We start from the raw sequence: 57,671 nt of genomic DNA on the forward strand, positions 1-57,671 counted from the left end.
ACCGCTATTTAGTAATTCTACACATGTATGACTACCAATATATCCTGCTCCACCTGTTACAAGTATTGCCATAATTATAGTCCTCCATATTTCATTCATTATAAACTTCTCAAAGTATATCACATATTTCTTATCCTATGTTTAACATGCGAACACAGAAACTTACATTTTATCCCATAATAATTTTATAACATATACGATTCTAATCAGGTAATAAAAAAATGCCACATAATAAAAATTATGTGACGTTTTTTATTAAATTACGTAACAATATACACTTAGAAAATGCGCAAGACTACCTAATAATACAAAAACATGAAAAATTTCATGATGCCCCATATATTTAAACTCTAACCATTTTGGCTTTGTTCCATAAATAAATCCACCAATTGTATAAAAAATGCCCCCAAGTACTAAGAAAATAATGCCTCCTGTACTTAAATTCTCAGCTAACGGTGCAAAGAATAAAACAATTAACCAACCCATCGTAATATAAATTGCTGTCGATAACCACCTTGGACAATTAAACCAAAACATTTTAAATACAATGCCACAAATCGCAGTTGCATAGACTAAACAAAATAATAGCAAACCACTTGCTGAATTTAATGTAATTAAGCAAAAGGGTGCATATGTACCTGCAATTAATATAAAAATCATAGAATGATCTAGCTTCCTAAAGAAGTATATAACACGTTCATTGGCCACAACACTATGATATACAGCTGACGCCGTATAAAGGACCATCATTCCAATACCAAACAAAATAACAGCTGTAATTGCAGCAAATGATGGCATCTTGATAGAAACTTTCACAAGCATAGCTAATAACGCAATAAATGATAATATCGCTCCACCTAAGTGAGTAAATGCATTAACTGGTTCCCTTACATAAGCATTCATAATAACACCCCTCATATAATTATATGTAGTTTTGATAACTACATGTAATTATATACACATTTCTTTTTAAGGTCAACATTTACAATTCATTTGTTTCGTAATACCATATTTAAAGATATATTAAACATTAAGTTCCACTAAGTTATAAAAGTGAGGGATTCTACGTGGAAAATATAAATGAATTACTTAAGACATTACATTTAGAAAAAAACATTAAACTTGAGGATATTCCAAATGTTGACTTATATGTAGACCAAGTTGTCCAACTATTTGAGAATACTTATGCAGATACAACGAGAACTGATGATGAAAAAGTATTAACAAAAACGATGATTAATAATTACGCAAAAGGGAAACTATTCATCCCTATCAAAAATAAAAAGTATTCAAAAGAGCATATGATTTTAATTAGCCTAATTTATCAATTAAAGGGAGCTCTCTCCATTAATGACATAAAAAGTTCATTAGAAACTATAAATGACTCCTTATTAAATGATGATTCATTCGAATTAAATACGTTATACAAAAATTATCTTGCTCTTACTGAAAGCAATGTCGAAAGCTTTAAACAAGACGTAAATAACCGTGTTACAGAAGTAAATGAGATTTCTTCCTTAGAAGATACAAAGCTAGAAAAATTTCTACTACTAACATCCTTCGTGACTATGAGTAATATGTATAGACGTTTAGCTGAGCAACTAGTGGATGATTTAAAAGAATCATAAATAAAAAACTATCCACCTATTAAAGTGGATAGTTTTTTATTTACTTAATTGCTTCATGAACTTTTAGTTGTTTCCCTTTAATCGTTGTAGTCTTCATGACTTTCAAGACAAGTGGTCCTTTTCCATTTAATATTTCAACGTAAGAAACATTATCTTGTATCGTAATAATACCTATATCTTCTGCTGTAACACCTTTAATTTTAGCAATTGTACCGACGAAATCTACCGCCCTAATTTTCTTTTTCTTCCCGCCATTAAAGTACAGCTTCATAATGCCTTTGTTGATATCTGCATTTTTATCTTTCTTTATAATTGGTTTAGCATGTATCTTTTCTTCAAATGCAGCTTTCTCTTTCATAACTTCTTCTTTTGAAGGTCCAATTGCCTTTGGAATTTCAAATCCAATATACTCCTCAATCTCTTCTAAAAATCTATTTTCATATGGTGTTATAAATGTAATAGCTTTTCCACTATTTCCAGCTCGTCCCGTTCTTCCAGTACGATGTACATAGCTTTCTTTTTCAAGTGGAATATCATAATTAATAACATGTGTAATATTATCAATATCAATTCCTCTCGCAGCTACATCTGTGGCTACTAAATAACGGAATTTTCCTTTTCTAAAATCATCCATGACTTCAAAACGATCTTCTTGTACCATACCACCATGTATTTTGTCACAAGGATAGTTAGCTCGTTTTAATTGTCTATATACATGATCTACATTTTCTTGTGTACGACAGAAAATAATACAGCTATCAGGATTCTCAATCGTTGTTACATCTTTAAGTAGTGAAAGCTTCTCGTCTTCTATCACCTCAAAAAGAGTATGTTCAATTTTATCCGTCGTAATCCCAGCTGCTTTAATTTCAATATGAATTGGTGAATTCATATATGTACGAGACAATTTCTCAACATCTTCTGGAAGTGTTGCTGAAAATAACATCGTCATTCTTTTTGTAGGTAATTCATCAATAATTGCCTCTACTTGATCGATAAAGCCCATATTTAGCATCTCATCTGCTTCATCAATAACTAAATACTTCAAACACTCTAAAGAAAGGGTACCCTTCTCAATATGATCCAACACACGACCAGGAGTACCAACTACAATATGTGTCTTTTGCTTTAATTCTAATTTTTGACGTGCAAATGGAGATTTCCCATAAACTGCCGCAGCCTTAATCCTTTTGAATCGACCTATATTTGTAATATCTTCTTTTACCTGTACCGCAAGCTCTCTCGTTGGTGTTAAAACTAATGCTTGTGGTTTATTCTCTTCCCACTCCACCATTTCACAAAGTGGAATACCAAATGAAGCTGTTTTTCCACTTCCAGTCTGGGACTTCACAACAAGATCCTTCTTTTGTAATGCAACTGGAATAACCTCACCTTGTACTTCTGTTGGATGATCATACCCTAACCCAGTAAGTGCCCTTACAATTTCCTTACTTAATTTATAATCAGAAAAACTTTTTTTACTCATATATTAACCTCATTTTATTCTGTATTATTTTCTTTTTTATCTTTTGTATACGTTACTATCACCCTACTTATTATACTTGAAACCTCACATAAAAAGGTGAATCATGCCAGATTCATCTTTTTATATAGAAACAAACCTTTTCATTTCATATATTGTTCAACTACTTGATAACATCTTTTGCTTGCATTGTTAGCATTAACCTTTTCATAGTATCCTACATCCACTCCAAAAAAATAAAAAGAATACATACAACCTTGTGTAATTATCTTAATTTTTCAACATTTTTCATAAACGAACAATAAAAATAAAAAAACGTTTTAAATTCGTTTTTAACGTTGTTTTTCAGGTATAAAATCTACTTTTTCAAAAAATGTTAAGAAATTCTTTGACTTCTTAATAAAAATAATGTAAATTATCCTATGGACGAACATTTTTAATTAATAAAAATAAAATATTCGTATTTTAGGGGTGTAAACGATGGAAAACGTATTCGACTATGAAGATATTCAATTAATTCCTGCAAAATGTATTGTAAATAGCCGCTCTGAATGTGATACAACTGTCACTTTAGGAAAACATAAATTTAAATTACCTGTCGTACCTGCAAATATGCAAACGATTATTGATGAAAGAATTGCAACTTATTTAGCTGAGAATAACTACTTTTATATCATGCATCGTTTCCAACCAGAGAAACGAATCTCATTCATTAGAGATATGCAATCACGTGGATTAATCGCTTCTATCAGCGTTGGTGTAAAAGAGGACGAATATGAATTCGTACAACAATTAGCTGCTGAGCAACTGACACCTGAATATATCACGATTGATATCGCACACGGTCATTCTAATGCTGTGATCAACATGATTCAACATATTAAAAAACATTTACCAGAGAGCTTCGTTATCGCTGGAAACGTTGGAACTCCAGAAGCGGTAAGAGAATTAGAAAATGCTGGTGCCGATGCAACAAAAGTTGGTATTGGACCTGGTAAAGTTTGTATTACTAAAATTAAAACAGGCTTCGGAACTGGTGGTTGGCAGCTAGCTGCACTTCGCTGGTGTGCAAAAGCTGCAAGTAAGCCAATTATCGCTGATGGTGGTATTCGTACACACGGCGACGTAGCTAAATCTATTCGATTTGGGGCAACTATGGTCATGATCGGTTCTCTATTCGCTGGTCACGAAGAGTCTCCAGGGGAAACAATTGAAAGAGATGGCAAACTTTATAAAGAATACTTCGGTTCTGCTTCTGAATTCCAAAAGGGTGAGAAGAAAAACGTTGAAGGTAAGAAAATGTTCGTTGAGCATAAAGGTTCTTTAGAAGATACGTTAATCGAAATGGAACAAGATCTTCAATCTTCTATCTCTTACGCTGGTGGAACAAAATTAGATGCTATTCGTACTGTAGATTATGTTGTCGTGAAAAACTCGATTTTCAATGGTGACAAAGTATATTAATTCTTAAATTAACTTGAAGGACAAGTATTTTCATGCTTGTCCTTCTTTTTTGTATATAAAAATGAAAAAAATTTTAATTTAACTGAATTTTTTATCATTATATTTTTAGATAGTCTTAAGAAGGAGTATATACGACTTGAAAAATGTAATAGAAAATCGTCTTAATTGCGCAGAGGTACCTGCTGAACTAACATGGGATTTATCCGATTTGTATAATTCTGATGCCGAATAGCATACTGCATTAAACGCATTGGAAAATGATATACAGAAACTTGATTCATTTAAAGGACATTTACATACTAGCTCCCACACTTTATTAAATTGCCTACTTTTAGAAGAAGAACTTTTAATGACGTTAACAAAACTGTACTCATATGCAAATTTAAAAGAATCTACTGATCGTACAAATCCAAGTATTCAAGCGAACTCTTCCAAAATTTCTGCTTTATGGACGAAAGTACATACTGCACTATCCTTTATTCATAATGAAATCCTCATATTCGGCGAAGGAACAATTGAAAAATATTTAACTGAAGAAACAAAACTTGAACCTTTCCGTAAATCGTTACTAGAAATACTACAAAAAAGGCAGCACACACTGCATCCACTGCAGTAGCTCAAATGATTAAAGAGGAAGGACAACCTGCTATTGATCGCTGGTGGTACAATGAAACATGCCGGAGTAGATATGTCAAAACCAGACGCAATCCGTAAAGCTTTTTCTTACGTTGGTTCATTAATTGATAAATTAGAGCATTCTTATCAAGTATAAAAAATAAACCCTCGCTTTATGAGGGCTTATTTCATATTTACTTCCCAAACCGTTTGCGATATCCACATTTCCTGCAAAGTTCTTCAACCGCAACTCTTTTCGAAAATCCATCGACAATGTTTGTTGCTCTTTCACCTTCGATAATGTTAGAAAATGAATCATTATTAATATTCCCAAGGTTAATAATCCCTTCACCATCTAAACAACAAGGAATAACTGTTCCATTCGCTAAAATACCCGCTTGATTACGAAGTCCATGACAGAATCCTTTCCCATCATCCTCTTCTTCATGTAATGCTGGCCACTGGAATTCATAGTCTTGATTAATAAAGACACGTTCTGCAATTTTTATACCTTTTCCTGGTGTAAGCTTCTCTTCAATTTGATAAGATAGATCAAATTCATTTTCAATTATAGATAATAACTCTCTATTTTTCTGGATTTCAGCATTCGTTTTATTATCCTGAGTTAAATTCCATAACCTTAACGATACAATTAAATCTGATTGACTTGTCGCTTCCCTAATGAATGAAAGTATACTCCTTACATAGCCCTCTTTATCTTGCGAACCTGGATGTCCATCAAAACTATGCAGTGAAAAATTCATTTGTCTTAACGCAGGCTTATTTAACAGCCTATGTCTTCTCTTATTAATTAACGTTCCGTTCGTTGTAATATTAACTTTAAACCCTTTTTCATGACTTAAGTCTAATAGTTGATCTATTTTCGGGTGGAGCAACGGCTCACCCTTCACGTGCAAATAAATGTAGTCTGTGTGAGGTTTAATTTGGTCTAATCTTTTAGCAAAATCCTCCACAGAAATGAATTGCTTCTGCCTTTCCGTCGGCGGACAAAAGCTACACGCAAGATTACATACACTCGTAATCTCCAAGTAAAACTTCTTAAACTTCTTCACCTTTAATTCCTCACTTCTCTAACTACTTATACTTTTTCCTCTTCATATTACAGCATATTTTTATGGAAATAGAAACATACTTATTTTAGGAAATCTACATACCATCTAATAATATTTAAAAGACCATCGGTAATTTTTGTCCAATGGTCTTTTTATCCTTTTATATGCAAAGAATAAATTTATTTATGATACGGTTCATCGTAACTATTCTAAATAAGGTTATTTTTTATTATTTTCATAATTAAATTTAACAAAAAAGGTAGTGCCTTCCGATCCTGTTTGAATTTCTATTTTTGCATTATGGCGGGCAGCAATGGCATAACATACACCTAACCCCAATCCAGTTCCATTATCTTTGGTCGTGTAAAACGGCGTACCCAGTTTCTCTAATACTTCAGGCCTGATACCTTTTCCTTGATCCCGCACTGCAAGCACCACACAATTTTGACCTTCCTTGTAAGTGCTAATGGTTAGAACTTTCCCTGTATTCATCGCTTCTAAGCCATTACGATATAGATTCATTAATAATTGCCGTATTTCATTACGATTTAAAAGTAATTCTGGAATGTCATTTGTATCGACTTGAATATATTTATTTTGATTGTACGTATCAATCTTTATTAAAGGAATAATATCGTGGATAATTGAATTTAAATCTAACATCTGCAAATCCGATTTCCTTGTATTACCCATTGAGAGAAATTCAGTAATAATAGAATTGGCACGGTTAAGTTCTTCAATCATTAAATGAAAGTACTTATTATGTTTCTCATAGGTATTCTCTTCTTTTAATAACTGTAAAAATCCTAGTACTGTTGTCATTGGATTTCTAATTTCATGGCTGATACCTGCTGCCATTTGCCCTATTAAATCTATGTTGGATAATCTTTTCAATTCCTGTTCATATTTCTTTTTTTCCGTTATGTTTTTAAAAATACAACAAATACCATCATCATACGGGTATGCAATAACTTCGTGCCAATATTCATCTGCAGTAGAAAGAAATTCGAAATGAACTGTAGTTCGCTCTGACATCGCACGATGAAATTCCTTATACATAACTGTGTCGATTTCACTCGGGAAAACATCCCATATATTCTTTCCTAATACATCTTTTGCTGTTTTTCTTTTCGGAAAATATTGGTGCTTATTTACGTACGTAAATTCCCATTTATTATTTAAAATAAAAAATCCATCCGTAATACATTCAATCACACTTGTAACTTTTTCATTAGCAGCAGCTAGCTCTCTCGTTCGCTCTTCCACTATGCTTTCTAGTTGATCCATATATGACAAATTCGAAAACGTAGGGGCTGTGGCATCAACGATAGATTTTGCTAGTTGAAGTTGAGAATGATCATAATTGTGAGCTTTTCCTTCTTTGCCAACGACGATTACCCCTAATACTTCTCCAATTGAAACCAATGGAATCATCAATAGACCCTTACTATCTATATTTTTTGTTTGAATAACTTCTTGAATCTTGGCTTCATAGCTTTTCTCTGTCCAATCCGCTTCTGTCCAATAACAACCCTTACTTAATTTCGTTGTTTTAATTGTTGTTTTATCTAGCGGATCTAGAAGATGGGCAGTCATATTTTTACTCTCTAAAATCTGTTCTAGGTAAAAAAAGCATTTATCAAAACTCTCCTGTATCGAGGAACACATTGATAAATCACGTGTAACATTTAGTAACAGCTGCTTCTCAGCAATAAGGTTTTCCTTTTGTTTTAAATTATTTGTGTTTTGAATTGCAACCGCAGCCATATTTACATAAGCTTCAACACTTTGAATTTCTGAATCTGTTAAGTTCATCGGAATTCCATAATCAAATAAAAAAACTAGACCAAATAACTCTTGCCCAAATGAGATAGGCAGAGCTAATAAGGACTTAATTTTGAATGCATTAACCGGTCTCGGATCTGGTCGATGATCCTTTGAGGTATCAGGAATATAGATGGTTTTTTTCGTTTCAATAACCTCTTTTGCCAGTAAGTCTATTTCAGGATCAATTACTTGAGTATCGAGCGTTACGCCATTTATAGTCTCTGGTTTTCCTGCAAACCCTCTAAATGTTCCATCTTCCTGGGGTAAATAAATTCCAACAGCATCGCACCTAACAATTTCCTCTGATATCGCCATTGTCACACGCTGCAATACGTCACGTAGTTCTAATTTCGTATTTATTATTTTTGTTATATTTGCGAGTCTAGAATATCTCGTCTGATCACTTACCATTCACATAGCCTCCAATTATAGGCATAATAAAATAAATATGATAATATCAGTGTTTTACATAGAATACATTACTTATGATACGGTTCACCGTGACTAATCTAAGTGCGGTTTATGGACATGGAAAAATAATTCCCCAATCAATATTACTATCATTAAAAATATCTTCTGCATCATTATCTTCTATCCAAGAATTAAAATAATCTTCAACCATTCCCTCAGACATTGTATAATATATACTTACTGGAAAATATTGCTTCCTCTTGATATAATCGATTCTGTACCAATCTTCTTTATCAATAAAGGTTTTATAATTGTACCCTACTTTCAATTTATCTGTTGTCTCTTTCCATTGTTCAATATCACCAATACAATTTTTTATAATATATTTTTGTAACTGTTCACTACTTAGCTGGGCTAATTCACATAGTATTCCGCAAAAACTAATTAAATCATCTGTTTTAACTTCATTTTGATTTGTAATTCCACTTGCGGGGAACTTATACGAAAACAATTCCCTCCATTCTTTGAGATTCTGTAATGTATTCTCCATATTTAATGCAAAATTTTTATCCAAATGGTTTAAATAGTCTTTTGTTAATTTAATTACTTTTTTATGCGTTAACTCTAAAAACTTATCATTTTTCCACTCATTGTATGGAATACTATATAGAAACGCTCTACTACTTGTTAACAATGCATAATATGAAAAATAAGGAATAGCCATTTTTAAATTTTTTTCTTTAGCATAGTTTAATGAGTTTAACATCATACTTGAAGCAAGAATCATTTTTGCACTTAAATAGTTTCTAGTGATCCATTCTGAATTCATTTCTTTGGTCATGCTTTTTTTTATATTAGAACTATGTTTAGCATATATCCATTCACCAAAACCCTTAATTTCTTCCTCTGCAAAATTATTTGGTAAATAATTATACGGGAATGGGTCAGTTTGATACCTTACTAAAAATTGCGACACTATACCGCCTCCTTATCTATATCCATTATATATTAAATGTAATTAAAAAAGGCGCAGATAAGTCATCATATGATGACTTATCCACACCTTTTTCAGTAAAGTAGTTCAGTACCGCATTATTAAATTGAATTTGGATACTATCAATTTTTCGTTCTTCATTAATTGTTATTTCCTTTATTAGCAACGTTACCAAATGCTTCTGCTGTTCTTGCGTAATTGACTGTTTAAATGCTTTATGGAAATTCCCCATGACTTCTTTAATCAATGTTTCATCAATTGTATGTGTCTTTAACGATTGCATTTGTAGTTTAATTGGTTGTAAGCGAAGTTCTACTTGGTCGATTAATTCATTGGTTTTATTCAAGCGTTGCTGCAACTCTATTTTTGTAATGAGATCGTCTTCAAACATCTCCATGGCTCTTTCTTTCTTACGTTGGAGCTGTTCGAGTTCTTTTGCTAGTGTTGCAAATTCGCGCTTTATCGGCTCATCGTTATTAGACCTTTTACCATTCACAGTGTCAACAATGTCTTGAATCAGTTGCTCATTTGTAGCAAGTTGCTGTAGTCGCTCAAAAATGTATGCCTCTGCCTTATCCGCACGAATTGTATTAGAGTTGCAAACTGATGTCCCTTTGTTCTTCCATGCACCACAAGCATAATACTCAATAGTTTTCCTTGTTCCGTCCTTCAGCTTATTGACCGTGCGGCTCACAACCATCCCAGCTCCACATTTTGGGCATCGTAGTACACCTGTAAAGGGGAACGCGCCTCCATGGACACGATTTGGTTTGTGTGATCTTTTCTTTAGGATTTGTTGCGCCTTCTCCCAAGTCACCTGCGAAATGATGGCATCGTGTTCACCTTTTTGAAAAACGGGATTAGGGTTAATATCACCTCTACGCTTATCAGTCCAGTTGCGTCTAACATTGTATCGAATTATCCCAATATACACTGGATTTTCTAAGATAGTCTTAATGGCATTTATCGAGAAGGGCTTGCCTTTTTTACCACGATGCCCTTCTTGGTTAATACGGTTAGCAATTGCTTTGTAACCATTTCCACTTATATAAAGTTCAAAAATTCTACGGACTGTTTGTGCCTCTTTTTCATTAATAACTAATTTCGTATGTTTTCGCTTATTACCATGAGCCGTTATTTCTTCTAAATCGTAACCTAGAACTTGTCCTCCATTCCACTTACCTTCCCTTGCCCTTGCTAACATACCCATTTTTACATTTTCAGAAATTGTGTTGCGTTCAAATTCTGCAATAGCCGCCATCATATGAAATTGAAGTTTACCTGATGACGTTTCTGTTTCATGGTTTTCTGTAAATGATCGAAAACTAATGTAATTTTGATTGAACACTTCAACGATTTTTAGTAAGTCCAAAATATTTCTGGCTAATCGATTAGTTTTCCAAACTAGCACAATATCGAAAAGCTGATTTCTTGCATCGCTTAACATTTGCTTTAATGCTGGTCGCTTCTTAATTGATTTACCACTAATTCCACGATCCGCATACACTTGATGAATGATGTAGCCATTATTCGTGCACCAATCAGACAACAATCGCTCTTGTTCATCTATTGAATAACCTTCTTCTGCTTGTTCTGTTGTTGATACACGAGCATAAATTGCTACTCTTTTAATTTGGACGGTTGAGGAAATCATTGCATTTTGAAATATATCATTTTTCGTTGTTTCTAGTGTCTGTTGGTTTATCATCTTCTCCTACTCCTTCTGTAAGTTCCTTAGTAATGTAGCACTCACACATCTCTGCTAATATTTCAATGAATGTCATATTCACACCTCACAATTTCTGCTAACTGTCATTAGTAAATATTAATTATCTAGTGTTCACTCACGAATTCTTTATACCTTTCCGTGATATTTTAGAAACTTCAAAAGGTGTTGATGTTTGATAAATAAACCGACCATCAAATTCAATGCCATATACTTGCACACCATTTTTAGTGTTTTCTTCACCTTTGATTACTCTACGGGTATGATACTTATTTTGTTTTGAATCTTTTTCTTTAATAAGCACACCCATTGCATCGAGTTCCCTTAATACAACCTTTACATCACTAAAACCATTTTCAAATAGCAGCCTTTTAAAATCACTGGACAAAATGTAAGCTTGTGTTTTCTTATTTTTCTTATCAATATCAATTCGTCCCCAAATCGTTTGGTTTTCGGGATTCCCCTCTTTATTAATATAGAAATGCTTTTGATTTTTTAATAACCACTCTCGCATCATCTCATGAACCTTTGGACCAATTAAACGTTCTTCTAGAGACTCTTTTTCTTGAAGAACTAATAGCTCACGAATTGCTTCAATGTCTAAGTTAATTTCAAATACTTCGTTAATTAATTTAGCAGCCATAATAATCAATGCAAACTTTTTACTAATTCGATCATTAAACTTAGAACGAGGTAAAATTAATGACATTTGCTCTGTTTCATATTCCCATGATTTTTGAATAAATGTTTTTGTATAACCTAAAAGTTTTTTCACAAATATTTCTGATGCCTGTCCATAATTATTAGATAAGCTATGATTAATAGCCTTGGCTTGAGTTGCATCATTTGTCCACTGAATGTTTTGGAATTCAAACACTCTTGCACGAATTCCTTCATTCTGATTGACTTGGTCAATTAAAGAACCTTCTCCAGTTGTAATAATTGTAGTTGCCCATGAGGCCCTCGCCCGCTGTACACTATCTTTATTTAAACGTGCCTTTTCTAAATTTTTTGCCCATGTATAAAGGACATTTACAAGCTTTTTTGTGCCCATTGTTGTTAATGAAGTTTCATCACAAACAATAGGCATACCATTATTATTTGCAATTACCTTAGTCAAAGCGTTATCTGTACCATTAAAGCTTTGGATAAGGGATTTTGGACCTTCTTTAGGATCACCAAATCCAGAAACTGCTACCATCGCTGCTGTTGTTTTACCCGTTGTGCTATTACCGCAAATGTGAAAAATCAACGAATCTGAATGAATATTCAAAAACTTATTGATATACCCAACCAGTACTGCTGAAAATCCCATACTTAACGCTAATTCTAATGATGGATTCCCAACAACATACTTTTTAATCGTTAACAACCATTCATCAAGTGTCCCTTTTGGAAAAATGTTATATTCCCCTACATACTTGGACGGTTGATTTTGTAAAGATATTAATTGATTTTGACTAAAATAATGATTTTTCCCATCTAACATCCAACCAACTTGCTCATGCATTTTATCAATGGATAATTCGTATTCTTGTTCAATTAAGTAAGAAATAATGACTTTTGTTTTCCAAGTTGCTACATCAGCACCTTTAGCCATAAGTACATTAAATTTTTGTTCCGTCACATCTTTTCGACTTATAACGTCGCTTTGCCAGCCATCATTACAGTAAAATGTTAATTCCCACAAAATCTCACCTGTATCAATTTTTCGGTATGATTTGGATAAGTAGATTGCTCTACCTATCCAACCCCATGTTTTTTTATCTTCAAACCACTTGTATACACCTGTTGAATTACATTGATAATTCTTGGTTACAATATTTAATGTCATCTAATCCACCTTACAACCTAATTTGACATATAGAATTACTCGACCTTGTTGTTTATAGTAGCCCTCGCTAAATGAAATACTAGTTTTATTAGAGAAATCCAAATTAAATTGTTTAATTATAGCTTCTACAAGACCCGTATTATAAACAATTGTACGGTCATTTTTAAAACTACCCTTATAACTGGAAACATTTAATTCATCCGCATTACATAGCACTAAATATGCTCCTGTGAAACCAACTGAAAGTCGAGTTGGATTATTTAATTTTGCAGTGGCATCCTTTGTCAGTCTAATGCTAGTGCCTGTATCAGCTTTAACAATACTTAAAAAAGATGCCCCCCTATTACCAACACTAGAGAATGCTTTTACTTTTGTAGATAGAAATTCTTCTAACTGTTCATCTAATTCTTTTTGGGCTGTAGGGCTCACAGTAAGACCAACATTTTTGAGTACTTGTTTTGTTGACTTTGACCCAGATGCACCATCTTCTTCGAGCTCTTCACCTTCCAACCCAAGGTCACTATCTTCTTCGAACTCTTCATCTTCCAACCCAAGGTCACCATCTTCTTCGAGCTCTTCATCTTCCGACCCAAGGCCATCGTCTTCTTCGAGTTCTTCATCTTCCAACCCAAGGTCACCGTCTTCTTCGAGTTCTTCATCTTCCGACCCAAGGCCATCACCTTCTTCGAGTTCTTCATCTTCCAACCCAAGGTCACCGTCTTCTTCGAGTTCTTCATCTTCCGATCCAAGGTCACCATCTTCCTCGAGTTCTTCATCTTCCAACCCAAGGTCACCATCTTCTTCGAGCTCTTCATCTTCCGACCCAAGGCCATCGTCTTCCTCGAGTTCTTCATCTTCCAATCCAAGGTCACCATCTTCTTCAAAAAGAAATTCTTCATCGTTAGTAACATTTTTTTTTGCAAATTCGTTTTGATTATGTTTCTTTTTTCGTTTCATCTTAAACATCCCTTCTGTATTTATCCTGCAGAATATTGTCTACACAAATTAGAATACAGCGGACTGTCCTAACAATCTTTGTTCATTTTTAATGATTGAATTATGACCAAATCATTTTAATACAAAAACCCCCGTATTTTAACTGTAGAGGCAGGTCTACATAAATTAAAATACAGGGGCTCATTAGAGATCTTTATTCATTTCAAAAGTTAGATTATGTTCAATACTCTAAAATAATTTGCTCAATTGGCATTTCCTTAAATTGCTCGTCTTCTGAGTGCCTAAAGTCATTAGCTAATTTAATAGTAGAAGAATGTTTTGAAACAATATCTGTTAAATTTACATATAACTCATGCAAAAGGCTATCTCTATCCAGTTCTGTTAAATAAGGATATTTACTAACCGAATAAATATCTACAATTATTTTTGCTAAATCTTTTTCTAACATTAACAAATACTCCTGTTTGTTATCCTCTAGAAATAAATTACGAATAATATTATATCTTTCTTTGTTTATCTCTACTTCTATTTTTAATGCATTAATTTTCAATAAATACATTTCTTTCCTTTTACCATTAAAATGTAATTCAATCAAAGATTCTAAAGTATCGAAATATTGTTTTATTAATGTTGAATTAACAGCATCATATTTTTCATTTTTCATTTTACTTAAACTTTGCTTTACATTTAATTCTTCTAATTGTATTAATTTTTCTGCTGCCTCCACAGTAAATTCAAAGTTACCCTCTCCTGTTTTGAAATCCTTTATTTGAAGATCGATACTCGCTAATTTATTATTACAATTTCGAACAAAAGTAGAATGTGTATTATTTAATCGGTCTGGGTCACATTCTTGATTCGCCAATTTCAGTTTAAGTTGCACAATTTGCGACATATTTAAATATTTCATATAATCACCTCTAATTTTTAATATCCCCCCTTTCCCCCTATTTTTCAAGGATTATACAAAAAAATATATCAATTTCAGTTACTAATTTATAAATTAAACACTATACCTGTTAATTCATTACTTTTGGACTTAACCTGCATATTCCATACTCTCATGTTCTAAAAAACAAACCCTTTTAAATAAATACTCATTTAGGAAAGCCTTCCTAAATGAGCAAGTTATCATTACTAATAATCTCATGTAAAGGCATTATTATATGGTCTATTTAACCCATTACCCATATTTTCAGATGAATCCCCTTATATTTTACAAATCAATTAATTAAATGCTTTTTGTTAATATAGGATCAAGAACTGCCTATTTCTATTTTTATCTCAGCACCTTTCCCTTCTAACAAAAAAGCTATAAATGCTTTACTTTGCATTTATAGCTCTTATTTTTCAACCATATCGATAATATTTTTAAGTGTGCATTTAGTACATAGTTGATAACAATGTAAGCATGGATATATTTTCAAGCCTTTCACCCTCTTTGATTTAATATTTCATGTTATTATTTTTGATGATTTCTTTCGCAACCTCAGTTGCCACTGCAATCACAACCGGTACAACTACTTTCTGCCACATTCATTTCACCTCCTTATAATCCAGCTTGTTCTTTCAAATATGAGATATAGTGTAAAAGCAATTGTTGATCATAAAAGCTCTCTACACTATCAATTGCCATTCTGACATCGGTTTCGTTAATTTCAATTTCTTCTGTAACAATCTCATCCATAAGCCTTTCTACAAATGTTTCTTCATCCATCAATTCTTCGTATTCGTTGTTATAGCCCTTATACTTACGATAGTACGTCTCATTATCAATAATTACTCTATGAAATTTAGCATCCATATGCTCATACCCTCCATCCTTGTAGCTCATAGTTGATAAATCATCTAACGATTTTGTCATACTCCTGTGTTTTCTCATCAAATATTGCAATATACATATCTCATTGTCCTTTCCATTGATAAAAATAATAGACAAAGCCTCAACCGTTTTATTTGGTGCTGCAAGAACACTTAACGGAATTAAAGCTTTGTCTATTTCATCTTTATATAAATAAATTTTTTCATAAAATAAATCATTAGTCTTTAGTTGGATATTGATTTGTTATTATTTGAGCATTCTCATCATTAGGTTGTTTCATTGCTACCTCCAACAACTTCATCCATTTCAAAGCATTTTTTTCATCCCCATAATATAGTTCCCGTGGCAGTAAATAGCTTGCTACTACAATTTCAATATATGGACGTTCCATGTCATTTACAGTAACAATCAATTTTGCCGAAAAAACCTTTTTTTCTTCTATAGATTTTCTTTCACCACTTACCCCGCCTATTATTGCTCCTATGCCACCGCCTATTATTCCACCTACAATTGCACCACCTATACTTGTACCTCTTGACGTGGAGACAGTGGTTCGACCATCTATTTGCATTTCACATCCAAGAATCTCATGATAATCATAAAATCTCTTCTCTTGCCCTGTTACATACCAAAAACCCTTTTTCTTTTTATCAAAAATAAATTGATAATAACCTTTTTGCCAATCTATACAATCCGTTACCTCGCCTCCCCTACTAGTAATATCTTCACTGACCACATTCTTAGCACTTTTTCTATCCCGACTTGAAATAAAAAGATATCCTATTATAACTGCAATTATAATGACTATTATCATTCTAGCTTTACCTCATCCTATTCAAAGTATGAATCTGCTTTTACCGATCCTTCTGGTTTTGGCGAATCAATATCCTCAATACCCCTATCTTCTTCAAAATACGAGTCTGCCTTTACTGATCCCTCTGGTTTCAGGGGAGCTACTTCCTCAACATTTCTATTTTCCTCAAAATACGAGTCTGCCTTTACTACCCCCTCTGGTTTCGGAGGGGCTACTTCTTCAATGTTTTTGTCTTCCTCAAAGTATGAATCTGCCTTTACTGACCCTTCTGGTTTCTCAGTTTCTTGATTATTATTATTTGGAGGTTCTTCCTGCTGTTCTAATTTGTCATTAGTCATACCATATATAGAATGTAACATTCCAGCTAGTTCAAGTTCGTTCTGTTGTATGTCATTTAACGCCAGCGCCTTTAATTTGAATGTATTATCATCTTTATTTATTACAAATTGAACTTTAGCCTTCACTTCCTGCTCACGATATAAACAATTACCTGTAAACTCAACTATCTCTTCATTATCCTTTGACGTAAAATACTTCCATTTAGGGTTTTTAAAAAATTTATGAAATGCTTCTTCTATAGCCATTGAATCATAATTAGGAAGCTTAGAGGATTTAATTTTTTGTACATACTCATGGTCTTTTGTAGTTGCTATCGCAACCTCTTCTTTTACCTGCTTATCAGCTTTATTTACTGCTTCATCTACATCATCACCACTACACCCTGTCACTAATAAAACAGAGCTTACAAAAATGCTACCCACAATTTTTTTCATTTTTTCTCCTCCATTGAATTCCAATCACCTGTATCTATCCCCTTAATCACTTGAACTAAATACCATTTTACAAACATTTACATTCTATTATTTCTGAATACCGATTTATACATATTATCCAATTATTACAATTAAATTTATATAAGATATAAATTTATACGAATTTAACTATATATTTTGAAGCTTTTTTTCAAAATAATTATTACTTCTTCCCTCAAGATTTTAGGCTCTAAAATTTCTACCATAGGCAATGATTTTAGCACCCACTGTTTGATTCCATTTGAAAATCCTTTTACTTCTATAATTGTATCTACTTTACTTTTACTCATCACTTTAGCATTTGGGAACTCTTTCATTACCTCATGAAAGTTAACATTTAAAAAACGCAGACGTACATTTATATATTCCCCCAATGGTTCTGTTGGGAAACCTTTCATTAATTCCCCAACTTCAATTCGATTACGACCAAAGGAAACATTTAGATTATCCTTTATCTTCAAAAAAATTATCTTATCTAAACGATGAATCGTTATGTACTCCATTACATTTCCTTTAGATATTGAAAATAAATAGAAATACTGATTAAAAAAGACGATTCCTATCGGATATAAATGGATTGCGCTCTTTTTACCTCCTAAGTGTGATTTATATTTTATAGCTATCCCTTGTCTCTTATATATTGCCCAACTGATTTTCGAAATCAACTCTAATTGAACATCTTTAAGTTCCAACGAAGGATAGTGAAAAAGCTCATTTTTCAACTGTTCCCGTATCAAACTTCTATTTCCTTCATCTACCATCTTCATCAATTTATCTAATATAGTTATCATTTGTTTTTTTGAAAATGCTCGACTACTAACTAATACCTTACAAATTCCTAACAATTCACCATAAGAAAACCAATATGGACTTTGTTTATACAATATATAGCCATTCTCTCTTCGACTATATTGAAGGGACATAGAAAGGTTCGGTTGCTCTAAATAATGCTTTATTTCAGCAATATCCCTTTGAATAGTCCTACAATCTACATTAAACCTTATTGCTTCATTATTTTTATTGATTACCTCTCCCTTATGTATTCGTTCGTATAATGAAAGTACCCGAAATGTCTTTTCATTGAATATTCCTACCATATCCCCCATTCCTTCTCTTGTTCACTTGTTTAAAAATTATATTGAAAACAGGTAGACAATATATGTCCACTTACCTGTTTTCTGTAAAATTTATTTTCTAAATAAAATTAGCTCCTGATTTTTTAATCAGGAGCTAATTAAACTAACTTTTCAATCTTCCGTTTTTACATATCCTTTTCATCTACTACAATATACATATTTATTTTTCCCAATCAACAACTTCTGAATTTTTCAACCAAATTATATATAATCGTTCTTTTGTAGATGGATGAATAGGAACAATTGACATCCACTCATTCAAGTTTTTATCCATGAAAATTATTACTTGAAACAAACATGGATCTGGTAAACTTTCATAAACAGCTGTTGGAAACATATCCATATCTAATTCATCTCGATAATGCTCTATGTTCTCCCATCCAACTTCCTCTTCTCTAGCTATTACACTAAATTTAGACCTCAACATATTACAAAAACCTTCTAACTCCAAGTCCATTTTTATCTCCTCCTTATAAATAGAAAAAGCCCTAATCTCAGTTAGAGATTAGGGCTAATGAAGATCATTCATAGTTATGATATATACTTTAAAATTTCTTTATTACGCCTAAAACAATGAAGTTGGAACTAATCGGAGGAACAATTCAAGAAGCCACTGATAAATTCTTGATTGCCTGTCGACCTATCACCCCTATGACGGAGCAATCTAAAAAGGCTTAAAACATCTATAATGCTTTAAGCCTTTCCATCCTCTTAAATCAATTATTCAGATTACAACTGCCCCACAATTAACAAAATGTAACCACATACTTGATTATTTGCAAAATGAATTTAATATCATAATTCCTTAAAAAGGTAAAATCCAGTTCAAACTAGCTTTTTACCTTTTTATAATATTTAATTATTTATTCAGCGATTCTCTCCATTCCGCCATATCAATAATAAGTTCGCTAAAATCCTTATTGAATGGATATTTCTCTGATAGCTGATCCGAATACTCTCTTTCTAACCTTTCCCACTCCTCACTCAAATGAGTAAAAGCTATTATACATTCGTCTAATGATTTTTTAAAGTTATCCATACATTCTCTTCCCTTCTACAACGTAATTTCATACTAAATTAATTATAATAAACTGCCCCTATTTAAGATACGCTTCATCTTTATTTTTTCCAAAGCAATGGCTTAAATTGTATACAACCACCCTTTTGTAGATGGATGAATAGGAACGATCAACATCCAATCATTCAAATTTTTATCGGTGAAGATTATCACTTAAAACACATATGGTTTAGATAAACTTTCATAAACAACTATCGGAAATACATCTAATTCATCTTGATAATACTTGGTATTCCCCCCGACCAATCCCTTCTGCTTTAGTTACTGCATGGAATTTAGAATTTATTAGGCTACAAAAACCCCCTAATTCTAAATATGAAAAATCCTAGCCTCTAATTAAGGCTAGGACAAATATTTATTTTTTATTAGTTTTAAGTTACTGTCATAATTGAATTAGAATTAATAAAGAGTTACCTGTGTTACTACTATGTCTTTAACTGTAAGATACCTATCCTACCCAAATTCCATGAACTTTAACAAAATACCCTTTGCTCTTCTAGATAGAAAAAATTAATTATTCAAGAGTGGGTTTTTGCTGCTTTGTAAAATAGGAATCCGGTACATGCTTCACCACTATGCTCTCAAGCATATCTAAGGTTTGAAGCCCTATCACGTAGTCTGAACAATTATGAATTTTAATCATATCAGACTGTCTTCCAATCCAACCCGCACCATCTAGAAGATTTACAAAAGCAATATTCTTATTGTTTTTGATATTATGCATTCTAATTGTTTGGGATGTCACAACTTCATCCCTGCTTTTTGTTGTCATTCCGCTCCCTGTTGTAATTTGATAGCTGGATTCAATTATTACGTAAGGATCTTCTTTATTTGGTATCACAAAATCCATATTTCTTTCAATCCAATTTACTACCTGTTCTCTTTCATATCCTACACCGTATTTTTCTTTAATTTCTTCGAGCTTTTTCATTATGGTAAACTCTACCCTATCCCCTACATCATTATTATACTTTCCATCTTGCCTTGCCTTTATTAATCTTTTTAATCTATCTTTATCTTCAATTTGTTTCATTACATTTTGATCTAAGGTTAAATAATCCAAATAATTCCTCGGAATATATCGCTTATATGTTTCATTATTCTTTCCATCTAATAACAATAAACATATTTTCTCAGCAAATTCCTTATTCTGAATTATTTCCCTCCTTATTTTCCTTAAATCCCATTCAGTTTTTACTTCCGCCTTATCCCAAATTCTAATCATAGTTACTATTCGTTTGAATTTTTCACTGGATAACCCTATTAATGAGAGTATATCCATTAATGAATCCTCATAAGTAGATATATATAACATTAGTCCTTCTTTAGTATTAATTCCCGATATACTCTTATATAAGTCCTCTACCTTTTTATCTATTAATTTATTAAATTCTTCCTCAAAAGCAGCATCAACATAAAACATTGTCATTCTTTTCTTATATTCTTCAAATGAATATTTTTTTGGTTGTAACATAAAATCCCTCCAATGTATATAAATAACTAGTTTTAGTATACATCGAAGGGATTGCATTTTAAATATGCCTTTTATTTGACCATGTATCAATAACTTTTTTAGCTATCTCTTCTATAACAGGTATTACAACAGTATTTCCTAGTAAATCATATACTGCATCCATCCCTTTTTCGTTATTAAAGAAACTTAAATTGTAAGTGTCTGGATATCCACATAATCTTAATCCTTCTCTAATGGATAACTGTCTTATCCCACTTCCGTCTACTACTCCAAGTTTATTTGCATCTGTTGCTACTAAAGTTGGCGCAATATCGTTTGGGTCTAAAATTTTAGTGAATTCAAAACTTAATTTCCCAGCTACTATATTATATCCTTTTTCTTTACTCTCTATAGGCACCCTTTTTATTCTTTTAGTTCCATCTGGTGATTCAATTAAACGTTTATCTTTAGGATGTTCTAATTTTAGATATCCTTTTTCAACCAAATCATCCAATATTTCTTTTAAATTATCAGATTCGAAAAAGGTGCTAATTTGATCCTTGGTTAGTGGAATTCCATCCATCCAAGATATCCCAATTTCTGCCGACCATTTTTTTCTTCGTCTTTCTTTAAATAATTTCTCTAACAGTTCCCTTTGCTCTTCTGAAATTTCCCCTTTTAAACCAATATCCCAACTGTGAATATTATTTTCCCCACCTCTTTTATCTTTGATTGCCTTTCCGTATAATTCTTCAGGACTGTAATGATTTAATAGACATCTTGTAAAATGACTATCCTTGACTGGTAAACCTGTTTCTAATATATCTATTAGTTTTGCTTCCTTTTTGTTAAATTTATCTAAATCTATTTTAGAATCGAGCGTTCCAATTATATATACCCGTTTTCTTGATTGTGGCACACCAAAATCTTTAGAATCTAACAATTTCCAACTTACATTGTAATTTAGTTGTTCCAATTTACTTAGTATTATTTTTAAAGTTCGCCCATATTTATCATTCTTATTTTCTATTTCATGGGTTACGAGGCCTTCAACATTTTCTAATATAAAAGCATATGGTCTTTTATCTGCCAATATCCTTTCTATTTCAAAGAAAAGAGTTCCCCTTGTATCGGAAAATCCTTGTCTATTTCCAGCTGATGAAAATGGCTGACATGGAAATCCCGCTAATAACACATCGAAGTCAGGTATATCCTTAGTTTCTACATTCTTTATATCGCCAACTAAATTTTCATGTTTGAAATTATTAGTTAGTGCTTTAATTGCTATATCTTTAATTTCCGATGTTAATATGCATTTTGATTCAATACCATATTCATTGCATGCATTTTCAAATCCTATTCTTATTCCACCCATTCCAGCGAATAAATCAATAAATCTCATTGTTTTTTTCATAACCTACTCCTTTATGAAATACAAAAAAGTTATTATATCACCCTTAGACGATTAATAATATATATTTTAAAGAACATTAGTTCTTTCGTAAATATATTTCTCTTTTCCATATAATCACAAATATTATCAAATCAAAAAGATACTAATGTTATATACAATTAGTATCTTCTTAAATTATATTTACCTAAAAAAACCGCCTCTATTTATGATACGGTTCTCCACGATTAATCCGAAACGCTCTATACACTTGCTCAAGCAACACTAATCGCATTAATTGGTGTGGTAATGTCATCTTTGAAAAAGAAAGTGATTCATTTGAACGCTTCATCACTTCTGAGCTTAGTCCAAGTGATCCACCAATTACAAATGCGACTTTACTCTTTCCGTATGTAGCAAGGCGATCTAGACTTACCGCAAATTCTTCTGATGACTTTTGCTTTCCTTCTATAGCTAATGCAATCACATGCGTGTCATCAGAAATTTTATCGAGTATACGTATACCTTCTTTTTCCTTTACAATTAACATTTCTGCTTCACTTAAATTTTCTGGCGCCTTTTCATCAGGTAATTCAATTACTTCTACTTTTGCGTATGCAGATAATCGTTTTAAGTATTCTGCTATACCTTGTTTCAAATATTTTTCTTTTAATTTCCCAATTGAAATAATCGAGATATTCACACGTATCCTCCACCTTACAAACATGTTATCCACAAAACTTATCCACATATCCACAAATACTACCCACATATTGTGTGGGAATCTGTGTTCGATACAACATATGTCGCCTCATTTTGACAAAATTCACATGTTTTTTTCTCTTTTCCCGAGTTATCCACATTGTTGATAACTGGTGCAACTTCACACTCATCCACAATAATATCTAACGCTAATTCAACATGTTCTAAACAACAAGGTAAATTCATTTTCTACACCTCACTTTTCTACAATAGAAAACAGGAGGTAGGCCCTCCTGTTTTTAATACTTTTGAATGCCTAATTTCACTGTTGTTGTTACTCTTTTTGTACCACGATAAAACGTAAGAGTCATTTTATCATTAATTTCCTTATCATATAAGGCCGTACGGAATCCAATAATATCGCGAATCGGTTTTCCATCTACTGCCACAATAACATCATGTTCTCTTAAACCAGCATCCGCACCTGGCGAAGGACTTTTCACATCCAAAATACAAACGCCCTCTGTTACAGTACCTGGTAAATGTAATGTTTTTGACCAATAATAGTTTGGGATTTCATTTAATGACCTAAGTTCAATCCCAACATACGGTCTTCTTACTTTTCCATACTTCTCAAGTTCATTCATAATCGGAACAGCTCTAGTCACCGGAATAGCAAGGCCGATTCCTTCTACTTCTTTTGCAGCAATTTTCATTGAATTAATACCAATTAATTGTCCTGCTGCATTTACAAGCGCACCACCACTATTCCCCGGATTAATCGCTGCATCTGTTTGTAACACTTCTACTTGCCAATCATAATGTCCATCTTGATCTAAATCTACAGGGACAATACGTTCATTAGCTGAAATAATACCTTGTGTAACTGTTCCAGAAAATTGCAGTCCAAGTGGGTTTCCAATCGCAATAACTGGTTCTCCTCTGCGAACAGTATTAGAATCGCCAATTTCAATTATTTTTTTCACATGCTTTGCATCTATTTCTAATACAGCTAAATCTGTGACTACATCGGTTCCTAATACTTTTCCAGGAACCTTCTTACCATCACTTAGACTTACTTCAATACGATTCGCTCCAGCTACAACATGATTATTCGTTACAATATAAGCTTGACCATCTGTCTTTTTATAAATTACTCCTGATCCTGTACCGGCCTCTGAATCTGCCTCTGAAAAATTATCTCGTTGAATGTTAATAACACCCACAACAGCTTCAGATGCACGATCAACAGCATCTACAAAGCTAATCTGTTTAATCCCTTGAGCTTCAGCCATATTACTTCCGCTTGCTTCAGCTTGCGGAAGCGTATCAGCAGAATTCGAAAATAAAGGCGCTCCAAACGCAAATAAAGAAGCTCCTACAATTGTTCCCGCTATACTCGAAAGAACTATACCTTTGTGCTTCTTTTTTCCTGCACGTTTCATACGATAACTTTCTTCATCAATAAAGGACATATTTGTTCACCTATCTTCCTGAAAACAACTATATTCACCTTTATTGTTTACTAAAATGAAGAATTATACGTATTGAATTTTTGTAGGCATTTTTGGATCTGTATCGTGAATTTCAAAGGATTCACCCACTCCAAATCCTTTTTCCTCTAGTACTTGTGATACTGACATACGCGCTAGTTCTTTCATGTTATTATCTAAGCTTAAATGGGCTAAATAAATATGCTTTGTCTCATCTGTAATTACATCTGCCATCGCTAATGCAGCATCCTCATTACAAACATGCCCAACGTCACTTAAAATACGTCGTTTAATGCTCCATGGATAACGTCCCATACGAAGCATTTCTACATCATGATTACTTTCAAATACAAAAGCATTAGCTCCCTTAATAACGCCCTTCATACGGTCACTTACGTATCCCGTATCTGTAATAAGCGCTAATTTCCTATTATTGTTATGGAAAGCATAAAACATCGGTTCTGCCGCATCATGAGAAACTCCAAATGACTCGACTTCAATATCACCAAATGTTTTCACATCACCAACTGAGAAAATAAACTTTTGTTCAGTTGGGATATTTCCTATTAAATGTTCCATTGCATTCCATGTTTTCTCATTCGCATAAACAGGTAAATCATATTTACGTGCCAATACACCTAATCCTTTAATATGATCACTATGCTCATGCGTTACAAGAATACCTGATACATCATTTATATTTAGTTCTGCTTGTTTAAATAAAGCCTCTGTTGCTTTACCACTTAAACCTGCGTCGACTAGTAATTTTTTTTCATCGGTTCCTACGTATAGCATATTTCCTGTACTTCCACTTGCAAGTACGCTAAAATGCAACCCCATTCTTTCTCACTCCAGTATGTTCATCAACCACTTGATTTTCCTTTTCTCCTAATTCCATAACTTGTCCTTCAATTGCATTCACAAAGAAGTCCTGCTTCTGCTCCGTTTTTAAATTCCACGTTGGAGCAAGTACTTGGTTATTAGAAGTAGATGCGGTAAGAGTGGCATAACCAATTTGCGCTTCTTTAACATGCGTATTTCCATGAATTTTATTTTTTAAATACAAATTTTCTAAAGCTGTTTGAGCCGTAATAATTTCTTGCTCTTTCGTTTTTTCACCTTCGCCCATTTCTTTTAAATCAGTTAGCATTGTCTGCGTATATGAAACAAGTTCATTTTTTTCATTTAATTCCACAACAATCATCGCCTGATTATTATAGAAAATAGGCTTATCTTTATATTTTTGGAAGAAATAAATTTTAGAGTCTTTCACCGCTCCAAATTCATACTTTTGTCCATCCAATACATAGTTCTTCAAAAATTCATTATACTTATCTTTTGATAATGATTTCGTATTTAAAAAAGGCTCTTTTAGCTTACTTTCTATCTTGTACATATTTTGTATATGCACCGTTTGATTTTTCAAAGACTGTATATCTTCTTCTTTAAAGGCTTTATTTTCCGCTCTAATAAATGACTCTTTTTTCGGTTCTTTAGGGATATTTCCCATCGTAATTTTATTTGCTTTTAATTCTTGATCTATCTTTGTTTCTGCAATAAGCTCCAATTGATTACTATCTTGCTTTTGAATGAATTGGAAAATGAGAAAGAGGTCCAAAACAAAAAAGGTCACAATAAATATGGTTTTAATCCGATCCCAATCCATTTAGTCCTCCCTCACTCCACTCATAGATTTTCTGTTTACCTGTTTCATCTTCAACAAGCTTTACATACCAAATTGGTTGTAGTCGAACCACTTGCCCATCTAGTGATAACTTGTATCCAATGCCAATATCCTTAATTAATTGTTTCTTTATCTCTGGGTTATTTTCTAGGGATGCTATTACAACATGCCCTGACGGAAGAGTAACCTTCTGTTCTATACCTTTAGTATTTAAAGACAGCAACGGTCTTTCATATTCCATTACTTCTTCTGATCCCCATACTTGTCTTAATTCCGCTAATCCATCTGCATTGAATACTGGATATCCATCTTCATTTAAGCGAAATACTGTCTCTCCTTTATTCATATAGTCCAAACGATATGAATCCAAACTCCCACTGTGACCACTTACAAATTCAAAGCTTTTTTGTAAAAGCATTAAATTATCTATCGTTTTCTCAGTTAAAACAGAAGAGTTTTTATACTTTAGCATGTGACGATCGTTTTCAATTTCCATGGATCTAATACCATCTGTAAATGTTTCTTTCGACATCTCGGTAATCGGACTTAAATAACGAGGATCACTAAACAGAGTATTCTTAAACGTATCAACTGCTAAATTAGATGAAATATATGTTATATTGCTTAACTCTGTCGTTCCATCTGGTAAAAATAATTTTTTCATATCATTAAGTTGATAATCAAAATAAGGTTTTGCTGATACTATAAATTGATTTTGGGCATTTACAATATCTTTTAAATACAAGCCACTTAATTTTGCCTCGTATATTTTAAAGTTATCACCATCAGAAACAAAGTTAATTTTAATTTCTTGATCCTTACTTCTAGAAGGATCAAGGAGAATACGATTAAAATGTTTAGGCTTATCTGTACTTTTCTCTTTCATGTTGAACATGGATTTAACTGCATCAAATGGGATATCGGTAGGGAAAACAAGTTCAACTTTCCCTTCACCATGCACATATGAAAGGAAATCCCCCTTAGTGATTGATATCTCTCTAAAACCATGTAGTTCCCCTACTTCTAGAGGCTTATAGATTGATTCTATATCTGCCTCTCTTCTGCTCCCATAATGATTTTTATCTTTATGCACGATGATAGAAGTAGGACGGACAACATCGGAAATTTTAGTTTGGTTCATTCCTTCATTCCCCTGTACAAATTTCGCGTTTTGCATGGATGTAGAATCTGGCACATACGTCCATAGATTAAAAGTAAGAAATAGGCTAATTACAACTAGGTTAATTAAAACTATTGTTTTAAAGTTTTCCATACTCATTCCCAATCGTCCTCTTCATCTGCTGCCATTGGTAACGTGAAATAAATAGTTGTCCCTTTTCCTTCTTCACTCTTCGCCCAAATAGAGCCACCATGTGCCTCAATCATTTCTTTTGCAATTGCTAATCCAAGTCCCGTACCACCCATTTGTCTTGAACGAGCTTTATCTACGCGATAAAAACGTTCAAAGATTTTATCAACGTTTTCTTTTGGAATACCCATTCCTTGGTCACTTACACTAATTTCTAATAAATCACCGCGATCACGTAAACGATATGTTACTGTTCCACCTTCTGGTGAATACTTTAATGCGTTAGAAATAATGTTATACAGCACTTGAGTAATTTTGTCAGTATCCATATCAATAAATCTAGATTTCTTAGAGAAAGATCGTTTGAAACTTACATTTTGCTCTTTAGACATTTCAAAGCGATCAATAATATTATTAAAGAAATCAGTAAAGTCGACCCATTCTTTCATTAAACGATGCTCTGTACTATCCAGTTTAGATAGCTGTAACAAAGCATTTACAAGTCTAATCATTCTTTCTGTTTCTTCTTGTGTAACCGTTAAAAATTGTGGTGCAATATTTGGATCCTGCCATGCTCCATCTGTAAGTGCCTCTAAATAACTGCGCATCGTCGTTAATGGCGTCCTTAATTCATGAGAGACATTTGCCACAAACTCACGGCGTTCCCGTTCTATACGTTCCTGCTCTGTTACATCATATAGTACAGCAATTAAGCCGTTTGCCTTCCCTGTTTCTTTTTGAATAACAGAGAAACTAGCACGTAAAATATATGGTTCGTTTCTCGTACTAAAATCTAATAAAACAGAATCTGGCTCTTCATATAAATGATCGAGCGTAAATTCTTCCTGTATCCCTAATACCTCTAAAACAGATTGATCGAGCGCTGTTTCACGAGAAACATTTAACATCTTTTCCGCAGGGTCATTTAGTAAAATAATATCCCCTTTTCGATCAGTAGCAATTACTCCATCTGTCATATGTGATAAAACAGATGATAATTTACGCCTTTCACTTTCTGTAGAAGAACGAGCTTGTTGTAATTTTTTCGATAAATTATTGAAGGATAATGCCAGTTGTCCAATTTCATCATGGCTATGCACTTTTACTTTTCTGGAATAATTTCCTTTTGCCATTTCAATTGCTTGTCTCCGCATATCTGAAATTGGTCTTGTAATTGTTTGAGCCAATAAAATCCCAAGTACGGCCGTTACTAATAAAGCAATTACTGTTCCCGTAGCAAAAATTTGATTTATATCCTTCATTTGTTTATATACATCTTCCATAGATGCCACAATGTAAATAACACCAAGCGCATCCTTACCGTTATCATCTAGAATCGGAGTAAGCATAACTTGAACACGATGACCTGTACTACCATCCTTCTCAATTTTCACTTCTGGCTTTTTTTGTACTAACACTCGCTGAACAGCTATATCAGTTGATGTTCGATTCACCTTATTCTGCTTTGATTCATCTGAAATAGCCAGTAACTTTCTGTGCGAATCAAATACACTTACCTCTTGTATAACTTTCTTCTGATCAGAGGCAAATTTTCGAATTGACGTTTTAATCGTTTCATCTGTTGACTCTGTTTCTGCTTTTGTATAACTTTTTTTAAACTCTTGCTTCAAATTATATGATAATAAGTTTGTTTGCTGCGTTAAAGAATCCCTAAAACCTTGTACTAAGCTCTTCTCTAATTCCCTTACGAAATATACTCCAATAACTTGCATCGCTATTAATATTAATAGCATATATATAAGCACAAATTTTAAATGAATAGATTGAAAAAAACCAACTTTCTTCATATACTATTCCTGCTCTGGGTCACGCAAGTAATACCCTACTCCACGTCTAGTTACAATTAAAGTAGGATGGCTTGGATTATCTTCAATTTTTTCACGCAAACGACGTACTGTAACGTCTACTGTGCGCACATCTCCAAAATAGTCATAACCCCAAACTGTTTGTAATAAATGTTCGCGTGTCATAACTTGTCCTAAATGTTTCGCTAAATAATGTAGCAACTCAAATTCACGATGTGTAAGCTCGATATTTTCCTCGCGCTTCGTTACACTATATGCATTTGGATTAATCACAATTGGTCCAATAACCATTTCTGTATTTTCTTCTTTTTCCGCAGCACCACCTTGTTGATGGCGGCGTAAATTCGCCTTCACACGAGCAAGTAATTCCCTTGTACTAAATGGCTTCGTTACATAATCATCTGCCCCAAGCTCAAGCCCTAATACTTTATCAATCTCAGAGTCCTTTGCTGTAAGCATAATAATCGGCATTTCTGAGCTTTTACGTATTTCACGGCAAACCTCTAAGCCGTCTTTACCTGGTAGCATAATATCTAATAAAACCATATCTGGTTGCTCTTCATTAGCCTTTTCAATTGCTTCATCACCATCATGTGCCATTACTATTTCAAAACCTTCTTTTTCTAAGTTAAACTTCAAAATATCTGCAATCGGCTTTTCATCATCAACTACTAAAATTTTCTTTCCCATCATCGTCTATTTCCTCCTTATAAAAATATGGTCAATAATCCCTAAACATATTGATGTTTACATAGTATGTCCTATATGATCGCATCCTTTGTTTAAGTATTTTCTCCTCTATTCTCATAGACTCATGTATGATCCACTTTTACACGGCATCTTATACGATCTATAGAAAAACCTCTAGCTTCAACTGCTAGAGGCTCCTCGTTCTATTTTAAAATAACTACTCAGTTTTGTAAAATTACATAAATAAAAAGGATATTAAGTGGGCCCACTTAATATCCTGAGAGTGGCTCGGGACGGAATCGAACCGCCGACACGAGGATTTTCAGTCCTCTGCTCTACCGACTGAGCTACCGAGCCAAAACTATATATAAAACCACTAATGGTGGTATAAACAAAAGTGGCGGTCCCGACCGGGGTCGAACCGGCGATCTCCTGCGTGACAGGCAGGCATGTTAACCACTACACCACGGGACCAAAAATAAGCAAAAAAAAACATGACCCGTACGGGATTCGAACCCGTGTTACCGCCGTGAAAGGGCGGTGTCTTAACCACTTGACCAACGGGCCACGAAAAATAAAATGGTGAGCCATGAAGGACTCGAACCTTCGACCCTCTGATTAAAAGTCAGATGCTCTACCAACTGAGCTAATGGCTCATACTCACCAACGTCATATTTTCGTGACGACAAGATGTATCATAACATGTATTCTGTATTTATTGCAATACTTTTTTTGTTTTTTTATAAAAGAATAAGAAAAAACTCATGCGGACATGAGTTTTTTCTAAATACTATTAATTAAGCTTCGTATACGTTACGAACAATATTTGTTTGGTTACGATCTGGTCCAACTGAGAACATAGATATTTGAATTCCTGTTAACTCAGAAACACGTTCTACGTATTTTCGTGCATTTTCAGGAAGTTCATCTAATGATTTTACACCAGTAATATCTTCTTCCCAACCTGGAAGCTCTTCATATACAGGCTCACATTTTGCTAAAATGTTTAAGTTAGCTGGAACTTCATCAATAACTGCACCATTGTATTTGTAAGCAACACAAATTTTAAGAGTTGGAATACCTGTTAAAACGTCGATAGAATTTAATGATAGATCCGTTAAACCACTAACACGACGTGCATGTCTTACAACAACGCTATCGAACCAACCTACGCGGCGTGGACGACCAGTTGTCGTTCCATACTCGCGACCAACTTCACGAATTTGATGACCAATTTCATCATGAAGCTCAGTAGGGAATGGACCATCACCAACGCGGCTTGTATATGCTTTACATACACCTACAACGCGAGTAACTTTCGCAGGACCAACTCCAGTTCCAACTGTTACACCACCAGCAATTGGGTTAGAAGATGTAACGAACGGGTACGTACCGTGGTCAATATCAAGCATAACACCTTGCGCACCTTCAAATAATACACGGTGATTATTATCTAATGCATCATTTAATACAACAGATGTATCACATACATATTGCGCGATTTGTTGCCCGTACTCGAAGTACTCTTCGAAAATTTCTTCTACAGTGAAACCTTCTGTATCGTACATTTTTTCAAATAAACGATTTTTTTCTACTAAATTGCGCTCAAGCTTCTCTTTAAATGCTTCACGGTCTAAAAGATCAGCCATACGAATACCAATACGAGCAGCTTTATCCATATATGCAGGACCGATACCTTTTTTCGTTGTACCGATTTTGTTATCACCTTTACTTGCTTCTTCTAACTCATCTTGCTTTAAGTGGTAAGGTAAAATAACATGTGCACGGTTACTTACACGTAAATTATCAGTACTTACACCACGATCGTGTAAGTATTTTAACTCTTCAAGTAATGCTTTTGGATCTACTACTAATCCGTTTCCGATTACACAAATTTTCTCTTTATAGAAAATACCAGATGGAATTAAGTGTAATTTATATTTAACTCCGCCGAAAACAATTGTATGTCCCGCGTTATTTCCACCTTGATATCTTGCAACTACTTCCGCATGCTCAGAAAGAAAATCAGTGATTTTACCTTTTCCTTCATCGCCCCATTGTGTTCCTACAACTACTACTGAAGACATTATTAAAGCACCTCCGCAATTTTCAAACGATCTATTCAAACAATATAATTGTACCAAAACCGAAAGAGAAGTCAACCGAAAAGCGAACATTTTTTCACAAAAAAACATTTTCGTTCGTAAGAATTATATATTTAACTTATGAAAGCCTTATCTTTCTTATAAAAAAAAAGAAACACATCTTATTATAAGAAATGTGTTTCTTTTTTATACTGCCTTTATGCCGGTGGAGCATGTCCATCCTCAAAACGACGTTCTAAGTTAACGAACTTATTGAACTCTTTGACGAATGCAAGTTCCACTGAACCTACTGGACCGTTACGTTGTTTTGCAATAATAATTTCAATTGTATTTTTGTTTTCCGTTTCTCGATCATAGTAGTCTTCACGATATAGGAAAGCTACAATATCAGCATCCTGCTCAATACTTCCAGATTCACGAATATCAGACATCATCGGGCGTTTATCTTGACGAGATTCTACACCACGAGATAACTGTGATAAAGCAATAACAGGCACTTGCAATTCACGTGCAATCCCTTTTAAGGTACGAGAAATCTCAGATACTTCCTGCTGACGGTTTTCTCCTGATTTCCCACTTCCTTGAATAAGCTGCAAATAGTCAATCAAAATCATACCAAGACCTTGTTCTTGCTTTAATCTACGACATTTTGCTCGAATCTCATTTACTTTAATACCTGGCGTATCATCAATATATATACCAGCATTTGAGAGACTCCCCATTGCCATTGTTAATTTTGCCCAATCATCGGAAGTTAATGAACCAGTACGAAGTCTTTGTGCATCAATATTCCCTTCTGCACAAAGCATACGCATAACAAGCTGATCAGCACCCATCTCCAAACTAAAAATCGCTACATTTTCATCCGTTTTCGTCGCTACGTTTTGTGCAATATTTAATGAAAATGCCGTTTTCCCTACTGATGGACGTGCTGCCACGATAATTAAATCATTTCGTTGGAAACCTGCTGTCATCTTATCTAATTCAGTAAACCCAGTTGGTATCCCAGTAACTTCACCCTTTTGATTATGCAAAAGTTCAATTTTGTCATAAGCATCTACAAGAACATCTTTAATGTTTTGGAATGCTTTTGCATTCGTTTGATGGGATACTTCTAATATTTTTTTCTCAGCCTCATTTAAAAGACCATCCACATCATCTTCTCTCTCGTATCCATCCGATACAATATGAGTCGCCGTGCGAATTAAACGACGTAAAAGCGCCTTTTCAGCGATGATGCGTGCGTAATATTCTACGTTAGCTGCAGTTGGCACAACTTCTGCTAACTCTGCTAAGTAAGAAACCCCACCAACTTCTTCTAGTAATCCTTGATCAGCCATTGCTGATGTCATCATTACTAAGTCGATCGGCTCTCCCTTATCAGATAGCCCAAGCATGACTTCAAAAATCTTTTGATGTTTCGTTCGATAGAACGAATCAGGTACCAATAACTCTGATGCTGAAGTTAACGCATCTTGATCAATCAATATGGCCCCTAAAACCGCCTGCTCAGCCTCTATATTATGCGGAGGGGTACGATCAGCAAGTACATCACTCATACGCAATCCTCCTTGCTTAATTTATTTTTATTGTTCACTAACATGAACTTTTACTGTTGCTGTTACTTGTGGATGCAATTTCACAGTAACGTTTGTATAACCTAACGCGCGGATTGCATCGTCCATTTCAAATTTACGTTTATCAAGCTTAATCTTGTGTGATTTTTGCATTGCATCTACGATTTGTTTGCTTGTGATAGAACCAAATAAACGGCCACCTTCTCCAGATTTCGCCTTTAATTCTACAGTTAATTTCTCTAAAGTCTCTTTTAACTCTTTTGCATTTTCAAGCTCTGCTGCTGCATCTTTTTCTTCTTTACGCTTTTGAGCTTCTAAAGTTTTCATACTGCTATTTGTTGCTTCAGCAGCTAATCCTTGTTTTAATAAGAAGTTATTTGCATAGCCATCTGGTACGTTTTTTACTTCTCCTTTTTTACCTTTACCTTTTACGTCTTTTAGAAAAATTACTTTCATGATTGTGTGCCTCCCTGTAAATAGTCATCAATAACAAATCGAAGCTTCTCCTCAGCTTCATCTACTGTAACATTTTTCATCTGTGTGGCTGCATTCGTCAAATGCCCGCCACCGCCTAAGTTTTCCATAATTAGCTGCACATTCACTTCACCTAAAGACCTGCTGCTAATTCCAATGAGATTCTCGCCACGTTTCGCAACAACAAATGATGCAATAATCCCTGTCATCGTTAATAACGTGTCTGCCGATTGCGCAATAAGCACTTGATCGTAGTAATCATCACTATCAACTTTAGCAATCGCAATTCCATTTTTATAAATGTACGCATTTTTTATAGCTTTTGCAACCCGTAAATACTGATCCATATCTTCCTTTAAAAGTTCTTGTACAAGTACAGTATCTGCACCATGTGAGCGTAAATAAGAAGCAGCATCAAATGTACGAGCCCCTGTCCGGAATGTGAAACTTTTCGTGTCGACAATAATACCCGCTAACAATGCCGTCGCTTCTAACATTGTCATCTTTAAATTTTTAGGTTGATACTCAAGTAATTCTGTAACCAATTCTGCTGTTGAAGAAGCATATGGTTCCATATAAACTAGCAATGGATCTTCAATAAAATCTTCTCCACGGCGATGATGATCAATAACTACTACATTTTCAATTTTATGTAACAGTTTTTGCTCCATCACCATAGAAGGTTTATGCGTATCGACAACAACAAGTAACGACTCATCATTTGCAAATTCCATCGCTTGCTCTGGAGTAATAAAACGAGACCATAACTCCTCATTTTGTTTCACTTTGTCCATCAAACGCTTAATTCCTTTATCGGAATCATTTTCATCTAACACAATATATCCTTTACGCTCATTTAATTGAGCCACTTTTAAAATACCAATCGCAGCACCAATTGCGTCCATATCGGGAGCCCTATGCCCCATAATAATGACATTACTACTTTCTAATACTAAATCCTTTAACGCATGCGAAATGACCCTAGCGCGTACACGGGTACGTTTTTCAACCGGATTTGTCTTACCTCCATAGAACTTAACTTTACCTGTCGCTTGTTTAATAGCTACTTGGTCTCCCCCACGCCCAAGCGCAAGATCTAAACCAGATTGAGCCATTGCTCCAAGCTCTGATAAAGGTAAATCACCTGATCCGACACCCACACTTAATGTAAGTGGTATATTCCTTTTAGATGTTTCTTCACGCACCTGATCTAAAATGCTAAATTTCCCTTTTTCCATCTGCGTCAAAATACTTTCATTTAGCACAACGAAGAATCTTTCTGAAGATGCACGTTTTAAATACGCCCCATACTTAAGTGCCCATTCATTTAGTCGCGATGTCACAAGACTTGTTATATTCGTACGTAATTGATCATCTAATCCTTGTGTAACTTCATCATAATTATCCAAATAGATGACAGCTAAAACAGTCCTTTGATCCTCGTACATCTTTTCGATTTCTGTTTGTTCCGTTACATCAAAGAAATAAATTAACTTTTCTTCTTTCCTTACAAAAACGCGAAACTTTCGATTATTTAAAGAGACTATATCATCAGAAGTTTCTCCTTTAATGAAAAGAAGTAATGTTTCTGATACATCGTAAAGGTGCCATCCAGCTAATGCATGCTGTCCCAGACATGAAGATAAATAAGGATTTGCCCAATCAATCCCATAATCCTTATTGTATAACAAAATACCAATCGGCATTTGGTTAAATGCTTCATTACTTACTTTCTTTACTCTTGTAATCATATCTGTCGTATGCTTTTCGAAATTCCTTTGAAAATTAAGTTCAAATCGTATAACGATAAAGAATACGATACAAAAAATGACAAAAGCAGCTATCCCCATAATTAAATGAAAATAACAGAGAATTGAAATGAGCACAAACACAAAAAATGCCAATACATAAACAGGATATAAAAACCACTGTTTCTTATCAAATTCAGGCATGTATACAACTCCTATAAAGTAAAACTAACTCACCTTCCAGTTAGTTAAACAGATTAAAATAGTATAAGGAATATTATTTTATCCCCCTATTTTAGAACGCAATGAAATCCCTAAGTCAATTATACCTAAGATTGTCACAAGAGGAAACAGCATCGGAATAAACATGCATGCAATAAAACTAATAATAGGAACCCCTTTAGTAAAACCTTTTCTATACGCTAAAAAGGCGATAAATGTCAGACCTTGCAGTACAAGCAATAGTGCAAATATGACATTTAGGTTAGAAAATACCATATGTAAATATGATGTTGGTTCTACTTTTATAAAAGTTGCTAACAAAATAAATATAACGTAATACCAAATGATACTCTTTGGTAATTGTATATCTTTAAATTTAGGCCAAGATATAACGTCATGTTTTAACTTTTTCAAAACACTACCTGATATTATCACTGTAATCCAAGAAAAACATACTGAAACTAGCACAAGTATACTCGGAAGTAACGATTGTAATATATCGTTCATTTGTGCAAGTAACTCTTTTTGTTCCTTACTAATCGGCATACCTGTAGCACTTACTATCTTTTCGCTTTTCGCCATACTTTCACTAAATATACTTTGCATTTGCTTCATTATATCTATGTTGAAAAACTTTATACTCGCAACATAAATAAGTACAAAACCAATTAAGTATGCAAGCGTCCCAGCTATTAAGATTTCCACTGGCTTTTTTCTTGTTTTATACATATATCCTAAAACAATCCCTATCAATCCAAACATAATTGTCTTCACTAAATTCATCGGTTGACTCACAATAACAGTAACAAAAAGTGCCGCTACAAAAACCACGAGCACATTAGATAGTTTATGTCTTATCATTAATAGTATAAATGGTAACGGCAACGCAAAAGTTACAACTGTACCCAAAATCGGAACATACATAGATATAAGCAATAACATTGCATATATAGCCAACAACGCGGCACCTTCAGTAATAAATCTTGCTTGTTTCACATTTTAACCTCTCTTTCAAAAAGAAAAGCATAGCAAAATGCACAGTAGAGTCCGACTCTACTGTGCATTTCATACGCTATTATTCACCAACATATGGTAAAAGTGCCATTTGACGAGCACGTTTAATTGCAACTGTAAGTTTGCGTTGGTATTTCGCGCTTGTTCCTGTTACACGACGAGGTAAAATTTTACCACGCTCAGAAACGAAACGTTTTAATAAATCAACATCTTTATAGTCAATGCGAGTGATGCCGTTAGCTGTGAAGAAACACACCTTACGACGTTTCGCACGTCCACCTTTGCGTCCTGCCATGTCTATTTCCCTCCATTCTTTGTTAAAACTAACAAATTTACTGTATTAGAACGGTAAATCGTCGTCGGAAATGTCGATCGGTTGACCTACATTTGAAAATGGATCGTCATTCTTCGTAAATCCAGAGTTACCTTGGTTACCTGAATTACTAGATTGACCAAATGGGTTAGAGCCTTGGTTACCGAAACCAGCTCCTGATGGTTGCTGATTAAATGAACCACGTTGCTCCCCACCGCCATTACGCGGCTCTAAAAATTGCACGCTTTCCGCAAGAACTTCTGTTACGTATACACGTTTACCATCTTGTCCCTCGTAATTACGAGTTTGAAGACGTCCATCTACGCCTGCTAAGCTACCTTTTTTCAAATAATTTGCTACGTTTTCTGCTTGTTTACGCCATATTACACAATTAATAAAGTCAGCTTCACGCTCACCTTGTTGATTGGCAAATGCGCGATTCACAGCTAACGTAAAAGTAGCTACTGCAACACCATTGGGCGTGTAACGTAAGTCAGGGTCCTTAGTTAAACGACCAACGAGGATAACACGATTCATCAATCGAACCACTCTCCCTTATATATCAATTATTTTTCTTCTTCTTTAACAACGATATGACGAAGGATGTCTTCGTTGATCTTAGCTAAACGGTCGAATTCGTTAATCGCTTCTGCGTTAGATTTCACGTTTAAGATCATGTAGAAACCTTCACGTAAGTCGTTGATTTCGTAAGCTAAACGACGCTTACCCCACTCTTTCGTGTTAATGATTTCTGCACCATTGTTTGTTAAAACACCTGCAAAACGTTCAACTAAAGCTTTTTGAGCTTCTTCTTCAACGCCAGGACGAATGATGTACATAATTTCGTACTTTCTCATTACACTTTCACCTCCTTTTGGTCTAAACGGCCCGTAATGGGCAAGGAGCAATTAATTTATAGTAATTACTCACGAGTTTAGATTATATCATAGTAAGTTATATGAATCAACTCACCAATACATAAAAAACTTGGCAAACATATAATATATTTGCCAAGCTCATATCTTTATTTTTCCTAGGAAATATTAAATTAAACGTTAAAACGGAAGTGCATAACATCTCCGTCTTTTACGATATATTCTTTTCCTTCTAAACGTACTTTTCCAGCTTCTTTTGCAGCTGTCATAGAACCGTTTGTCATTAAGTCATCGTAAGAAACTGTTTCTGCACGAATAAATCCACGCTCAAAGTCTGTATGAATAACACCAGCACATTGCGGTGCCTTCATTCCTTGTTTAAATGTCCAAGCACGTACTTCTTGAACGCCAGCTGTAAAGTAAGTAGCAAGTCCTAATAGGTCATATGCTGCACGAATTAATTGATCTAAACCAGACTCTTCAATTCCTAATTCTTCAAGGAATACTTTTTTCTCTTCTTCGTCTAATTCAGCGATTTCTGATTCGATTTTTGCACATACAACGATTACTTGAGAATTTTCATTTGCTGCAAATTCTTTTACCATTTGTACGTATTTATTTTCCGAAGGATCGATAACATCGTCTTCACTTACATTCGCTACGTATAACATTTCTTTTGTTGTAAGTAAATGAAGGCCTTTAACAACCTTCATCTGCTCTTCTGTAAATTCAACAGTACGAGCTGGTTTTCCCTCTTCAAAAGCTTCTTTTAAACGAACTAAAATTTCATGCTCATATACCGCTTCTTTATCTTTTTGTCTTGCTAATTTCGCAACACGCTCGATACGCTTATCAACAGACTCTAAGTCCGCTAAAATTAGCTCTAAATTGATTGTTTCAATATCATCAATTGGATCTACTTTCCCTGAAACGTGCGTAATATTTTCGTCTTCAAAACAACGAACAACTTGGCAAATTGCATCTACTTGACGAATGTGAGATAAGAATTTATTTCCTAAACCTTCACCTTTACTAGCACCTTTTACAATACCTGCAATATCAGTAAACTCGAATACAGTCGGAACAGTCTTTTTCGGTTCTACTAATTCCGTTAATTTATTTAAACGCTCATCTGGTACTTCTACAATCCCTACGTTTGGATCAATTGTACAGAATGGATAGTTCGCAGATTCTGCTCCTGCTTGTGTAATTGCATTAAATAAAGTGGACTTCCCTACGTTAGGTAATCCAACAATCCCAGCCGTTAATCCCATATTTTTCACTCCTATGTCTCAATCTTTCATCATTATAGATAGTAACGAAAAAAATGACAAGTTTCCGCCAAACGAAAAAAAGTAACAGTTACCTACTGTAACTGTTACTCTCCCTCTATTCTTCGTGCTTCACAAGTATTTTTTTCACCTTACGATCAAACTCTCTTCGAGGAATCATTACTGAATGGTCACACCCCTCGCACTTAATGCGGATATCCATTCCCATACGAATAATTTTCCAACGATTCTCGCCACATGGATGGGCTTTCTTCATTTCCACAACATCATACAAGTTATATTCCTTTTGCTCCACTCTCCAAACTCCTCTCCATACTAAATTGCTTTTCCACTAACTAATTCTTCACGATTATATAAAACCATACGTGGATATGGAATTTCAATTCCATGTAAATCAAGACGATTTTTAATCTCTTTACGAAGTGCCCTTGCAATAACTGCATGTTGCATCGGTTCTACTTCAGCAATAACACGTAATATAACTTCTGATGCAGCTAATGTTTGCACACCTAATAATTGAGGTGTTGTTACCATTTTTTCGTACTTTGAAGGTAATTCTACTAATAAATCTTCAATAACTTGCTCTGCTTTCGCAATATCAGCCTCATATGAAATAGATACATCAACAAACGCTACACTATTACTAACTGAGTAGTTAGTAACTTGAACAATACTTCCATTTGGTAAAGTATGAATTTCACCTGTCCAACTCTTTACTTTCGTTGTACGAAGTCCAATTTCTAAAACGACTCCTTCAAATTGACCGATTTTAACATAATCGCCAACCGAAAACTGATCTTCTAACAAAATAAATAAACCTGTAATAACATCTTTCACTAAACTTTGAGCACCAAATCCGACTGCTAAACCAATTACCCCAGCACCCGCTAATAAACCTGATGCATTAATATCAAACACACCTAAAATCGCAATTAGCATAATGAACATAACAACGTACGCTACAATATTTTCAAGTAATTTCGCTACTGTAACTGTACGACGTTCTGAAATTTGAATTGGAGAACGACTTCCCATGCGAAACGCATTTCGTACAACCGCTCTTGCAATTCGCACAACAACTGCACCAATTGTTAAAATAATACATATTTTTAATGTCGCAACTCCAATATGAGCCCAACGATCAGCATCTAATAAATACTGTTTCATAGAATTAAACCACTTCGCTAATAAATCCATGTACCTCTACCTCTCTAGCTAAAATTTCTTTTTAGTTACCCTTATTATTGTATCAGAAGTCCCCTAATTGCTGAAAAAATTTTATGATTTTAATCCTATTTTATCCCCGACATCCAGGTATAAAATGGAACGAATATATATATACTAGTACTATTATTTCCGTTTTCATTCACATTTTGCAAAAATTACGCACTTATAACTTTCCATTTTCCTCACCATATAACATATATTGAAAATTTATTAAAAGGATGGGTGCTTCATGAATATTGGAAGTTTTCGCTTACCATTTTTTGAGAAAGAAACTCAAAACGTTATGCACCAAGATCTAGAAGCCTCCGAGATAATCAGTAATTTCTTACTTACCCATATTCCTATTAAAACTAATATACCACTCATTCTCGTTTGTATCGGCACAGATCGCTCTACGGGTGACGCACTCGGCCCATTAGTTGGTACAAAACTTGAACAAATAGACATCCAAAACCTCCAAGTATTCGGTACACTAGATGAGCCAGTACATGCGCTAAATTTAGAAGAGAAAATTCAGAATATACAGAAAGAATATCCTACTGCATTTATAATTGCTGTTGATGCATGTTTAGGAAAGTCCCAAAATATCGGATCAATCACTACTGGAAAGGGACCTAGTAAACCTGGAGCTGCTATGAATAAGAAATTACCTGCAGTTGGTGATTTGCACATACACGGTATCGTCAATCTAAATGGGTTTATGGAGTTTTTCGTTCTTCAAAATACAAGATTAAGTTTAGTCATGAAAATGGCTGATGTAATCGCACAAAGTATAAAAGAGACGGATCAAAAATTATCCGCATTAAAAAAAGCAAACCATCTATAAATAATAAGATGGTTTGCTTTTTAATTTTTCTGTGCTAATAGTTCTAAAATACGATTTAAATCTTCTTTATTAAAAAATTCAATTTCGATTTTACCTTTTTCTTTTTTCGTCTCTTTAATTTTCACATCTGTGCCAAACTTTTCTCTTAAGAACGTTTCACGTTCTACGAAAAATATATTTCGCTCTTTTTTCACTTTTTTTGTTTCACGTGAAACGTGTTGATTAATCTCTTGGACGATTTTCTCTAATTGACGAACATTTAATCCTTCTTTTTCAATGCGTTTCAATAAGGACTTCAATTGTTCTTCATCTTTTATCGTAAGTAAAGTTCTCCCATGAGCCATTGAAAGTTGACCATTTGCAATCATATCTTGTACGAAAGAAGGTAGGCTTAATAACCTAGTATAATTTGCAATGTAAGGTCTGCTTTTACCAAGACGTTTCGCTAATTGTTCTTGCGTTACATTTAGCTCATTCATTAACATCTGGTATGCCATTGCCTCTTCCATAGGATTTAAATCTTCTCGTTGTAAGTTTTCTAACAAAGCAAATTCCATCATTTGCTGTTCATTTAATTGTCTTACAACCGCAGGTACTTTTTCTAAACCAGCCTCTTTCGCAGCACGAAATCGTCTTTCACCTGCAACAATTTCATATCCTTTAATGCTCTTCCTAGCAATTAATGGTTGTAGAATACCGTGTTCCTTAATCGAAATTGCTAATTCCTGAATCGCCTCTTTATTAAAGTGTTTACGCGGTTGATATGGATTCGGCCTTAATTCAGTTACAAGAATCTCCTGAATTGTTTCCTCTTCTTTCACATCTAAATCAGGAAAAAACACATTAATTCCTCTTCCTAATCCTTTAGCCACCTGCAATCACTTCCTCTGCTAAATCTATATATACTTCTGCTCCTCTTGATTTAGCGTCATACTGCATAATAGGTTTCCCATGACTTGGAGCCTCGCTCAAGCGTACATTACGCGGAATAATCGAGCGATATACTTTATCCCTAAAATACTTTTTCACTTCATCTATAACTTGGATTCCTAAATTTGTACGGGCATCCAACATTGTTAACAATACACCTTGAATTGCTAAATTTTTATTTAAATGTTTTTGTACAAGTCGAACTGTATTTAATAGCTGACTTAACCCTTCTAGTGCGTAATATTCACACTGTACAGGAATAATAACAGAATCTGCTGCTGTTAATGCATTAATCGTTAATAACCCTAAAGATGGGGGACAGTCGATAATAATATAGTCATATTCATCACGAACTGGCTGTAATGCTCTTTGCAAACGTACTTCCCGGGAAATAGTCGGTACCAATTCAATTTCAGCACCAGCTAATTGAATTGTAGCGGGTAGAACATCTAAGTTTTCAGTTGCGGTTTTCTGTATAACCCCTTGAACATCTGCATCTTCCACAAGAACGTTGTAAATACATTGATCTAATTCAGATTTTTCAATTCCCACACCAGTCGTTGCATTTCCTTGAGCATCAATATCTACAAGAAGGACTTTTTTACCTACTTGCGCCAATCCAGCCCCTAAATTAACAGATGTTGTTGTTTTTCCAACACCGCCTTTTTGATTAGCAATAGCAATGATTTTTCCCATGATGTCACCTACTTTCAACCTTTCTATCTTATTCTAGTAACAATTACGTTTATTGTAACATGAAATAAAACTTTTTCTTTTACGTCCTTTATTAAACTTCAAAATTTATTTCTAAACTCCTTCTTCATTTAACAAGAAAATATAGTAAAAGAGACCTCTCCAATAGGATAAGGTCTCTAGCACGTCATTATTATTTTTTCTTTGGAATTTTAATTGTAATTTGATAGTACTCATCAAATTCTTCTTCCTCAGAATTAACATTCAAACCACTTTCAGTAACCATTTGTAAAGATTGTCTAATTGTATTCATAGCAATCCTCGTATCTCGACTTACTGCTTTTTGCTTTGCCTTACGCTTCGGTTTCGCTTCCTCTAGTAACTTCGCAATTCGTTCTTCTGTTTGCTTTACATTTAGTTGTTTCTCCACAATTTCCTGTAAAACTTTCAGTTGTAATTCCTCATTTTTTAAAGGAATGAGAGCGCGGGCATGACGTTCTGTAATGCTTTTTTCTAATAATGCACTTTTTATTTCTTCAGGCAACTTTAACAATCGCAACTTATTTGCGATTGTAGATTGTCCTTTTCCAAGTCGTTGTGCCAATGCTTCTTGTGTTAAATTATGTAACTCAATCAGCTTTTGATATGCCACAGCTTCCTCGATTGCCGTTAGTTCCTCACGTTGCAAGTTTTCAATTAAAGCTACAGAAGCTGTCTCTGTATCATTTAAGTTCTTTATAATTGCAGGAACCTTTTCCCAACCTAACTTTGTTGCCGCGCGAAAACGTCTTTCTCCAGCAATAATCTCGTACTTATCATCCTCATATTGCCTTACAACAATCGGCTGAATAAGTCCATGTGTACGAATTGTTAATGCTAGCTCATCAATACGCGCATCATCAAAAACTGTTCTTGGTTGATAACGGTTAGGGGTAATATTTACTATCGGAATTTCTTGTATTTCTTCATATACCTTTTTATCTATCTCTTCATGGCTTTCGTCTTGTAATTCGAATTCGCTCTCTTTATCTCCAAAGCCAAATAAACGAGAAAACGTATTTTTCATACATATTCCACCACCTTTTAGGCCTATTGACTATTCTCCATAAAATGTTTCCTATGAAACATTTACGTTTTCATTTATATAATTTAATCTTACGTCTAATAAGATTTATTTTTCAATAGGTAATTTATTGGGTGTTCCCGGTTTGCGTGGATATTTCTTTGGTGTCTTGCGCTTTTTCTCGATTAATAAAATATTACGTTCACTCTCTTCAAACGGTAATTGGAACGTAGACATCTCTTTTAACTCTCCGCCTAGCACCTCTAAAGCATACTTGCCATTTTCAATTTCTTCGTTTGCTGCTGCACCTTTCATTGCAATGAATGTTCCTCCAACTTTTACAAGCGGTAAACATAGCTCACTTAATACAGAAAGACGCGCAACTGCACGTGCCATTACAATATCGTATGATTCACGTACACCTTCTTTTTTCCCAAACGTTTCAGCACGATCGTGACAAAATGCAACATCACTTAATTCTAACTTTTGTGCTAAGTGATTTAAGAAATTAATACGTTTTTGCAACGAATCTACAATTGTTACTTTTAAATGCGGGAAACAAATTTTTAAAGGAATACTTGGGAATCCAGCCCCTGCACCAACATCGCAAATTGAGAATGGTTTTGAAAAATCATAATAAAAAGCAGCTGTAATGGAATCAAAAAAGTGTTTTAAATATACTTCTTCTTTTTCTGTAATAGCCGTTAAGTTCATTTTTTCATTCCACTCTACTAATGTTTCAAAGTAGATTTTGAACTGCTCTAACTGTCTAGAAGAGAGGGTGATTCCCTTCTCTTCTAGCATAGATTGAAATTGTTCTATGTTCATCTAGCAATATCTCCTTACTATTTATTGGTTCGATACGCGTGCAATTTTTCCTTGTTCTATATACACAAGTAAAATGGAAATATCCGCTGGATTTACGCCAGAAATACGTGAAGCCTGCCCCATTGAAAGTGGACGAACATCTTTCAATTTCTGTCTAGCTTCTGAAGCAATGCTAGAAATCGCATCATAATCAATATCTACAGGGATTTTTTTATTCTCCATTTTCTTCATACGCTCTACTTGCTGTAAAGATTTTTCAATATATCCTTCATACTTAATCTGAATTTCAACTTGTTCTTTAACTTCATCACTTAATTCTACTTCACTTGGTACTAAAAGATGAATATGCTCATATGTCATCTCTGGACGACGTAATAAGTCACTTGCACGTATTCCATCTTTCAATTCACTTCCGCCAATATTGCGAATTAATTCTTGAACTTCAGGACGTGGTTTAATAATAATGCTGCTTAAACGTTCCTTTTCCTGTTCAATTTGTAATTTTTTATTTGTAAATCGCTCATAGCGCTCTTCTTTAATTAATCCAATTTTACGACCAACTTCAGTTAAACGAAGATCAGCATTATCGTGGCGTAATAATAGACGGTATTCTGCACGAGACGTTAATAAACGATATGGTTCATTTGTACCTTTCGTTACAAGATCATCAATTAAGACGCCAATATAAGCATCCTCGCGACCTAAAACAACTTCTTCTTTACCTAAAGAACGGCATGCTGCATTAATTCCAGCCATAAGCCCTTGTCCGGCCGCCTCTTCGTAACCAGAAGTTCCATTAATTTGTCCTGCTGTATATAAATTTTTAATCTTTTTCGTTTCAAGTGTTGGCCATAGTTGTGTTGGCACAATTGCATCATATTCAATTGCATAACCTGTACGCATCATTTCAACATTTTCTAGGCCTGGAATTGTTCTAAGCATGTCACGTTGTACATCTTCTGGTAAGCTTGTGGATAAACCTTGTACATATACTTCTTGTGTATTACGCCCTTCTGGCTCTAAGAAAATTTGATGACGTGGTTTATCATTAAATCTTACTACTTTGTCTTCAATAGAAGGACAGTATCTAGGACCTGTTCCTTTAATCATACCAGAATACATAGCTGAACGATGTAAATTTTCATCTATTAAACGGTGTGTTTCTGTACTTGTATATGTCAACCAACATGGAATTTGATCCATAATAAATTTCGTTGTTTCAAAAGAGAATGCACGTGGCTTATCATCACCTGGTTGAATTTCTGTTTTACTGTAGTCAATTGTATTACTGTTTACACGAGGAGGTGTCCCTGTTTTAAATCTCACAAGATCAAATCCAAGCTCCTCTAAATGCTCAGATAATGTAATAGACGGTTGCTGGTTATTTGGACCACTTGAATATTTTAAGTCGCCCATGATAATCTCGCCGCGTAAAAATGTTCCAGTTGTAATTACAACTGTTTTTGCTGTATATTCTGCACCAGCTTGTGTAACTACCCCTTTACATACACCTTCTTCAACGATTAAACGCTCTACCATTCCTTGGAACAACGTTAAGTTTGGTGTTTCTTCAATTGTTTTCTTTAATTCATGTTGGTAAGAGAATTTATCAGCTTGCGCTCGAAGTGCACGTACGGCTGGTCCCTTACCTGTATTTAGCATACGCATTTGAATATGAGTTTTATCAATATTACGTCCCATTTCTCCGCCTAATGCATCAATTTCACGAACAACAATCCCTTTTGCTGGTCCACCAACAGAAGGGTTACATGGCATGAATGCTACCATATCCAAGTTAATTGTTAACATTAATGTTTTTGAGCCCATTCGTGCTGCCGCAAGACCAGCTTCACATCCTGCATGACCTGCACCGATTACTATGACATCGTATGAACCGGCATTGTATCCCATTGTTTATTCCTCCTAATAATCTCTATCTTTCTACAACTTCACTATATTATTTTCCTAAACAAAACTGAGAGAACAACTGGTCAATTAAGCTTTCATGCACTGTGTCCCCAGTAATTTCACCAAGTATTTCCCACGTTCTTGTTAAATCAATTTGTACCATATCAATTGGTACACCATTTTCAATCGCCTCAACTGCATCACCGATTGTTTTTCCTGCTTGTGTTAATAATCCAATATGTCTCGCATTAGAAACATATGTCATATCTGCAGAATCGATTGTTCCTTCAAAGAATAAATCAGCTATTGCCTTTTCGAGTTCATCTATTCCTTGTTCCTCAATTAAGGATGTTGTAATAACACGATTTCCCGCGGCTAACTCTGTAACACGTTCCATATCAATCGCTTGCGGTAAATCAGTCTTATTCACAATAACAATAAAGTCTTTTCCTTGTACCGCACGGAATAGATCTTCATCCTCATTTGTTAAAGCCTCGCTATAGTTGACAACAACTAATACTAAATCCGCTTGGCTCATCATTTCTTTTGAACGTTCCACACCAATTCGTTCAACAACATCTTCTGTCTCCCGAATACCGGCTGTATCTATAAGTTTAAGAGGTACACCACGCACGTTAACGTACTCTTCAATAACATCACGAGTTGTTCCTGCAATATCAGTTACAATTGCCTTTTTCTCCTGAACAAGACTATTTAATAACGATGATTTCCCAACGTTGGGTCTACCGATAATTGCTGTAGCAATACCCTCACGTAAAATTTTCCCTTGTTTTGATGTTTCTAATATTTTTTCGATTTCCGAACGAACATGCGTCGCTTTCTCAATTAAAATATTATGTGTCATCTCTTCTACATCATCGTATTCTGGATAATCTATATTTACCTCAACATGAGCTAATGTTTCTAATATTTCTTGACGCAAAAGACCAATTAATTTAGATAATCGCCCTTCCATTTGATTAATTGCTACATTCATCGCACGATCTGTTTTTGCTCGAATCAAATCCATAACAGCTTCTGCTTGTGATAAATCGATACGTCCATTTAAAAAAGCACGTTTTGTAAATTCGCCCGGTTCTGCCAATCGTACTCCTTGTGCTAGAATAAGTTGCAATACTTTATTTACTGAAACAAGTCCACCGTGACAGTTAATTTCCACTATATTTTCACGTGTAAAAGTCCTTGGTGCGCGCATAATAGACACCATAACTTCTTCAATAACTTGATTTGTATCTAAATCAACAATATGACCATAATGAATAGTGTGAGAAGGAACCTCTGTTAAATCCTTCCCCTTAAAAATACGATTAACTTTCTCAACCGCATCATCCCCACTTACTCGAACAATGGCAATTGCACCCTCTCCAAGCGCTGTGGAAATCGCAGCAATTGTATCAAATTCCATGTCCTTTCACCTCACTTGCTTATTTATCTCTATTTCAACATGATTATTTCTTTCACTAAATTATTAGGATACCATAACGAACCTATCTACAAAAGAAGAATAACTCATTTTATTATATCCCCATGTAAAAAACACTAAACTTATTCACAGTGGATAAGTTTAGTGTTTTTTAGTTATCCACATCTATTTTCCGCTCAAAAAAACCGGCACTCATTTGAGCAACCGGTCATTTAGGAGATATTACAACATGCCGATGTGGTTCATTTCCTTCAGAAGTTGTATTGATACCTTGATGATTTGATAATGCCTGATGAATAATTTTTCGTTCAAAAGATGGCATCGGTTCTAAAATAACTCTTTTTTTCGTATTAAATACTTGTTTCGCTAATCGATAAGAAAGTGATTCTAACGTACTTTTTCTTTTACTACGATAATTTTCAGCATCTAGTGTAATACCGATATACTGCTTCGTGTTACGATTCGCGACAAGTTTTGTTAAATACTGTAAAGAGTTCAATGTATTACCTCTTTTCCCAATTAAAACACTTACATTATCACCAGAAATTGTAAATTCAATTTCGCGTCCTTTTACAATTTTACTAATCTCAACTTCCACACCCATATCGTGAATAACATTTCTTAAATATTCTTCACATTCTTGAATTGGATCTTTCTTCAATACAACTTCTACTACTGCAGGACGATTCCCAAATAAACCTAAGAATCCTCTTTTACCCTCATCGACAATATTTATATCTACTCGATCTTTTGATGTATCTAATTGCCTTAAAGCATCCTCTACTGCCAGCTCGACTGTTTGTCCTTTAGCAGTAATTACACTCACTTGCTTGAGCCTCCAGCTTTGCTAGCCTTAATTTCTGGCCCTTTGATAAAGTACATTTGAGCAATACCAAAGATATTACCAACAACCCAGTAAAGTGATAATGCGGCTGGGAAGTTAATTGCAAAGATTAAAATCATAATCGGCATAAGCCAAAGCATCATTGCCATTTGCGGATTTTGACCAGCTGTTCCTGCCATTGCAAGCTTTTGCTGAATAAATGTCGTAATTGCTGCAACGACCGGTAAGATATAGAACGGGTCTGCATGTCCTAAATCGAACCATAAGAAACTATGTTGTTTAATTTCAGCTGTTCTCATAATTGCATGATAAAAAGCGAACAGAATTGGCATTTGAATAAAGATTGGTAAACAACCAGCTAATGGATTTACACCATTTTTTTGATATAACTGCATCATTTCTTGCTGCAGTTTTTGCTGTGTCGCTTGATCTTTAGAGCTATATTTCTCTTTTAACTTCACCATTTCCGGTTGTAACGCTTGCATCGCTTTCGTACTCTTCGTTTGTTTAATCATTAGTGGTAATAATGCAAAACGAATGATAAGAGTTGTAATAACAATTGCTAAACCGTAATTACTGTTAAATAAGTCGGCAAAATACGTGATTAACTGAGAAAGCGGATATACGAAATATTCATTCCAAATCCCAGTACTTTTCGATGTAATCGGCTGACCCGTTTCACTACAACCGGTGGCAATCGCCATTAATGCAACGACCATGGCTAGTAAACCTAATTTCTTTTTCAAAGCCTACTCCTCCTTGTATCGGTATGTATATAGTGTAATTCATTTCCTTACGCTACTTTTTTATTCTTTTCATACCAGAGCGTTTAAAGACATGAATTAAGCTTTTCTTTACTTCTTCATATGTCATCTCTGCACAAGGCTTCCTTGCTATTATAACAAAATCTTTCCCAGAATCTATCTCATCTTTTAACTCTGTAATAGCCTGACGGACCATGCGCTTAATTCGATTACGAACTACTGCATTTCCAATTTTCTTGCTAACAGAAAGGCCGATGCGAAAGTTTGGCTGTTCTTCTTTATCTAATTGGTATACAACAAACTGACGATTCGCATTTGATTTTCCTTTTTGAAAAACCGCCTGGAATTCATCATTCTTCTTTATACGATGTTTTTTCTTCATATCAATTGACACTCCTGTATTTCATCAGCGGAAATTCACTATTATTAGAAAAAAAGACCACTGAACGATCAGTGGTCTACGCAGATAATACTTTTCTTCCTTTACGACGACGAGCTGCTAGCACTTTACGTCCGTTCGCTGTGCTCATACGGCTGCGGAAACCATGTACTTTGCTGCGCTTACGTTTATTTGGTTGGTAAGTTCTTTTCATTATATGACACCTCCCTGAGGAATATCTGTTAAAGACAGTCCTATAAATTATAGTTAATCAACTAGGAAAATGTCAATGGTTCTAGAAATTTTCATCAAATATTCATTTTGAACCTATTCACATACTTTTACACAGCACCTATATTTCCTTGTGGATAAATGTTTTTTCACGTTTTTTATATCCACAAACTTTTTTCACACTTTTACACAGTATATCGTGTTGTGGACAAGTTTATTCCACAAGGTATTGATTTTGTGGATAACTTTCTTAAATTCATTGCTATAGCCACTTTTTTTTGATATTATAGTTGTGTTTTCACTTTGAATAAGTTTTCCACACCTTTATTTTATCCACAGTTTGTGTATAACATGTGGACAGTTTTAATCACATGTGGGTAAATAGTTGTCCACATTTGCTTTTTTTGTCGAAAACCCTATCTCATATACAAACGACGTTTTTAGGTTTTAAAATACGTTTCGTATAAATATACATTTTATATTTATTGGGTTGTACATTTGTTGCGCAACCTTATTCTTTTACCATCTTAGTAAAGGAGGGACACCTTTGGAAAATATCTCTGATTTATGGAATAGTGCCTTAAAAGAATTAGAAAAAAAGGTAAGCAAGCCTAGTTATGAGACATGGTTAAAATCAACAACGGCTCATAACTTGAAGAAAGACGTATTAACGATTACAGCTCCAAATGAATTTGCTCGTGACTGGCTAGAATCTCATTACTCCGAACTAATTTCAGAAACACTATACGATTTAACAGGGGCAAAATTAGCAATTCGCTTTATTATTCCTCAAAGTCAAGCTGAAGAGGATATTGATCTGCCTCCAGTTAAGCCGAATCCAGCACAAGATGATTCAGCTCATTTACCACAGAGCATGTTAAATCCAAAATATACATTTGATACATTTGTTATCGGCTCTGGTAACCGTTTTGCCCATGCAGCTTCATTAGCTGTAGCCGAGGCGCCAGCTAAAGCGTATAACCCACTCTTTATTTACGGGGGAGTTGGGCTTGGAAAGACGCATTTAATGCACGCAATTGGTCATTATGTAATTGAACATAATCCAAATGCAAAAGTTGTATATTTATCATCAGAAAAATTTACAAATGAATTTATTAACTCTATTCGTGATAATAAGGCTGTTGATTTTCGTAATAAATATCGCAACGTAGATGTTTTATTGATAGATGATATTCAATTTCTTGCTGGAAAAGAACAAACTCAAGAAGAGTTTTTCCATACATTTAATGCATTACACGAAGAAAGTAAACAAATTGTAATTTCTAGTGATCGACCACCAAAAGAAATTCCGACTTTAGAAGATCGTCTTCGTTCCCGCTTTGAATGGGGGCTTATTACAGATATTACGCCGCCAGATTTAGAGACACGAATTGCGATTTTACGCAAAAAAGCAAAAGCTGAAGGGCTTGATATACCAAATGAAGTTATGCTTTATATCGCAAATCAAATTGATTCAAATATTCGTGAATTAGAAGGTGCACTTATCCGAGTTGTAGCTTATTCATCTTTAATTAATAAAGATATTAATGCTGATTTAGCAGCTGAAGCACTTAAAGATATTATTCCAAATTCTAAGCCAAAAATTATCTCTATTTATGATATTCAAAAAGCTGTCGGGGATGTTTATCAAGTGAAATTAGAAGATTTTAAAGCGAAAAAACGTACCAAATCAGTTGCGTTTCCTCGCCAAATTGCAATGTATTTATCGCGCGAGCTTACAGATTCCTCTTTACCAAAAATAGGTGAAGAATTTGGTGGACGTGATCATACAACAGTTATCCATGCCCATGAAAAAATCTCTAAACTACTAAAAACCGATACGCAATTACAAAAGCAAGTTGAAGAAATTAATGGTATTTTAAAGTAGTAGCTGAATAGTGTGAATAACTTACCTTGTTTTACGCACAGTCTATCCACATGTAGATAGACTGTTTTTACATCCTTTATAGGGGTTATCCACATATCCACAAGCCCTATTACTATTACTACTATTTTTTTATCTTTATTAATTAAATAAAATCTTATACTTACCGGAGGTTTTTCTTTATGCGTTTTACAATACAAAAAGACTATCTTGTAAGAGGTGTACAAGATGTAATGAAGGCAGTTTCTTCTCGTACAACAATCCCCATCCTTACGGGAATTAAAGTTGTAGCTACTGAAGAAGGGGTTACATTAACAGGAAGCGATGCTGATATTTCTATTGAATCGTTTATTCCAGTCGAAGAAGATGGAAAAGAAATCGTAGAAATTGCTCAATCAGGAAGCATTGTTTTACAGGCAAAATATTTTAGTGAGATTGTAAAAAAACTACCTAAAGACACTGTCGAAATTTCTGTAGAAAATCATTTTATGACAAAAATAAAATCTGGAAAATCAGAGTTTAACTTAAATGGTTTAGATTCTGCAGAATATCCGTTATTGCCACAGATTGAAGAACATCATGTATTTAAGATACCAACAGATTTACTTAAGCATATGATCAGACAAACTGTATTTGCAGTTTCTACTTCTGAAACAAGACCGATCTTGACAGGTGTAAACTGGAAGGTATATAACAGCGAGTTAACTTGTATTGCAACAGATAGTCATAGACTGGCACTTCGAAAAGCAAAAATTGAAGGACATAACATTGCAGATGAATTCCAAGCTAATGTTGTTATTCCAGGTAAGAGCTTAAATGAATTAAGTAAAATTTTAGATGAGTCTGAAGAAATGGTAGATATCGTTATTACGGAGTATCAAGTATTATTCCGTACAAAACATTTATTATTCTTCTCAAGATTGTTAGAAGGAAATTATCCTGATACGACACGTTTAATTCCAGCAGAGAGTAAAACGGATATTTTTGTAAATACAAAAGAATTCCTACAAGCAATTGATCGTGCTTCACTATTAGCAAGAGATGGCCGCAATAACGTTGTTAAATTATCAACTTTAGAGCAAGAAATGCTAGAGATTTCTTCGAATTCACCAGAAATCGGAAAAGTTGTCGAAGAAGTACAATGCGAAAAAGTAGATGGAGAAGAGTTAAAAATATCTTTTAGTGCAAAATATATGATGGATGCATTAAAAGCTTTGGATAGTACAGAGATTAAAGTTAGCTTTACTGGGGCAATGAGACCGTTCTTAATTCGTACAGTAAATGATGATTCAATTATTCAATTAATTTTACCGGTTCGTACTTACTAGGTAAGGAATAAGGGTTGCTAGTTTAAAGATGCTAGTGGCCCTTATTTGATTTTTGGGTATTACTTTCCTAATGCTAGTTTATTTAGTACAATGAAAGAATGAACACTTTCAGAAAGTGAGCGATTTTATGAAACGTATTAAAATTTCAACAGAGTATATTACACTAGGACAATTTTTAAAGTTAGCTGATGTAATTGATACAGGTGGCGCTGTAAAATGGTTTTTACAAGAATATGAAGTGTACGTGAACAACGAACTTGAAAATAGAAGAGGTCGCAAACTATATGCGAATGATGTTATTGAAATTCCAGGAAGCGGAACTTTCCAAGTTCAGGCATAAAGGGGGAGCCCTTTGTTTATTTCAGAAATACAATTAAAAAACTATCGCAATTATGAAAAATTAGAGCTTTCCTTTGAAGATAAGGTAAATGTAATTATCGGCGAAAATGCACAAGGGAAAACAAATTTGATGGAAGCTATTTATGTTTTAGCGATGGCGAAATCTCATAGAACCTCTAATGATCGCGAACTTATCCGCTGGGATGAAGATTTTGGTCAAATAAAGGGGAAATTACAAAAAAGAAACAGTTCTTTGTCTTTGGAATTAAATATTTCGAAAAAAGGTAAAAAGGCAAAATTAAATCAACTTGAACAACAAAAGTTAAGTCAATATATTGGCGTGATGAACGTTGTCATGTTTGCCCCAGAAGATTTAAATCTTGTAAAAGGAAGCCCTCAAGTAAGAAGACGCTTTTTAGATATGGAATTAGGACAAATAGCTCCTGTATATTTGTATGAATTAAGTCAATATCAAAAGGTGCTCACGCAACGAAATCACTTGTTGAAAAAAATGCAAGGGAATAGTAAGAATGAGGAAACGATGTTGGATGTATTTACACTTCAACTAATTGAGCATGGTGCGAAAATACTGCAAAAACGTTTTGAATTTTTGCATTTGCTACAGGAATGGGCAGCTCCAATTCATCGAGGTATAAGCCGTGGATTAGAAGAGTTAGAAATTGTCTATAAACCAAGTGTAGATGTATCAGAATCAATGGATTTGTCGAAAATAAAAGAAGTATACTATGAAAGTTTTCAATCTGTGAAACAACGTGAAATTTTCCGTGGTACGACTTTAATTGGTCCTCATCGTGACGATTTACAATTCTTCGTTAATAGTAAAAATGTTCAAGTCTTTGGTTCGCAAGGACAACAACGAACGACCGCACTATCCCTAAAATTAGCTGAAATTGAATTGATTTATTCAGAGGTTAAAGAATATCCAATCCTTTTGTTGGATGATGTTTTATCAGAATTAGATGATTATCGTCAATCACATCTTTTAAATACAATTCAAGGAAAAGTGCAAACATTTGTTACAACGACGAGTGTCGACGGAATTGAACACGAAACATTAAAAGAAGCGAAAACAATTCATGTAACGAACGGCACTGTAGATTGTGAAATAGATAGGGAATAACCCCTGTTTAAATGGAAAAGTAGGTGATCTTTGTGTCAATGGAACAAAAGCAAATGCAAGAAAATGCATATGATGAAAGTCAGATACAGGTGCTTGAAGGACTAGAGGCAGTTCGGAAACGCCCTGGTATGTATATTGGATCTACAAGTGGAAAAGGGCTTCACCATCTTGTGTGGGAAATCGTAGATAATAGTATTGATGAAGCACTTGCAGGTTATTGTGATGAAATTAATGTTAGTATCGAAGAAGATAATAGTATTCGTGTAACGGATAATGGGCGTGGTATTCCGGTTGGTATACAAGAAAAAATGGGACGTCCAGCTGTAGAAGTTATTATGACTGTTCTCCACGCCGGTGGTAAATTTGGCGGTGGCGGTTATAAAGTTTCTGGTGGTTTACATGGTGTTGGGGCATCGGTTGTAAATGCTCTATCAACAGAATTAGAAGTATTTGTACATCGTGAAGGTAAAATCCATTACCAAAAATACGAAAGAGGTATTCCGGTTGCGGATTTAAAAGTCATTGGTGACACAGATCAAACAGGAACAATAACTCGATTTAAACCAGATCCGGAAATTTTCCAAGAAACAACAGTATACGATTTTGATACGCTAGCAACTCGTATGCGTGAATTAGCGTTTTTAAATCGTAATATTAAATTAACAATTGAAGATAAACGTGAACATAAGCAAAAGAAAGAATTCCATTACGAAGGTGGAATTAAATCATACGTTGAGCATTTAAATCGCTCAAAACAACCGATTCATGAAGAGCCTGTGTACGTAGAAGGTTCAAAAGATGGTATTCAGGTTGAGGTTTCTCTTCAATATAACGAGGGATACACAAATAATATTTACTCATTTACGAATAACATCCATACGTATGAAGGTGGTACACATGAGGTAGGTTTTAAAACAGCTTTAACTCGTGTAATCAACGACTATGGTCGTAAAAATAGCATTTTAAAAGATGCGGACAGTAATTTAACTGGTGAGGATGTTCGTGAAGGTTTAACAGCAATTGTATCAATCAAGCATCCAAATCCACAATTTGAAGGACAAACGAAGACAAAACTTGGGAATAGTGAAGCGAGAACAATTACAGAGTCTGTATTCTCAGAGGCGTTTGAAAAGTTCTTACTAGAAAATCCTAATGTAGCGCGAAAAATTGTAGAAAAAGGTACGATGGCTGCACGTGCACGTGTAGCTGCGAAAAAAGCGCGTGAATTGACACGTCGAAAGAGTGCGTTAGAAGTTTCAAGTTTACCTGGTAAATTAGCTGATTGCTCTTCGAAAGATCCAGCAATTAGTGAAATTTACATCGTAGAGGGTGACTCTGCGGGTGGATCTGCAAAACAAGGACGCGATCGTCATTTCCAAGCAATTTTACCGCTGAAGGGTAAAATTATTAATGTGGAAAAGGCACGCTTAGATAAGATTTTATCAAATGATGAAGTTCGTACAATTATTACGGCGATTGGTACAAATATTGGTGGAGACTTCGATATTGAAAAAGCACGCTATCATAAGGTTATTATTATGACCGATGCCGATGTTGATGGTGCACATATTCGTACCCTATTATTAACGTTCTTCTATCGTTATATGCGTCAAATAATTGAGTGTGGTTATATCTATATTGCACAGCCGCCGTTGTTTAAAATACAACAAGGTAAAAAAATTCAATATGCTTACAACGATAAGGAACTTGAAAAAATCTTAGCAGAATTACCGGCCCAACCTAAGCCAGGGATTCAGCGTTATAAAGGTCTAGGGGAAATGAATCCAACTCAGCTATGGGAGACGACAATGGATCCAGAAGTACGTTCATTACTTCAAGTTTCCCTTCAAGATGCAATTGAAGCAGACGAAACATTTGAAATTTTAATGGGAGATAAAGTAGAGCCACGTCGTAACTTTATCCAAGAGAATGCAAAATACGTGAAGAACCTTGATATTTAAATGAGTAATGACAGGAATCTAAGTATTCCTGTCTTCTAC

At 34.4% G+C, this 57,671-nt stretch carries 56 protein-coding genes, 4 tRNA genes and 1 pseudogene; 10 read left to right on the forward strand and 51 right to left on the reverse strand.

Translation table 11 applies throughout. The features are described from left to right. On the reverse strand, nt 1–72 hold a 72-nt coding region (locus tag ES895_RS26180; RefSeq protein ID WP_135238493.1), incomplete at its 3' end, for an NAD-dependent epimerase/dehydratase family protein. A 183-nt stretch (nt 73–255) separates the two neighbouring features. Further along, nucleotides 256–903 carry a PAQR family membrane homeostasis protein TrhA gene (gene trhA / locus ES895_RS26185; protein ID WP_000995363.1) on the reverse strand — a complete coding sequence of 216 codons (648 nt, stop codon included), beginning with the start codon at nt 901–903 and terminating at the stop codon, nt 256–258. Between the two features lie 164 nt (nt 904–1,067). Here trhA and ES895_RS26190 point away from each other — a divergent pair, with 164 nt between their 5' ends. Continuing rightward, nucleotides 1,068–1,628: a DUF1836 domain-containing protein gene (locus ES895_RS26190; RefSeq protein ID WP_000427884.1), complete on the forward strand. Its 561-nt coding sequence runs from the start codon at nt 1,068–1,070 to the stop codon at nt 1,626–1,628. A gap of 40 nt (nt 1,629–1,668) precedes the next feature. On the opposite strand, the gene ES895_RS26195 is transcribed toward ES895_RS26190, so the two are convergent. Continuing rightward, entirely contained in the window at nt 1,669–3,114 is a 1,446-nt protein-coding gene (locus ES895_RS26195; RefSeq protein ID WP_000039343.1) for a DEAD/DEAH box helicase, read from the reverse strand. Nucleotides 3,115–3,591: 477 nt separating this feature from the next. On the opposite strand from ES895_RS26195, the gene guaC reads away from it, so the two are divergent. The 3 genes and pseudogenes from guaC to ES895_RS26210 all read left to right on the forward strand — a co-directional run bounded on the left by guaC (nt 3,592) and on the right by ES895_RS26210 (nt 5,347). Beyond that, nucleotides 3,592–4,575: a GMP reductase gene (gene guaC / locus ES895_RS26200; RefSeq protein WP_000432447.1), complete on the forward strand. Its 984-nt coding sequence runs from the start codon at nt 3,592–3,594 to the stop codon at nt 4,573–4,575. Between the two features lie 136 nt (nt 4,576–4,711). Further along, a pseudogene (locus ES895_RS26205) lies at nt 4,712–5,182 on the forward strand (oligoendopeptidase F); the annotation flags it as partial. A 60-nt stretch (nt 5,183–5,242) separates the two neighbouring features. Continuing rightward, entirely contained in the window at nt 5,243–5,347 is a 105-nt protein-coding gene (locus ES895_RS26210; protein WP_193418558.1) for an oligoendopeptidase F, read from the forward strand. Between the two features lie 37 nt (nt 5,348–5,384). Here ES895_RS26210 and ES895_RS26215 read toward each other — a convergent pair whose 3' ends face one another. The 38 genes from ES895_RS26215 to ES895_RS26400 all read right to left on the reverse strand — a co-directional run bounded on the left by ES895_RS26215 (nt 5,385) and on the right by ES895_RS26400 (nt 41,038). Further along, nucleotides 5,385–6,263 carry a radical SAM/SPASM domain-containing protein gene (locus ES895_RS26215; RefSeq protein ID WP_000713633.1) on the reverse strand — a complete coding sequence of 293 codons (879 nt, stop codon included), beginning with the start codon at nt 6,261–6,263 and terminating at the stop codon, nt 5,385–5,387. A 219-nt stretch (nt 6,264–6,482) separates the two neighbouring features. After that, a complete protein-coding gene (locus ES895_RS26220; protein WP_061655700.1) occupies nt 6,483–8,501 on the reverse strand; it encodes a GAF domain-containing sensor histidine kinase in 2,019 nt (672 codons plus the stop codon). 109 nt (nt 8,502–8,610) lie between these two features. Further along, complete coding sequence (locus ES895_RS26225) at nt 8,611–9,477, reverse strand: hypothetical protein (RefSeq protein WP_135238755.1); 867 nt, start codon at nt 9,475–9,477, stop codon at nt 8,611–8,613. Nucleotides 9,478–9,502: 25 nt separating this feature from the next. Beyond that, nucleotides 9,503–11,203 (reverse strand): recombinase family protein, encoded by a 1,701-nt coding sequence (locus tag ES895_RS26230; protein ID WP_240690245.1) that lies wholly within the window; start codon nt 11,201–11,203, stop codon nt 9,503–9,505. A 136-nt stretch (nt 11,204–11,339) separates the two neighbouring features. Next, complete coding sequence (locus ES895_RS26235) at nt 11,340–13,055, reverse strand: DUF927 domain-containing protein (protein ID WP_135238756.1); 1,716 nt, start codon at nt 13,053–13,055, stop codon at nt 11,340–11,342. Further along, nucleotides 13,056–14,012 (reverse strand): hypothetical protein, encoded by a 957-nt coding sequence (locus ES895_RS26240; protein ID WP_135238757.1) that lies wholly within the window; start codon nt 14,010–14,012, stop codon nt 13,056–13,058. A 220-nt stretch (nt 14,013–14,232) separates the two neighbouring features. After that, on the reverse strand, nt 14,233–14,922 hold the full coding sequence (locus tag ES895_RS26245) for a hypothetical protein (RefSeq protein ID WP_135238758.1): 690 nt from the start codon (nt 14,920–14,922) through the stop codon (nt 14,233–14,235). Nucleotides 14,923–15,561: 639 nt separating this feature from the next. Next, nucleotides 15,562–15,876 (reverse strand): hypothetical protein, encoded by a 315-nt coding sequence (locus ES895_RS26250; RefSeq protein WP_135238759.1) that lies wholly within the window; start codon nt 15,874–15,876, stop codon nt 15,562–15,564. Between the two features lie 175 nt (nt 15,877–16,051). Then, nucleotides 16,052–16,648, reverse strand: a complete 597-nt coding sequence (locus ES895_RS26255; protein WP_135238760.1) for a hypothetical protein — start codon at nt 16,646–16,648, stop codon at nt 16,052–16,054. 17 nt (nt 16,649–16,665) lie between these two features. Next, nucleotides 16,666–17,421: a hypothetical protein gene (locus ES895_RS26260; protein WP_135238761.1), complete on the reverse strand. Its 756-nt coding sequence runs from the start codon at nt 17,419–17,421 to the stop codon at nt 16,666–16,668. A gap of 164 nt (nt 17,422–17,585) precedes the next feature. Continuing rightward, nucleotides 17,586–18,566: a helix-turn-helix transcriptional regulator gene (locus tag ES895_RS26265; protein ID WP_135238762.1), complete on the reverse strand. Its 981-nt coding sequence runs from the start codon at nt 18,564–18,566 to the stop codon at nt 17,586–17,588. A gap of 190 nt (nt 18,567–18,756) precedes the next feature. Beyond that, a complete protein-coding gene (locus ES895_RS26270; protein WP_135238763.1) occupies nt 18,757–19,053 on the reverse strand; it encodes a hypothetical protein in 297 nt (98 codons plus the stop codon). Between the two features lie 402 nt (nt 19,054–19,455). Then, a complete protein-coding gene (locus tag ES895_RS26275; protein ID WP_098212002.1) occupies nt 19,456–19,635 on the reverse strand; it encodes a hypothetical protein in 180 nt (59 codons plus the stop codon). A 553-nt stretch (nt 19,636–20,188) separates the two neighbouring features. Then, on the reverse strand, nt 20,189–21,148 hold the full coding sequence (locus tag ES895_RS26280) for a DpnII family type II restriction endonuclease (RefSeq protein WP_167754536.1): 960 nt from the start codon (nt 21,146–21,148) through the stop codon (nt 20,189–20,191). A 58-nt stretch (nt 21,149–21,206) separates the two neighbouring features. Then, complete coding sequence (gene dcm / locus ES895_RS26285) at nt 21,207–22,541, reverse strand: DNA (cytosine-5-)-methyltransferase (protein ID WP_135238765.1); 1,335 nt, start codon at nt 22,539–22,541, stop codon at nt 21,207–21,209. A 199-nt stretch (nt 22,542–22,740) separates the two neighbouring features. Next, nucleotides 22,741–23,220, reverse strand: a complete 480-nt coding sequence (gene rlmH / locus ES895_RS26290) for a 23S rRNA (pseudouridine(1915)-N(3))-methyltransferase RlmH (RefSeq protein ID WP_001027003.1) — start codon at nt 23,218–23,220, stop codon at nt 22,741–22,743. 59 nt (nt 23,221–23,279) lie between these two features. Further along, complete coding sequence (locus ES895_RS26295) at nt 23,280–23,465, reverse strand: CxxH/CxxC protein (protein ID WP_001052831.1); 186 nt, start codon at nt 23,463–23,465, stop codon at nt 23,280–23,282. A gap of 53 nt (nt 23,466–23,518) precedes the next feature. Beyond that, nucleotides 23,519–24,694 (reverse strand): S1C family serine protease, encoded by a 1,176-nt coding sequence (locus ES895_RS26300; RefSeq protein ID WP_000008042.1) that lies wholly within the window; start codon nt 24,692–24,694, stop codon nt 23,519–23,521. A gap of 63 nt (nt 24,695–24,757) precedes the next feature. Continuing rightward, nucleotides 24,758–25,552, reverse strand: a complete 795-nt coding sequence (locus tag ES895_RS26305) for an MBL fold metallo-hydrolase (protein WP_000522837.1) — start codon at nt 25,550–25,552, stop codon at nt 24,758–24,760. Beyond that, nucleotides 25,536–26,378 (reverse strand): two-component system regulatory protein YycI, encoded by an 843-nt coding sequence (locus ES895_RS26310; RefSeq protein WP_000383740.1) that lies wholly within the window; start codon nt 26,376–26,378, stop codon nt 25,536–25,538. Before ES895_RS26310 ends, ES895_RS26305 begins: the two co-directional genes overlap by 17 nt. Further along, on the reverse strand, nt 26,359–27,675 hold the full coding sequence (locus tag ES895_RS26315) for a YycH family regulatory protein (RefSeq protein WP_016111063.1): 1,317 nt from the start codon (nt 27,673–27,675) through the stop codon (nt 26,359–26,361). The genes ES895_RS26310 and ES895_RS26315 overlap by 20 nt, the downstream gene beginning before the upstream one ends. Continuing rightward, nucleotides 27,672–29,513, reverse strand: coding sequence for a cell wall metabolism sensor histidine kinase WalK (walK, locus tag ES895_RS26320; RefSeq protein WP_000755367.1), 1,842 nt, complete (start codon nt 29,511–29,513; stop codon nt 27,672–27,674). Before walK ends, ES895_RS26315 begins: the two co-directional genes overlap by 4 nt. Nucleotides 29,514–29,516: 3 nt before the next feature. Continuing rightward, nucleotides 29,517–30,224 carry a cell wall metabolism DNA-binding response regulator WalR gene (gene walR, locus ES895_RS26325; RefSeq protein ID WP_000971865.1) on the reverse strand — a complete coding sequence of 236 codons (708 nt, stop codon included), beginning with the start codon at nt 30,222–30,224 and terminating at the stop codon, nt 29,517–29,519. A gap of 281 nt (nt 30,225–30,505) precedes the next feature. Then, a tRNA-Phe gene (locus ES895_RS26330) sits at nt 30,506–30,578 on the reverse strand. 41 nt (nt 30,579–30,619) lie between these two features. Then, a tRNA-Asp gene (locus ES895_RS26335) sits at nt 30,620–30,695 on the reverse strand. 21 nt (nt 30,696–30,716) lie between these two features. Beyond that, nucleotides 30,717–30,788 (reverse strand) — tRNA-Glu (locus ES895_RS26340). Between the two features lie 13 nt (nt 30,789–30,801). After that, nucleotides 30,802–30,877: transfer RNA gene (locus ES895_RS26345), tRNA-Lys, on the reverse strand. A 141-nt stretch (nt 30,878–31,018) separates the two neighbouring features. Then, nucleotides 31,019–32,308: an adenylosuccinate synthase gene (locus ES895_RS26350; RefSeq protein WP_135238766.1), complete on the reverse strand. Its 1,290-nt coding sequence runs from the start codon at nt 32,306–32,308 to the stop codon at nt 31,019–31,021. A 215-nt stretch (nt 32,309–32,523) separates the two neighbouring features. Beyond that, entirely contained in the window at nt 32,524–33,885 is a 1,362-nt protein-coding gene (gene dnaB, locus ES895_RS26355) for a replicative DNA helicase (protein WP_001286148.1), read from the reverse strand. Between the two features lie 27 nt (nt 33,886–33,912). Further along, nucleotides 33,913–34,359 (reverse strand): 50S ribosomal protein L9, encoded by a 447-nt coding sequence (rplI, locus tag ES895_RS26360; RefSeq protein ID WP_000864228.1) that lies wholly within the window; start codon nt 34,357–34,359, stop codon nt 33,913–33,915. Then, entirely contained in the window at nt 34,356–36,329 is a 1,974-nt protein-coding gene (locus tag ES895_RS26365) for a DHH family phosphoesterase (RefSeq protein WP_001113788.1), read from the reverse strand. Before ES895_RS26365 ends, rplI begins: the two co-directional genes overlap by 4 nt. Before the next feature lie 78 nt (nt 36,330–36,407). Continuing rightward, complete coding sequence (locus ES895_RS26370; RefSeq protein ID WP_000806422.1) at nt 36,408–37,343, reverse strand: YybS family protein; 936 nt, start codon at nt 37,341–37,343, stop codon at nt 36,408–36,410. A gap of 79 nt (nt 37,344–37,422) precedes the next feature. Beyond that, nucleotides 37,423–37,656 (reverse strand): 30S ribosomal protein S18, encoded by a 234-nt coding sequence (rpsR, locus tag ES895_RS26375; RefSeq protein WP_000918873.1) that lies wholly within the window; start codon nt 37,654–37,656, stop codon nt 37,423–37,425. 45 nt (nt 37,657–37,701) lie between these two features. Further along, nucleotides 37,702–38,214 carry a single-stranded DNA-binding protein gene (ssb, locus tag ES895_RS26380; RefSeq protein WP_000981966.1) on the reverse strand — a complete coding sequence of 171 codons (513 nt, stop codon included), beginning with the start codon at nt 38,212–38,214 and terminating at the stop codon, nt 37,702–37,704. 26 nt (nt 38,215–38,240) lie between these two features. Further along, entirely contained in the window at nt 38,241–38,531 is a 291-nt protein-coding gene (gene rpsF / locus ES895_RS26385; RefSeq protein WP_001233778.1) for a 30S ribosomal protein S6, read from the reverse strand. Nucleotides 38,532–38,722: 191 nt separating this feature from the next. Continuing rightward, a complete protein-coding gene (gene ychF, locus ES895_RS26390; protein ID WP_000524672.1) occupies nt 38,723–39,823 on the reverse strand; it encodes a redox-regulated ATPase YchF in 1,101 nt (366 codons plus the stop codon). 115 nt (nt 39,824–39,938) lie between these two features. Continuing rightward, on the reverse strand, nt 39,939–40,136 hold the full coding sequence (locus ES895_RS26395) for a DUF951 domain-containing protein (RefSeq protein ID WP_000435485.1): 198 nt from the start codon (nt 40,134–40,136) through the stop codon (nt 39,939–39,941). A 20-nt stretch (nt 40,137–40,156) separates the two neighbouring features. Further along, nucleotides 40,157–41,038, reverse strand: coding sequence for a mechanosensitive ion channel family protein (locus ES895_RS26400; RefSeq protein ID WP_000364815.1), 882 nt, complete (start codon nt 41,036–41,038; stop codon nt 40,157–40,159). A gap of 259 nt (nt 41,039–41,297) precedes the next feature. On the opposite strand from ES895_RS26400, the gene yyaC reads away from it, so the two are divergent. Then, nucleotides 41,298–41,894, forward strand: coding sequence for a spore protease YyaC (yyaC, locus tag ES895_RS26405; protein WP_001020715.1), 597 nt, complete (start codon nt 41,298–41,300; stop codon nt 41,892–41,894). A gap of 20 nt (nt 41,895–41,914) precedes the next feature. Here yyaC and spo0J read toward each other — a convergent pair whose 3' ends face one another. The 10 genes from spo0J to rpmH all read right to left on the reverse strand — a co-directional run bounded on the left by spo0J (nt 41,915) and on the right by rpmH (nt 50,961). Beyond that, a complete protein-coding gene (spo0J, locus tag ES895_RS26410; RefSeq protein ID WP_001051829.1) occupies nt 41,915–42,766 on the reverse strand; it encodes a stage 0 sporulation protein Spo0J in 852 nt (283 codons plus the stop codon). Beyond that, the gene (gene soj / locus ES895_RS26415) at nt 42,759–43,520 is read right to left on the reverse strand and encodes a sporulation initiation inhibitor protein Soj (protein WP_000516114.1); all 762 of its coding nucleotides are present in this window, start codon (nt 43,518–43,520) and stop codon (nt 42,759–42,761) included. Before soj ends, spo0J begins: the two co-directional genes overlap by 8 nt. Before the next feature lie 190 nt (nt 43,521–43,710). Further along, on the reverse strand, nt 43,711–44,583 hold the full coding sequence (gene noc / locus ES895_RS26420; RefSeq protein WP_000799016.1) for a nucleoid occlusion protein: 873 nt from the start codon (nt 44,581–44,583) through the stop codon (nt 43,711–43,713). A 105-nt stretch (nt 44,584–44,688) separates the two neighbouring features. Next, on the reverse strand, nt 44,689–45,408 hold the full coding sequence (gene rsmG / locus ES895_RS26425; protein ID WP_001019628.1) for a 16S rRNA (guanine(527)-N(7))-methyltransferase RsmG: 720 nt from the start codon (nt 45,406–45,408) through the stop codon (nt 44,689–44,691). Nucleotides 45,409–45,429: 21 nt separating this feature from the next. Then, nucleotides 45,430–47,319, reverse strand: coding sequence for a tRNA uridine-5-carboxymethylaminomethyl(34) synthesis enzyme MnmG (gene mnmG, locus ES895_RS26430; protein ID WP_000541055.1), 1,890 nt, complete (start codon nt 47,317–47,319; stop codon nt 45,430–45,432). A gap of 46 nt (nt 47,320–47,365) precedes the next feature. Continuing rightward, nucleotides 47,366–48,742, reverse strand: coding sequence for a tRNA uridine-5-carboxymethylaminomethyl(34) synthesis GTPase MnmE (mnmE, locus tag ES895_RS26435; protein ID WP_000393769.1), 1,377 nt, complete (start codon nt 48,740–48,742; stop codon nt 47,366–47,368). Between the two features lie 226 nt (nt 48,743–48,968). Continuing rightward, nucleotides 48,969–49,586, reverse strand: coding sequence for an RNA-binding cell elongation regulator Jag/EloR (gene jag / locus ES895_RS26440; protein WP_135238767.1), 618 nt, complete (start codon nt 49,584–49,586; stop codon nt 48,969–48,971). Then, nucleotides 49,583–50,350, reverse strand: a complete 768-nt coding sequence (spoIIIJ, locus tag ES895_RS26445; RefSeq protein ID WP_000727737.1) for a YidC family membrane integrase SpoIIIJ — start codon at nt 50,348–50,350, stop codon at nt 49,583–49,585. The genes jag and spoIIIJ overlap by 4 nt, the downstream gene beginning before the upstream one ends. A 52-nt stretch (nt 50,351–50,402) precedes the next feature. After that, nucleotides 50,403–50,750, reverse strand: a complete 348-nt coding sequence (gene rnpA / locus ES895_RS26450; protein WP_000726621.1) for a ribonuclease P protein component — start codon at nt 50,748–50,750, stop codon at nt 50,403–50,405. 76 nt (nt 50,751–50,826) lie between these two features. After that, a complete protein-coding gene (rpmH, locus tag ES895_RS26455; protein WP_000831901.1) occupies nt 50,827–50,961 on the reverse strand; it encodes a 50S ribosomal protein L34 in 135 nt (44 codons plus the stop codon). Nucleotides 50,962–51,525: 564 nt separating this feature from the next. Between rpmH and dnaA the strand changes: the two genes are divergently transcribed. The 5 genes from dnaA to gyrB all read left to right on the forward strand — a co-directional run bounded on the left by dnaA (nt 51,526) and on the right by gyrB (nt 57,632). After that, nucleotides 51,526–52,866 carry a chromosomal replication initiator protein DnaA gene (dnaA, locus tag ES895_RS26460; RefSeq protein WP_000428017.1) on the forward strand — a complete coding sequence of 447 codons (1,341 nt, stop codon included), beginning with the start codon at nt 51,526–51,528 and terminating at the stop codon, nt 52,864–52,866. 179 nt (nt 52,867–53,045) lie between these two features. Then, the gene (dnaN, locus tag ES895_RS26465) at nt 53,046–54,191 is read left to right on the forward strand and encodes a DNA polymerase III subunit beta (RefSeq protein WP_001212884.1); all 1,146 of its coding nucleotides are present in this window, start codon (nt 53,046–53,048) and stop codon (nt 54,189–54,191) included. Between the two features lie 127 nt (nt 54,192–54,318). After that, nucleotides 54,319–54,531 carry a S4 domain-containing protein YaaA gene (yaaA, locus tag ES895_RS26470; RefSeq protein WP_000821364.1) on the forward strand — a complete coding sequence of 71 codons (213 nt, stop codon included), beginning with the start codon at nt 54,319–54,321 and terminating at the stop codon, nt 54,529–54,531. A gap of 12 nt (nt 54,532–54,543) precedes the next feature. Then, on the forward strand, nt 54,544–55,671 hold the full coding sequence (gene recF, locus ES895_RS26475) for a DNA replication/repair protein RecF (RefSeq protein ID WP_000470745.1): 1,128 nt from the start codon (nt 54,544–54,546) through the stop codon (nt 55,669–55,671). A gap of 38 nt (nt 55,672–55,709) precedes the next feature. Then, complete coding sequence (gene gyrB / locus ES895_RS26480) at nt 55,710–57,632, forward strand: DNA topoisomerase (ATP-hydrolyzing) subunit B (protein ID WP_000435982.1); 1,923 nt, start codon at nt 55,710–55,712, stop codon at nt 57,630–57,632. Nucleotides 57,633–57,671 lie beyond the last annotated feature (39 nt).

Source organism: Bacillus sp. 007/AIA-02/001 (genome assembly GCF_004634455.1).
In the GTDB taxonomy this organism is placed as follows: domain Bacteria; phylum Bacillota; class Bacilli; order Bacillales; family Bacillaceae_G; genus Bacillus_A; species Bacillus_A cereus.

What these genes read in the sequence shown, in the direction of transcription:
- dnaB (WP_001286148.1), bottom strand. Translation starts at nt 33,885, where the DNA reads ATGAGTGATGTACTTGCTGATCGTACCCCTCCGCATAATATAGAGGCT.
- ES895_RS26400 (WP_000364815.1), bottom strand. Translation starts at nt 41,038, where the DNA reads ATGGATTTATTAGCGAAGTGGTTTAATTCTATGAAACAGTATTTATTA.
- ES895_RS26305 (WP_000522837.1), bottom strand. Translation starts at nt 25,552, where the DNA reads ATGGGGTTGCATTTTAGCGTACTTGCAAGTGGAAGTACAGGAAATATG.
- guaC (WP_000432447.1), top strand. Translation starts at nt 3,592, where the DNA reads ATGGAAAACGTATTCGACTATGAAGATATTCAATTAATTCCTGCAAAA.
- ES895_RS26295 (WP_001052831.1), bottom strand. Translation starts at nt 23,465, where the DNA reads ATGAATTTACCTTGTTGTTTAGAACATGTTGAATTAGCGTTAGATATT.
- ES895_RS26245 (WP_135238758.1), bottom strand. Translation starts at nt 14,922, where the DNA reads ATGAAATATTTAAATATGTCGCAAATTGTGCAACTTAAACTGAAATTG.
- rpsF (WP_001233778.1), bottom strand. Translation starts at nt 38,531, where the DNA reads ATGAGAAAGTACGAAATTATGTACATCATTCGTCCTGGCGTTGAAGAA.
- ychF (WP_000524672.1), bottom strand. Translation starts at nt 39,823, where the DNA reads ATGGGATTAACGGCTGGGATTGTTGGATTACCTAACGTAGGGAAGTCC.
- ES895_RS26280 (WP_167754536.1), bottom strand. Translation starts at nt 21,148, where the DNA reads ATGTTACAACCAAAAAAATATTCATTTGAAGAATATAAGAAAAGAATG.
- ES895_RS26265 (WP_135238762.1), bottom strand. Translation starts at nt 18,566, where the DNA reads ATGGGGGATATGGTAGGAATATTCAATGAAAAGACATTTCGGGTACTT.
- ES895_RS26220 (WP_061655700.1), bottom strand. Translation starts at nt 8,501, where the DNA reads ATGGTAAGTGATCAGACGAGATATTCTAGACTCGCAAATATAACAAAA.
- rpmH (WP_000831901.1), bottom strand. Translation starts at nt 50,961, where the DNA reads ATGAAAAGAACTTACCAACCAAATAAACGTAAGCGCAGCAAAGTACAT.
- ES895_RS26210 (WP_193418558.1), top strand. Translation starts at nt 5,243, where the DNA reads ATGAAACATGCCGGAGTAGATATGTCAAAACCAGACGCAATCCGTAAA.
- yyaC (WP_001020715.1), top strand. Translation starts at nt 41,298, where the DNA reads ATGAATATTGGAAGTTTTCGCTTACCATTTTTTGAGAAAGAAACTCAA.
- ES895_RS26240 (WP_135238757.1), bottom strand. Translation starts at nt 14,012, where the DNA reads ATGAAACGAAAAAAGAAACATAATCAAAACGAATTTGCAAAAAAAAAT.
- yaaA (WP_000821364.1), top strand. Translation starts at nt 54,319, where the DNA reads ATGAAACGTATTAAAATTTCAACAGAGTATATTACACTAGGACAATTT.
- ES895_RS26365 (WP_001113788.1), bottom strand. Translation starts at nt 36,329, where the DNA reads ATGCCTGAATTTGATAAGAAACAGTGGTTTTTATATCCTGTTTATGTA.
- ES895_RS26235 (WP_135238756.1), bottom strand. Translation starts at nt 13,055, where the DNA reads ATGACATTAAATATTGTAACCAAGAATTATCAATGTAATTCAACAGGT.
- dnaN (WP_001212884.1), top strand. Translation starts at nt 53,046, where the DNA reads ATGCGTTTTACAATACAAAAAGACTATCTTGTAAGAGGTGTACAAGAT.
- walR (WP_000971865.1), bottom strand. Translation starts at nt 30,224, where the DNA reads ATGATGGGAAAGAAAATTTTAGTAGTTGATGATGAAAAGCCGATTGCA.
- mnmG (WP_000541055.1), bottom strand. Translation starts at nt 47,319, where the DNA reads ATGGGATACAATGCCGGTTCATACGATGTCATAGTAATCGGTGCAGGT.
- ES895_RS26250 (WP_135238759.1), bottom strand. Translation starts at nt 15,876, where the DNA reads ATGACAAAATCGTTAGATGATTTATCAACTATGAGCTACAAGGATGGA.
- walK (WP_000755367.1), bottom strand. Translation starts at nt 29,513, where the DNA reads ATGAAGAAAGTTGGTTTTTTTCAATCTATTCATTTAAAATTTGTGCTT.
- ES895_RS26275 (WP_098212002.1), bottom strand. Translation starts at nt 19,635, where the DNA reads ATGGATAACTTTAAAAAATCATTAGACGAATGTATAATAGCTTTTACT.
- ES895_RS26300 (WP_000008042.1), bottom strand. Translation starts at nt 24,694, where the DNA reads ATGTCCTTTATTGATGAAGAAAGTTATCGTATGAAACGTGCAGGAAAA.
- soj (WP_000516114.1), bottom strand. Translation starts at nt 43,520, where the DNA reads ATGGGAAAAATCATTGCTATTGCTAATCAAAAAGGCGGTGTTGGAAAA.
- trhA (WP_000995363.1), bottom strand. Translation starts at nt 903, where the DNA reads ATGAATGCTTATGTAAGGGAACCAGTTAATGCATTTACTCACTTAGGT.
- gyrB (WP_000435982.1), top strand. Translation starts at nt 55,710, where the DNA reads ATGGAACAAAAGCAAATGCAAGAAAATGCATATGATGAAAGTCAGATA.
- noc (WP_000799016.1), bottom strand. Translation starts at nt 44,583, where the DNA reads ATGAAAAATACGTTTTCTCGTTTATTTGGCTTTGGAGATAAAGAGAGC.
- ES895_RS26270 (WP_135238763.1), bottom strand. Translation starts at nt 19,053, where the DNA reads ATGGACTTGGAGTTAGAAGGTTTTTGTAATATGTTGAGGTCTAAATTT.
- ES895_RS26310 (WP_000383740.1), bottom strand. Translation starts at nt 26,378, where the DNA reads ATGGATTGGGATCGGATTAAAACCATATTTATTGTGACCTTTTTTGTT.
- rpsR (WP_000918873.1), bottom strand. Translation starts at nt 37,656, where the DNA reads ATGGCAGGACGCAAAGGTGGACGTGCGAAACGTCGTAAGGTGTGTTTC.
- ES895_RS26255 (WP_135238760.1), bottom strand. Translation starts at nt 16,648, where the DNA reads ATGATAATAGTCATTATAATTGCAGTTATAATAGGATATCTTTTTATT.
- rsmG (WP_001019628.1), bottom strand. Translation starts at nt 45,408, where the DNA reads ATGAACATAGAACAATTTCAATCTATGCTAGAAGAGAAGGGAATCACC.
- ES895_RS26260 (WP_135238761.1), bottom strand. Translation starts at nt 17,421, where the DNA reads ATGAAAAAAATTGTGGGTAGCATTTTTGTAAGCTCTGTTTTATTAGTG.
- ES895_RS26350 (WP_135238766.1), bottom strand. Translation starts at nt 32,308, where the DNA reads ATGTCTTCAGTAGTAGTTGTAGGAACACAATGGGGCGATGAAGGAAAA.
- ES895_RS26230 (WP_240690245.1), bottom strand. Translation starts at nt 11,203, where the DNA reads ATGATAAACCAACAGACACTAGAAACAACGAAAAATGATATATTTCAA.
- ES895_RS26315 (WP_016111063.1), bottom strand. Translation starts at nt 27,675, where the DNA reads ATGAGTATGGAAAACTTTAAAACAATAGTTTTAATTAACCTAGTTGTA.
- ES895_RS26195 (WP_000039343.1), bottom strand. Translation starts at nt 3,114, where the DNA reads ATGAGTAAAAAAAGTTTTTCTGATTATAAATTAAGTAAGGAAATTGTA.
- rnpA (WP_000726621.1), bottom strand. Translation starts at nt 50,750, where the DNA reads ATGAAGAAAAAACATCGTATAAAGAAGAATGATGAATTCCAGGCGGTT.
- mnmE (WP_000393769.1), bottom strand. Translation starts at nt 48,742, where the DNA reads ATGGAATTTGATACAATTGCTGCGATTTCCACAGCGCTTGGAGAGGGT.
- dcm (WP_135238765.1), bottom strand. Translation starts at nt 22,541, where the DNA reads ATGAAAAAAACAATGAGATTTATTGATTTATTCGCTGGAATGGGTGGA.
- rplI (WP_000864228.1), bottom strand. Translation starts at nt 34,359, where the DNA reads ATGAAAGTAATTTTTCTAAAAGACGTAAAAGGTAAAGGTAAAAAAGGA.